The organism is Vibrio sp. SALL6, from assembly GCF_002002385.1.
Taxonomy (GTDB): Bacteria; Pseudomonadota; Gammaproteobacteria; order Enterobacterales; family Vibrionaceae; genus Vibrio; species Vibrio parahaemolyticus.
The window spans coordinates 115,343-167,231 of the sequence record NZ_MQVK01000022.1 but is presented as its reverse complement, the minus strand read 5'-3'; the positions used below and the strand labels follow the sequence as shown (position 1 = coordinate 167,231).

Genomic DNA, 51,889 nt, shown 5'->3' with positions numbered 1-51,889 from the left:
TCAGCAGTTTGTGCAATAGAAATACCGTCGTTCGCGTTGCGAACAGCCACATCCAGGCCACGGCTTTGTACGTTCAAACGGTTCGAGATTTGTAGACCCGCAGCGTCATCTTTTGCGCTGTTGATTTTGAAACCCGAAGACAAACGCTCCATTGAGGTTTGTTGTGCTGAGTTTGCGTTGTTTAGGTAACGCTGAGCGGTCATCGCTGATACGTTAGTGTTTACATTCACTGCCATGGTGATTTCTCCAATTGATTTTCCGATGTAGCGGTTTCCGACGTCTCGGAAAACCAAGTAGTTCTCTCAAAGTTACTTCTATTAACGACACCAAATTCAGAAGCTTTAGAAAAAAATTTAAAAAAATAACATTGCGAGATTTGGCTAAAAAAATTGAAGAAAAGTCAGGAAAAGTGCTCAAGTTTCTACAAATTGAGCCGAGAGGGCTAAATTGTACAGAAAAGCATCAAAAATAAGAGATGAGGAAATGAATAGAGAACATAAAAGAAGGAAAATGCAGAAAAGAAAAAGCCCCTTTTCCTTTGAGAGAACTGGGGCTAGGTTGGTCGCCAGAGCCTATGTGGAGATCAAGAGAAATGAACACATTTCCGGCATACCGGGTGCAACTCTACATTGAAAATGATTGGCAGGTGAGAGATGAGAGAGCCATTCATTCTATTATAAAGTTGCTTGCCAAAAGCCCGCATTCCCATCCACGTCTGAATGTATTGAATACAGGCTAGAGGATACCAATCGTAGTAAATAACTGCTCACACTAGCTTGCTCAAATGCTCGATAACTATGTTAAAGTTTTTGACTGTAGAATGACTACTTATCGAAAAACTTTTCCTCGTTCTCAAGCATTGAATCTACGCTATTTCTGAACTTTTATTCACTGTAATTGGTATAAACTACTGCAATAGTGACATTGCAGAGTTTGGCAACTGTTTCGCTTGAGCAAGAATCGAAGTACCTGCTTGTTGCAAAATTTGTGCTTTGGTCATTTGCGTTGTTTCTTTCGCAAAGTCCGTGTCTTTAATTCGGCTGTTCGACGCGTCAACGTTTTCTTGGATATTTGCCAAGTTGTTGATGCTGTGGCTCAGACGGTTTTGTTTCGCACCAAGATCCGCACGTTGTGAATCCACGTATTTCAGTGCAGAGTCCAGTACAGAAATCGCGTTCTGAGAGCCTTGAACCGTTGTCATATCAATATCTTGTACTGATGTTCTTACTGGCTCATCGCTTAGGCCTAGCTCAGAAGCAAGACCACCAGAGATCGAGATGTCACCCTGAACGTTTGGATGAGCAACAAAAATTTGCAGCTTGCCATCTTCGCTTACAGACGCGTTGATCATGTCTGATTGACCATTGATGTACGTTGCTAGCTCTTCGATGTCATCACCCGCTTTCGCGTTGATATTTATTTCTAGATCATCAACATTACCATCTTCGTCTTCACCCATGCCAGGAAGCGTGATTTTTAGATCGGCTTTAGTTGGATCAACACCCCAATCTTTACCTTTTCCTACTTCAGAGAAGAATGTCACACCGCCCATACGAGTGTCATCTGCACGAATACTGGTTAGACCCATGATCATCGCTTCACCAGAGCTCGCACCGATTTGGAATGCCGCTTCACCGAATGAGCCGTTCAATAGACGACGGCCACCGAATGATGTGGTTTCTGCGATACGGTTCAGTTCGTCAACCAACGCCATTGATTCTTCGTTGATTGCCTGACGCTCAGCTGGAGAGTTAGTACCGTTTGATGACTGGATAGCCAAGTCACGCATACGCTGCATCACTGACGTTGCTTCGTTCATCGCACCTTCAGCCGTTTGAGCGATAGAGATACCATCGTTCGCGTTACGCATTGCCACATCAAGACCACGAGACTGTGCCGTTAGACGGTTGGAGATCTGTAGACCTGCTGCATCGTCTTTTGCACTGTTAATTTTGTGACCTGATGATAGACGCTCCATCGAGGTATTCAGCTCGTTGGTCGCTTTATTTAAGTAACGCTGCGCGGTCATCGCGGAGACGTTAGTACTAACTGTTACAGCCATTTTGCTCTCCTTTTGAGTTCGCAAGCTTTTGCGAAGCGGCCAGCTTTACTCTCATTTGGATAAGCACTGACCGTAAAAATTACTTGCTAAATCTGCCTTTAACGCAGGGTTTAGAATCTCGAAATCTGTTCTGACATTATTCAATACAATTTGTGTGCCAACTTATTTAAGATATCGATTCCAAATTAAAATAGATAAATAAACAATAAGTTAGATAACACACTCGCTGTTTTCGACCTCTTTCTCTATGAGATGAAGATATTTTCACACCAAGAGAAGCTTGCCGCTCACATTGCCACCGGTGCCTTTGCCGCATTCGGTAAAAACATGCCGCTCACTCACCTCAGCTAAACGACTTTTGATATTTCTCGCACTTAAGGCTTGGCACATAAGGCATCAAAATCTCTCGTTGTCGTTATTCGCCGCTGGCCGTCAAATCATTAAATGTAGTTAAACAATGTCAGGTCTTTTGTTTTGCCAAAAGCTTGTTGCGAGGCCTGCAATGCACGCGAGTTCTCACTGAACTCGATCACGGCTTTGGAGTAATCCAAATCCTCAAAATTGCTCTTTGCTTTTGCCAAAGACAAGTTAAAGTCTTCGTGGTTTTGCTCTTGAATATCGAGCGTGCTCAGCCTTGCACCCACGTCGGTTCGAGCTTTGTTCAAATGGATGAACGCGGCTTGAAATTCCTCTGTCATTTGGTGCAACTTCGCGGTCGCTGATGTATCGGAGACGGATTTATCCGACCAAGACATCGCTTCCTTAAAGGTATCGAAAATACTGAAGGACTCACGCTTTTCGATGCCGATGCTGTCTCCAGGGGTAATTTGCCCTTTCACATGCACTTTAAGTCCTTTGTACTCGATGCCTTTTTCTGGCGAAAATTCGTCAGCGTCCACCACTTTGCCGTTTCGCTCCAATTGGTAGCCAAACTTGCCGTTATTCATATCGACAAACGTCACGCGATAAGAAGCGGTGTCCTTCGCATCCACATTGGTTGCTTTGCTTAGCAGTAAGTCAGAGCCGCTTTGTAAATCGTAATTAGGCTGGTAATCACCAAACGGGTTTGGGATTTCCATGAACAGTTTGCTACCAGGATCGTTCATCGGCATATCCAGCATGCTGGACACTTTCATTTTGCGTTGGTAATCATCACCAGCGTATTGCACGCTGCCATCTTTATCACGATAAAATGGCTGGCTTTTCGGCTTTGTCCCCGCAAACACGTAGTTGCCCGATTCATCTTGCGCATTCACTAAGTTAAGGAAGTTATTTGCAATTTCTTCCAACTCACGCTTTTTCGCTTGTCGGTCTTCGGCAGAGAACGCACCGTTGATCATTTCCATAGTGAGACGTTTCGATTCATCAGCGAAGCTTTCTGCGTTCGCGATGTTCACTTCGTGGTTTTCTAAACGGTTACGCACCAACACAATCGAGCTTAAATATTGCTTTAACTGCTCTTGCTGCTGGCCAATATTCTGAATGTAATGCGCAGCCAGCGGATCATCACTTGGTTTAAGCAGCTTCTTACCTGAAGCAAGTTGCTCTTGGTTGTGATGGATCTTGTTCTCTTGGCGACGCAAGTCATTTTGTACGGACTGATAGTTATGGAAACTAGAAATTCGGGTTAACACTTATCTCTTCTCCTTACCTCAGTTGCAAAATGGTGTTGAAGGTGTCATTTGCCGCCTGCATCACGCGTGATGAAGCCATGTAAGCTTGTTGAAACTTCATCATGTTGGCGGCCTCTTCATCGAGGTTTACACCCGCAATCGATGCTACACGTTCTTGTGCGGCTTCATGCTCTAAACGCGCAACCGATGCTAAGCGGTTAGCCGTTGCCGATTTCAAACCCACTTCAGTATTAAGATTGTGGTAAACGTCAATCAAGGTGCTCGATTTACCATCCATCATTTTGTTGGTTTGTAATTGCTGCATCTTTCTCAAGTTGCCGTTACCACCTTCTGACGGCACCAAGTTGGCCGTAAATTTGTCGTTCAGCAGTGCGCCTTCTGTCAGTTCAAAGATGGTTGCATCGCCATTTTTGTATAGCGGATGACTTTTCGGCACTGAGATTTCAATCAGCAGATCATCTTTGTCTAACGGATAAGAGTATTTATCGGACAGTAAGTTACCTTTGTTATCGGTAATCTTTAGCCACGCTTTGTCGTGCTTTTCATCGGGTGGCTGAACCGTTACTTCAAACTCTTTTACATCACCCGCTTCACGAATATTGAATTTCGCACTGCCTTGAGCAAACGTCGTAGACGCTTCATAACTTTGTGCGGCAATGGATTTAGCGTCGTTGGTTTCCATCTTGATGATGGCAGCACCACTGCGAGTAGGACGCAGCAGCACTCGTTCGCCAGCGGCAAGGCCTTCGCCGATTTGCACTCTCATGCCATCCAATACGAAGGCAGAATCCGACTGGTCTATATCTATCTGAACTTGCTCACCTTTCGGTGTTGTCACGCTATAGCGATCACCGTCGAAGCGCAGCGCATATTCGCCACCTTTCAACGCCGAAATATCATCGACATAAACGGCAACGTCCGCTTTCGAGTTTGGTGCGGTAAACACTCGTGATTTAGCCACCAGCTCAGAATTCACATCGGTGAAAACGTCTTTACCGATTTTGCCGTTGAGATCCAAACCTTGCGATTGCAGTTGGTTGACCTTGTAAGAGAATCCGGTAGCTAAGCGCCCCATTTCATCCAGCAGTTGCGGAATGTGTTTGTCACGCATGTCGAGTAGCGCGCCGATTTTGCCGTCCATGTCGTCGGCCTTAATCGCTTTGATGCCATCGCCTTCGACCATCGCTAGACGTCGTTGGTGCACGTCTGGGTAGCCATCAATCATTTTTAATTGGCTTGCCTCTGTGCCCGACACCAAGGTATGACCATTGCCGATGTGCACGTTGAAACCTTCAGCGTTTTTACGTGGGGTCACGGTGACCTTAGTGTATTCCGACAGCTCGGTAATCAGCTTTTCATGCTGATCCATCAAATCGTTATGTGGACCAGGAGTGCGCATCATCAAACGGTGGATGTCACGAATTTCTAGCGCCAATTGGTTAATGCGCTCAATGCCCATGTCCAATTTTTTATTGGTTACGTCTGACTGCAGTCGCACCGTTTCGTGAAAGTCGTTTAATGTGTCTGAAAAGATTTTTGCCTTTTCCAACACAACTTTACGCGCACCTAAATCGTTTGGTGTGTCAGCCATGGTTTTCACAGCATCAAACCACTCATTGAGGTTTTCTGGGATCTTCTTCGATGCAACAGAGCTCAACATGCTAGAAAGCATGTCTAAGTTATCTTGGGTATCCGTTTTATTCGCATTGCTTGTAGAGGACAGGTTGAGTTCATTAACGGCAAATTGGTCCCACGAGCGGCGAACATTTTCCACATGCACGCCCATGCCGTAGGTCGAACCACCAAACATGCGTGGATCGTTGGTACCCTGAATCACTGACTGACGGCTGTAACCTTCTGTATTAACATTAGAAATGTTATGACCAGTAGTATTTAACTGCCTCTGAGCAGTAAGCACACTTTGAGTACCTACATTCAGAAGATCTGACGCCATACCTGCCCCCAAAAACGAAATAAGATCGGTAAATACCGATCACCTAGACAAGTAAAAGCAAAAGATGTGCCAAGTGGGATTTAGAGTAGTAAATTCAGGTAAAATAAAGGCTTGCACGATGGCAAGCCTTAATGATTCGCGTACGCGGCAACCCCAAAAGGTTACATACTTTCGATTTTCTGCTTCACTTGTAGAACTTTGTCGGCGTAGGTTGGATCCGTCGCATAACCTGCTCGATGAATACCGCGAATAAAGGATTCAGAATCTCCACGTTGCTGCAATGCCGTCTCGTAACGTGGGTTGTCATTTAAGAAACGGACGTAGTCGTTGAAACTATCTTGATAGTTCGAGTAAGAACGAAACGCTGCCGTCTCTTTCACTGGCGTATTGTCATGAAATTCCAATGTTTGCGTGGTGACTTTATCACCTTGCCAGCTTCTGTCTGCTTTGATGTTGAACAAGTTGTTACTGCTACCACGAGCATTTTGCACCACTTTTTGTCCCCAGCCAGTTTCCAGAGCTGCTTGAGCAAGAAGCAATGATGGTTCTACACCCAACGCTTTCGCCGCCTTTTCAGCGTATGGCTTCATGGAGTTCACAAAGGATTCTGGCGAATCAAACTTAGCAGGAGTATGGCTGGTACGGGAAAGTTCGCCGGACTCAATCAAACGCTTTTCAATTTCACGCGCTTTTTTCGGGTCCACGCGACGATATTCTACAGCGCTATTTGCCGCATCGCGCATTGCCGTTTCGCTCTTATCATTGCCTTGGCCAGCCGTCAGCTGTGCCACTATCATATCTGCCAAGCCCATAGAGCCATTTGCGCTCAGTTCACTCGCCATCTGCTCATCAAGCATCTGGCGGTAAAATTTCTCATTTTGGCTATTCATGATATTCGACTCGAAGCCTTCGTTCGCTTCGCGCATCGACTTCAGCATCATGGATGTAAAGATAGACTCAAACTGACGAGCAGCCGCATGCAGTGCTTCTTGCTCGCCATCTTTGCCCTCTTTCACCGCTTTCTGACGCAGGCTATCGAGTGAGCTAATGTCGTGAATAAAACCGATATCGTTAGGATTCTTCATCATCGCAACCTCCTAACCATTAAATGATGATCAACTGGCCTTCGATGGCACCAGCTTGTTTCAATGCTTGTAAGATGGCCATCAAATCAGAAGGTGCTGCGCCCACTTCATTCACCGCACGTACGAGGTCATCCAGCGTCAAACCCGGCTCGAATTTGAACATCTTGCCTTTTTCTTCCGTCACTTCGATATCTGAATCGGGCACCACGACCGTTTGGCCGCCAGAGAAGCTGTTTGGTTGGCTAACGTTTAGATTTTCTTTGATGGCGACAGTCATGCCACCATGCGTCACTGCCGCAGGCTTAAGACGCACGTGTTTGCCAACGACAATCGTGCCAGTACGGGAGTTAACAATGATCTTCGCCGCGCCATCAGCTGGGTCAAACTCTAGGTTTTCAATCGCGGACAAAAACGCCACACGCTGGCTGACATCACGAGGGGCACGCACGCGTACCGACGTCGCATCGACTGCGCTAGCCATTTGTGGGCCAAGGAAGTTGTTTACCGCATCCGCCATGCGTTGTGCGGTCGTGAAATCAGATTCAAGCAAATTGAACGTAATGTAATCACCACGACCGAATGGGTTTGGAATTTCGCGCTCTACCGTCGCACCACTAGAGATAAGACCAACGGTTGGGTTGTTACCAACAATTTTTGAACCGTCAGCGCCTTCAGCACTGAAACCGCTCACCACTAAGTTACCTTGGGCAACCGCGTAAACTTGACCGTCTAGACCTTTAAGGAACGTTTGTAGAAGTGTACCACCACGTAGGCTTTTCGCACTGCCGATTGACGATACAGTCACGTCCACTTGTTGACCCGGCTTAGAAAATGGCGGCAACTCTGCCGTGACCATAACCGCGGCAACGTTTTTGATTTTTGGCTTGGTACCCGGCGGCAGCTGAATGCCGAAATTTTGCAGCATGGCCGCGAAACTTTGCTCAGTAAATGGGTTCGCTTCGCCCGTACCTGGTAAGCCTGAAACCAAACCATAACCCACGAGTTGGTTGCTTCGCACGCCTGCCACTTGCGCGACGTCTTTGATTCGTGCGGCTTGGGCGGCTGTAGAAAACAGAGCAACGCTCATCAGTAATAAAACGATTCTTTTCATGCTTACTTAATCTCTTGCAGTCAATTTGCCGTCAGTGCGGCGTCTTATAGCGCTACATTAAAGAATCGTGCCAAGAAGCCAGGCTCTTGCATATCCTGTGACAGACCGGTTCCTGAGTATTGAATTCTTGCGTTAGACACACGATTTGACGCAATTGTGTTGTCGAAGTTGATGTCATCAGGACGAATTGTGCCGCTTAAGCGAATGTACTCGTCACCCGTATTTAGCGTCATCCACTTCTCACCACGGATCACGAGGTTGCCGTTTGCCAGCACTTCGATCACTTCGACCGTAATGTAACCACTGATGCTGTTACTCTGCTTCGCAGAAGAGTCACCAGCAAAGGTGTTGGTGTTGTTTAAGTCATAAGAGAAGTTGTACTTGCCGCCTACTTTCAACTCTTCACCGCCCACTTGTAACGGATCCATTTGCGCTTCGTTGGTTTTCGACAAGTCCGCGTTAGCGCTCTTCGTCGCACTGGTGGTTTCATCTAACGTGACTGTGATGATGTCGCCAATGCCGCGAGGTTTAGAGTCGTCATACAAATCGGTAATGTGCTCTGGGCTAAACAGAGAACCCGTCGCCGCAGCATAATGCTCAGGCTTTTGTTTTGGATGGATTGGAGCCCACGCTGGATCACCAGCAACCGGATCATTTCTGCCACGCAGTGTATCAACGATGCCGCTACTCTCGTCTTTCGACTTATCGCCTTCAACCGCATCCACAACGGTAGTCGCTTGCGTCACTTCATCCGTTTCGATGGGTTCTAACATCGCACAGCCAGACATGGTTGTGATCAGCGCAAGTAAACAGATACGTTTCATTATGAGCTCCTTAATGGCTAACTTTCGCCGTTACAACTGCTGGTTAACGAAACTCATCATCTTATCGACAGATGAGATCACTTTAGAGTTCATTTCGTACACGCGCTGAGCTTCGATCATGTTAACCAATTCTTCTGTCACGTTTACGTTGGAGGCTTCTAGCATCGATTGGCGAATTTCACCCAAACCGTCCAAACCCGGAACACCTTCTTGCGGGTCGCCACTTGCACCTGTTGGCAAGTAAAGGTTCTGACCGATTGGCTCTAGGCCACCTGGGTTAACAAAGTCCGTAATGGTCAACTGTCCAACGACTTGGTTATCTTGCTGACCACGTACGCGCACAGATACTTCACCGTCCGTACCGACAGTGATAGAAATCGCATCTTCAGGAATCACAATTTCAGGTTCTACTGGATAACCAGAACCAGATGTCACTAGCGTGCCTTCACCATTTAGCGTGAACTGGCCGTTACGGGTGTAACCGATGTTGCCGTCAGGCAGAGTCACTTGGAAGAAACCATCGCCTTCCACCATCATGTCCAATGCGTTGGTGGTGGTTTGCGCATTACCGTGCGTGTGCACTTTTTGCGTTGCAACCACTTTAGAACCAGCACCAAGCATCAAGCCACTTGGCAGCTCGGTGTTTTGAGAAGACTGACCGCCTGGCTGGTTGATGTTTTGATAGAACAAATCTTCAAAGACCGCACGGCTTTTTTTGTAGCCCACGGTCGAGGCGTTCGCCAAGTTGTTCGAAATCGTAGCGATGTTGGTTTGTTGGGCGTCTAGACCTGTTTTACTTACCCATAGTGCTGGATGCATAGTGAACCTCTAACTCTGTTAACTCATACGAAGCAATGAATCTGAAGATTTATCCATCTCTTCAGCGGTGCTCATCATTTTGACCTGCATTTCGAATTGACGTTGAAGGTCAATGAGCGCGGTCATTTCACCTACGGCATTCACGTTACTACCTTCAATCGCACCAGTTTGAATGCTGATAGTGCCGTCTGCTTCGTAAGGCTGGTTTGGAGTTTTATGGCGAAATAAGCCATTGGTGTCTTTAAATAAGCTTTGATCGTCAGTTTTCACAAGCTTGATACGATCAACGATTTGTAATTCTTCAGCCGGCGCACCTTGTGGAAGTACAGAGATGGTGCCATCACGACCGATTTCGATTTTGGAGAGTGGGATTGGCAGAGTGATTGGCGCATCGTTCTCCCCTAAGACGGCATGACCGCTTGCGTTGGTTAGCATGCCATTTTGGTCAATTTTTAGGTTACCGTTACGGGTCAAACCTTCTTTGCCGGTGTGATCCAATACAGAAATCCAACCGCTGCCTTCGACGGTAATGTCCAAATCGCGACCAGTCGTGATCACGCTGCCTTGAGCAAAATTATGTCCCGGACGCTCTGTCATGCTAAACACGCGTGACGGTAAACCATCGCCATACGCTTGCATTGAGCGAGCCTGTGCTAAATCCGCACGAAAACCCGTCGTGCTGACGTTAGCCAAGTTGTTAGCGCGCAATTGCAAAGCCTGCATATTTTGCTTGGCGCCACTCATTGCGAGAAACAGTGCGCGATCCATAATCTACTCCAAAAAAGTCTCTGTACTTCGGAGTAAAAGCAATAGTTATGCCAAGATAAAAATAGGCTTATTTATCAAAAAGTTGAATGAAATTAAAGGCAATCAAGAAGGATGTTCAATGAAGGAAAACTGCAAAGGGAGGCAAGATTTTGATCCATGTGGCGGCAACAGCGGCAAACCAGAGATCAAAGCATGCTTAGCCTGAACTGAGGTGTTTTCAGGCTAAGCATCAGATGAATGTCATGATGTTATCAAGCCAAGCGGCGAAAGCACGCCTAACTTGATAATGCAGATTATCGAATCTGCAGGATATTTTGTTGTAGCTGGTTATGTACTTCTAGCGAACGTGAGTTTGCTTGGAAGTTACGCTGAGCAGAGATCAGATCCACCAGCTCCTGAGTCATATCAATGTTGGACTGTTCCAGCATACCGTTGTTGATAGTACCGAAAGAGCCTTTATTTGATTCACCCCAAATCTTGTCACCAGAGAACTGAGTTGAATCCCATTGCGTACCCCCCTTCTTATCCAGACCTTGCTCGTTGGGAACACGAACTAGCGCCACACGACCCAATGTTACGTTTTCACCGTTTGAGTAAGTACCTAATACGCTGCCGTTTTCATCAAAGTCAACTTTGGTTAGGAAACCCGTTGTCGCACCATCTTCATCGAACTTAGTTAGCTCAAATGGGGCGGCAAATTGTGTCGCAGCACCCAGACCAAAGTTAAGCGTCTGAGCAGGATCTGCACCATTCATATCAAGCGGCGTGGTGTTTGTTGCAGGATCACCCAATGCAACAGAAGTAATCGGGTTACCGCTGTTTAGGCTTGCCAACGTACCATCGTTGTTGAACTTCATGGTGTGACCAATATGACCTGTTGGTGTTTGCGCATCACCACCAGCAACGTTTAACGGCTTCTCACCACTCTTGTCTGTTACTGTGTAGTAAGTGTTCCACGTGTTTGGCTGAGTCTGATCTTTCAAGTAGTACGTTGTTAACTTGTAAGATTGACCCATCGAGTCATAAATGGTCGAAGAGGTTGAACGGTTGTATGTATCTGGGTCTGAAAAATCAAACTGAGTTGGATCTTTCAAATCACCGTTAGCAGGTAAGTTCACGCCCACTTCAATATTCGCTGTTTGTTTTGGCTTACCAAATTCCGCAGGAATATTGATTGGTTGTGGCTCGTAAGATGAAACCTCACCAGACTCTGGGTTTACTTGATAACCAAGTAGGAACTCATCGTTCGCGGTTACCATGTAGTTTTCTTTGTTCAAATGGAATGCACCGTTACGTGTCATTTCATTTTGTTGTGGGATAAGACGATCTTTCGCTACCGCGAAGAAGCCAGTACCCGATACACGCAAATCCATTGGGTTGTTGGTGTAAATGCTTGAGCCTTCGTGGAACTGTTGTGCCACTTGGCTTGCTTGTGCACCGCCACCCGGAGTGGTTTTAGCGTTAGTAAACAAAGAGTTTGAGTAAACATCAGCAAATTCCGCACGAGACTCTTTAAAGCCGTACGTGTTGGCGTTCGCAATGTTGTTACTGGTTGTATTTAAATCCAGTTGAGCCGCGGACAAACCGCTTAAAGATACATATGACATTCCAAAATCTCCTAATCTAGCGTGTTATGGATTACGCTTTGCCAACTTCCAGTACTTCTGCAAGTCGAACTGGTGATTCAAAACCAGCCAGATTGAGTAATACGTTTCCGTCACCTTTACCCAGCAGTACGCTGTTTACGTTGGCATAAGTAGACACAGGGAACTCTTGTGACTCCCCATCCACTAAGCCAGACGCTTTCACTTTGTATTTGCCAGCAGGCAATGGATTACCGCTTTCATCATTACCATCCCAAAGTACGCGTGTGTCGCCGGCTGGTTTCGCACCTACCTCAAAAGTACGAACCAATTGGCCTGCTTCGTCTTCTACACGAACAAACAAGTTGTCGAGAGATTTCGAAAGCTTAACCATTGCCGCCATAGGCGCATCGTCTTGCTTCACACCCGCCGCACCTGGGACCAATACGTCGCGCCCTACCAAAGAGGAAGCTTGCAACGCTTGGTTCGATGTCATTGACGAGTTCAAACTCTCAAACTGAGTGTTCATCTTGCCAATACCATCTACGGTCGCAAATGACGCCATTTGCGCAATCATCTGGTCATTACTTACCGGCTTAAAAGGGTCCTGTTGAGACAATTGCTTCGTGAGCAACGATAAGAAGTCTTCCTGTTTTAGGTCCTGCTTACCTGTGCTCCCTTCCGCTTTTTTGTTCTCTTGAAGACTTTTAAGCTGGTCGATATAGGACAAGCCGCTTTGACCAACATTGTTAATTCCGGCCATACGCTACCTCCTTATCCTTATTGACCCATCTGCAGCGTACGCAGCAGCATTTGTTTACTAGAATCAGCAACCTGCACATTCGTTTGGTATGCGCGAGAAGCCGAAATCATGTTGGCCATTTCTTCCATTACATTGACGTTTGGCTTGTAGATGTAACCTTCGTCGTTTGCAAGGGGATGATCAGGGTTGTACTCCGCACTAAGCGGCTTATCACTTTCTACAATTCCCAGAACTTTCACTGGCACAGTATCACCGCCACGCATGGCGTTACTTAACTCAGCACCAAATACAGCATGACGCGCTTTGTAGGTGTCTTTCGCAGAGCTGCTGACACTGTCGGCATTCGCCAAGTTGCTCGAGGTAGTATTCAGACGAACAGACTCAGCGCTCATTGCGGAACCTGTCACATTGAAAACGTTAAATAAGCTCATCTAAATTAATCCCCTTTGATTGCCTTGGTTAAGTTCTTGAATTTGCCGCCTAGAAAGTCGAGTGATGCTTGGTGTCTGATTTGGTTTTGCATAAACAAGTTACGCTCTAAATCCAAATCAACGGTGTTGCCATCACCCGTGTCTGGTTGCGTAGGAAGACGATACAGTTTGTCCCCCATCAACGTTGTAGTGGCAGGAATATGCCGACCATCTGTTCGGCTAAGACCAATGCTTGCCCCAGATGTTGCCGCTTGTAATTCCTTGGCAAAGTCTAGACCTCTTGCTTTGTAACCAGGCGTGTTTGCTTGCGCGATGTTGGTGGAAATCACCTCTGCATTGCGCTCACGTACGCCCACCGTGTGCTGGTGGATGCCTAGTGCCTTGTCAAAAGATATAGCCATGTTTGCCTCTACAATTAAGAACTGACCGTTATTAATAACCAAATAGCAATTAGCGTGCCAAAAACCAGAAACGCTAAAGCACCTATCAGCTATTGACGTTTTAGATTGCAATAAGCAAGCCAAAGTAACTGGAATGTCGTATCACTTCGCTTACTTGAATAAAGATACACCCTGCAGAGGGAACAGGGCAAAGTCCGACAACAGATTAGCGAGGGGAAACTCGAAAGCTCATCTCATGTAGACAAAAGAAAGAATGCAGAAAAAGAAAAGCCTGACACGAGGTCAGGCTTTGTTTTCAAATAAGAGATACCGCTATTTAAGCTTGTAAATGATACCTGGATTACAGCGCACCATTTCAAATTTATCAGTCAGACCGGTTAACGACTCTGACGCACCCAGCAATAGGTAACCACCAGGGTTTAAACTACTCGCCATTTGGTTAAGCACTTTAGATTTCATCTCTGGAGAGAAGTAAATCAGCACATTACGACAGAAAATGATGTCGAATTTACCCATCAGTGCGTAGCTATCCATCAAGTTTTGAGGACGGAAGTTCACCAAACGTTTAACGTTGTCTTTCACTTTCATACGGCCATCGCCTGCATCTTCAAAGAAAGTGCGGCGACGCTCAGGCGAAAGACCACGACCTAAAGCTAGGTTGTCATACACACCTGCACGACACATTTCGAGCATGCTTGCAGAAATGTCCGTCGCTGTGATGGAAACACTTGGCAGCAAACCTGGCTTACGCTGTTGCGTTTCCAGAATTGTCATCGCGATTGAATAAGGTTCTTGACCAGATGAACTGGCCGCAGACCAAATTTTAATTGGACGTTTATTTGCCGCAACTTCTGGCAATAGTTTGTCAGCTAAAACCGTGAACGGATAAGTATCTCGAAACCACAATGTTTCGTTAGTCGTCATCGCATCCACAGCAGCAATACGCAGTTCACGATTGCGGCCAGCAACAACATCGCGCAGCAAATCAGACAACGACGCAAGCTTGAACTTAGTCACTAGAGGACTCAGTCGGCTGCGCACGAGGTATTGTTTGCTATCGCCTAATACGATGCCACATTGCGATTCTAGAAAACGGCTAAAGTCACGATACTCTTGATCACTGATTGTAATAGCAGTCATTAATGTCTCTTTTATTGTGTTAATGCAGATTTAACCGCGTTACCCAATTCGTCTGGGTTAAATTTCGCAATGAAGGTGTTTGCACCTACGCGCTCAACCATGGCTTGGTTGAAAACGCCACTTAATGAGGAATGAAGGATAACATAAAGATCTTTCAAATCTGCATTTCTGCGGATTTCAGCCGTTAATGTGTAGCCATCCATTTCTGGCATTTCGATATCAGAAATCACCAAAGAAATCTGATCGTAAATGCTGCCTTCTTGAGCCATTTCAAGCAACTTATTGTACGCTTCTTTGCCATCTTTGACAGATACGACCTCGAAACCAATCGAAGTAATCGCGCGCTCAACTTGCTTACGTGCAACCGTTGAGTCATCAGCAATTAGAATACGACGTACGATAGGCTTTTCTTGCTCCGCTTGTGCGATTTCTTCACCGATGGTTGAATCCATGGTTTCATCAACTGGCGCGATTTCAGCCAGGATTTTTTCCACGTCTAGGATTTCAACAAGTTCGTTATCAATATTCGTCACAGCAGTTAGGTAGTGCGCTTTACCTGCGCCATCTGGCGGCGGCAAAATCGCTTCCCAGTGCATGTTGATAATACGCTCAACCGATGATACCAAAAATGCTTGGATCGTACGGTTAAATTCAGCGATAACAACAAAACATTTATCAATATCGGTGGTTGGGCGGCCACCAATTGCCAGGCTCAAATCAATTACTGACACGGTATGGCCACGGATATGAGCAATACCTTTTACCAGAGGGTGTAGATTTGGCATAGAAGTCAGCTTAGGGCACTGAAGTACTTCTTTTACTTTGAATACGTTGATGCCGTAACGCTGTCGCCCCATCAGTCGAAAGGTCAATAATTCCAATCGGTTCTGACCGACGAGTTGCGTACGCTGATTCACCGAGTCAAGAATCCCCGTCATATGCTCATCTCCATCTCAAACTTTTTGTTTTTAAATGATACTCTACCACTGGCAAGCATGATACCAGGGAGACAGTATGGCGTATTTCACTATAACTTCGACAACATTGACTATGACAATATGTAGAGCGCTATTTACAAAGTACGCTAAGTCTATCGGCATTTTGCTCAGTATGTTTAGTTTTTTTGTTCATTCGGCAACAGATAATCAGATAGAACAAATAAAATTGGCAGCAGAACAACATATTCTTGCCACGGTAGAGCAGCCAGCCGGAGGTGAATTGACTGTGAATGCGGCAGACATTGACTCTCGAATCAAGGCAACTGACTGCCCTGAACCCCTCGACACTTCGGCCTCTTCCACCAGCAGCACCCGCAGCAATATCAATGTGTTGGTAGAATGTCCTGCCGATGACTGGAAAGTGTATGTCCCTGTTCGTGTCTCCTCTTCAGTACCGATGATCGTCGCAACTCGACAACTTGGCCGAGGTGAGATCATCAGCGCATCCGACGTCACGACGTCCATGATTGAGCTTCAACGCTTTCGCAAAGATGGCTTTTCCAGCTTCGAACAAGTGGTCGGTGCGAAGTTAAAACGTAGCGTTCGTCTTGGTGACGTGGTTGAGCGCAACGATGTTTGCGTGGTTTGCCGTAATGAAAAAGTGACAATAAAAGCCGTAAAATCAGGCATGACGATCACAACACAAGGCACAGCATTGCAAGATGGAGCCACGGGCGATCAAGTAAGAGTGAAAAATGACAAGTCACAACGTATAATAGAGGGCATAGTGACTGACATTGCGGAAATTACCGTCACCTTTTAACCTTTATTTAGGTAGCACAACCGCATTGTGAAAATTGATCAATAAAAATGCAAAAAATGATTAAAGTTATCGTTTAGTTGGTCGATAGTCTGGATACCAGTATTACGATACAAGGCAAAGGTTAAACATGGCAGGTATAGATAATATACGTTCAGGGCAAATGATGTCGACGACCAGTCGCGCGCCTGCACGTAACGATTCAAGTGCGACATCAAGCGCAACTGAATCGAAAAAGGCGCCAGCTCAACAAGACGCTGTATCGCTAAGCCAACAAAGTAAAGCCGTCAGCAAACTCCAAAAGGATATGGCAGCTTCTCCGGCTTACGACAGTGCGAAAGTAGCGGCAATCAAAGAAGCAATCGCAAACGGTTCATACCGCGTTGACCCAGAAAAACTGGCCGACAATATGATCAAGTTTGAAAACGAATTGCAAGGCAAAAGCTAACTGACTTAGGCCCAAGGTAAGTATTTATGGCAGCATTAGTCGATCTCGTAAACTTTCAACTAGAAAATGCTAAGGCACTTTCTACTGTTTTACGTCAGGAAACACAGGCGATTACTGCGCGTGTCTCTTCTGAAATCGAAAGCATCGCCAAACAAAAAATGACACTCATTGATCAGCTAAGAACCACTGATCAGCGAATTGCCTCTCACCCGCATGTCAATCAACTTACCGAAGATGAGCACCTAAGTCAGGTTGTAGCCCAAATCCAATCCATCGTGCTGGACTGTCAACAAGTCAATCGCGTGAATGGAGAATCCCTCAGCCGTGCTCAATTGAGTTTTAACAAGCTCAATAACATGCTTCAACACACTCACGGCAAGATCGGTATGACCTACAATGCCGGCGGCAAAACCCACACCATTTCAACGCTAGGCACCAATATTAAAGCCTAACGCTCTAACCTCTCCTTCCTCATTAGGCAAAACCATCAAATCGAACCCATAAAAAAGCGACCAATTGTTGCCAATCAGCCGCTCGAAAAGATTATCTGTTTATTTAGTGAAGTGGTTTTAGAACAAGGTTTGCTGACGCTTCTCAGGCACTTGTTGAACTTCACCGTAATCGCGTAGCTTATCCATCTTACGGATATCCAAACGTAACTCTGTTACGTAACTGTCTTCAACTAAGTAACTGCGCACGACCTCTGCACCGCGAATCACGCCATCGACCGCGCCACTCGTGCTTTCAATGCCAAGACGCTGATCTTCAAGTTCGGCACGACCGCTTACTCGCATGCCGTAAACTTGCTCTGCTAACTCACGATACGCATCAATTTTTGATGCTCGCATCGCGCGCACACGTTTTTCTTCTACCGTGCGGCCAGTTTGTTCGCTTACGCTTGCATAACCTACCGCCACTAAAATTTCATCTTGGCGCATCTGTTGTAATGGCTGACATCCCACAAGCACCAAGGTGGCAATAATAAATAATAACTTCTTCATGGTTCTATCCTATGGGCGGAGAATCACAGTGTATGGCTGGCGAATGGTTGGGTCTGAACGAATCAACACGCCATCTTGGGTACGGATGCTATTTAGCGTATCCAAATCACGGCCGATTCGGTCTGCAGGCAAGAACCCTTGCGCTGTGGCAACCACAACACGGCTTTGCATACCAACAACGCGAGCATTAACCAACACACCACCTTCTTGACGAAGCATGGTTCCCGTTAACACATACTGAATTTGCTGCTCTTGCGCCAGATCTTGCCAGTCACGGCTTAAGGCAAAGTCGCCTTGCTGCGTCACTTGGATAGATCCTGTCGTTTTAAAATCGACGACTTTAAAACCGCGACGTTGGAACTGATGGATAAACCCTTCAGATACAGAGTTGCCCAACCAGTTGGTCGCATCCATATTTTGCAGATCAACAAACGATGTGATAGCAATTGGTGTACGTGCAGAAACGGCAACGTTAGATACCATCAAATCTTCTGTCATGCTCTCAATAAAGAAGTCCATTGTATGACGCGGACTGTCCATCAACATGAACTGGCTGCCTGAATACGGTTCTTTACCATTATAAATCGGTGAGTACGCGCACGATGTCAAAAGCGTCATCATCGATGCGGCGACAAGCCACTTTTTCATGGTTTGATTCTCCAGATAATCTTGGGTGGCACTGTTCTTTCACAATTCCTTACTGAGTAAAGGTAATATTGGAACAGTCTTTGCTTTTCTTTGTTTGTCGAACTAAGAAAACGCCACCAAACTTCACTGAAATTGATATAGCAATATTTATACCCGAACGGTCATACCCAATGAAAAAAATATTATTTAGCCTACTTTCAATCACTTTCGTTATGCTTCTGCCATTTCGTGCAGTGGCGTCTTGGTACGAAGTGACAGGCGTTGCCACGATCGTTTCTTCTGAAGATGCGGCAAGGCTCCATGCGTTGGAAGACGCTCTATTCAAAGCCGTCAACTTTTCGGGCGCAGACATTGGCAGCATCAGTAACTTGATGCCGCTATTGGAAGAAAACCGCAAAGAATATCAGTTTACTAACCATGAGGTGCGCTACATTCTCGTGGAATCTGAGCGCAAACGCGGTGGTAAAATGGAAATGAAGATCCGAGTGGACATCTATCCATCGGCAACGGGTTGCCACACGGATCAATACAAAAAGACTATTTTGGTCGGTAACATTGACGTTGCCTCCCCCCAACAAGCAGTCATGGGGCAAATCTACCAAGTGGGTGACGATTTCAGCAAAGTCGTTAATCGCCAATTGGATCAAACCTCGCGCAGTTTCGTTTCTGTTGGCACGACGGACTACTCAATCAGCAGCAATTATCCAGCTCGCACTCAAATGATTGCGCAAGACAACGGCGCACAATACATTATTGGCGGCGTGATCACTGACTTAACGGCAACGATTGAATCTCAACTCTTAAAAGACGACATCATTAACCGTCAGTTTGCTTTAGAGATGAAAGTCTTCGATGGCAAGACAGGCCATGAAGTCTTCAACAAAGCGTACCGCGAAGTCGCGCGTTGGCCATTCGCCAAAACCAGCCAAGTGGACACTCGCAGCGCACGTTTCTGGGCATCGACCTATGGCGAAATGATGCTACGCGTCAGCCGCAACATCATGCTAGACCTAGAGTCCGAACTGTCTTGCAAGATTACCCTACCGGAAGTGGTGGCCGTTTTTGGCAACACCGTTACGATGGATCTGGGCCGCATGCACGGCGTAAAAGAAGGTGACAAACTGCAACTGTGGCACACGGCATCATTCATCGATCAAAAGGGTTTACCACGTAATAAAGTGTCGCAAAGCGAGATCACGTTGACGGTCTCTCGCATCTATGAACAAGAAGCAGAATTGACGATTGATCAGCCGAATTTGGGGTCCAGCGTTCAAATTGGCGATGTAATGAACAAGATCTTATAAAAGGTCACATTAAGCCTTGAGATATGCTTACTTTTGAATATCATAGACAACGCATCTTATTTGATTATGCCTGTCTAAGTAACTAACAAGTTAGCACTAGGGTTAAAGAAATCAGCAGCATGGCTGTAAATTTGTTTAACCTGTAGCAATAACCCAATACTTACTGTGATTGGTATTACGCCCTCATGGCACAGCTGGATAGCGCAGTCCCCTCCTAAGGGACAGGTCGTAGGTTCGAATCCTACTGGGGGCGCCATATCATAGCCTTAGCTCACCGTTGAGCTAAGGCTTTTTTATACGCGTTTATCGGGCTCATTTCCCGCACACAACGTTCTCTTCCCAATAATCCAAACGCCCACCAACAGCATATTACCGCTTCTGGTCAAACCTCATGCGGGTTGAAAACGCTCGCCGTCGCCCTTAATTACTTCACAGTTACTATTTACAGTTTTGTATTTTATTACTTTAATTATTTATGAGTTTTGCTTACCCTCTCGACTATTAATAAAAATATTAGTTAGCACTATGTCTAAGAGCAATTTAATTACTAACACTGGACACCGCTTTATTTCGAAAGGCAAGACTGCCTTTAAGATCCACATTCATACTCCTGACGATACTGTTTTGCATCGCTCAGTGGGCTTTGTTCGTATTGGAGAGAAAAAGGGCTTGAAGAAAGCCATCAAACTAAGAAATGAGTTGGGTAGAGAAATGTGGGGCAAGTTTTGGCGACGTCTATTAAAAGACCCGTACTTAATGACGCGTCTGCCGCACAGCGTTGAGCCTAAAATCGTTCATAAGCCTAACCCTACCCTAGAGAACCCAGACAACCGAGACACTTGTTACATTGCGAAGTGGCGCGAGTTTAACGATAAGGGTGAATACAAATACAAGACGGTAGTACGTTCGATTAACAAATACGGCAAACTTGCCGCTTACATGCAAACGAAAAAGGCACTACTAGAAGCCCACAAAGAGAACTTAGAAATCCTCACTTTTATGGGCCGACTCAACAGCATCGATCTGAAGTAATCCACTCTCGTACTTACACAACTTAAAAGCGCTTCAGACACATTTCGCTTCACTGCTAAAAATGATTTCGAGAGTTGAACCTCTATCGAACGCAAAAAGAGAACCCGTCATCAACCGGTTCTCTTTTTTGTGTCCACCATTCACAAATTAAGCGATACAAAATGAACAGATAAAAAAGCCCCGAAGAGCGAACTCTTCGGGGCATTCAGCTTTAGGCTGCTATTCTACGGTCGGATAGGAGCTTATTGCTGAACTTGGTATTCGAACTCAGGTACAACGATTTCTACGCGACGGTTTTGTTGACGACCTTCACGAGTATCGTTTGATGCGATTGGATTGTTTTCACCTTCACCGCGAGCTTGGATGCGTGATGCATCGATGCCTTTTTCAACTAGCGCGTTTGCTACAGACTCAGCACGTTTCTCAGAAACTTTTTGGTTGTATGCTGCAGCGCCTGAAGTATCTGTGTAACCAACTACTTCAACCTTCGCTTGTGGGTGCTCGTTTAGGAAAGCAACTAGGTTGTCTAGTTTAGAAGCGCTTTCTGGTTTAAGTGTTGTGCTGTTTAGGTCAAAGCTACCAGTGCCGATAGTTTGAGTTTCGAAAGTTTTAGTAACCACTACTGGCTCAACAACTTCTTCTACAACTACTTCTTCAACTACCGGCTCTTCTTCAACTACTACTGGCTCATCGTTGCCGCCGAATTTGAAAGAAACACCTAGAGTTGCAGAGTTACCAGCTGCTTTGCTTACGTTGTTGCTAATGTCAGTAATTGTTTGGTATTCCGCACGTGCTGTAACGTTTTGGCTTAGGTTGAATTCAACACCAGCTGCGCCTAGGTAAGAGTAATCATCTTTACCATCGAACATTACGTAAGCACCACCAACTTTACCGTAAAGTGCGATGTCTTGAGTGATTGGTAGGCTGAATTTAGGAGCAAGAGTGATTGCTTCTACGTGGCCACCGAAAGAAGTTTGATCGAAATCACCAACGTTGTCGAAACCAGCTTCTAGTGCAATGTAGTCATTGAATTCGTAACCAACGAAAGCACCAAGAGTTGAGCCATCTTTGTCACAAGATTGACCTGCTACACAAGCATCTTCCAACCAAGATTTACCCATTTTACCGCCCACGTATACTTCTGCTTGAGCTGCTGAAGCCATAAGTAAAGACGCTGAAATTACCGCTGCTAGTTTTTTCATTATTGATTCCTCTAAAGAAGTACTTTTTTTTAATTCGATGACGAAATGCGCCGCCTAATAACACTGACGTTGTATTTCAATTCTTTTTATTCATTCCTTGAGTGGATACCGAAGCAACTTCCGCTTTATGCACATGCAAAAAATTTATGGAAAGTCACTTGGGTATATTTCCAGTGCAGTGATGCATATCGTTATCGAGTTCTCACTGACGGGTTGAACTATAACGCTAAGAAATCACGAGACAAATCCCAAAACTGTCAATTTCGTGTCATCAAAAAGTTCTACATTATGTGATCTTGAGCACTCAAAGACCCACCCCACCAACTACGCAAACGTTTGCGTCACTTTTTAAAACCAGATAGCTAAAGCAAGTTTATTTCTCAATGTTGAGACAACAATTAGGGAACTTTAGGATTTATAAATATAAATCAGAGAGATATTTTGAATGCGAACGGTTAATTTTCATTCGTATTAGGCATATGTGGATTACAAAAACTTATCCATTTTTGAACAACTAAAAAGCAAAACGAGCAGTTTATATCCTTAGCAAGATTAAGCTTTATAGTGCTGTGAACCTTCAGATACAAAAAAGCCGCGACAAATATCGCGGCTTAGAATGACTATTTATTCAGTCTAATTATGCGTTTGCTTCACGTTCAGCAATGAACTCTAGCGCCATTTTGATGCGAGCAACACAACGTTCTTTGCCGATCAACGCCATTACAGCATCAACAGAAGGTGATTGACCGCCGCCTGTCACTGCAACACGAAGTGGCATACCGATTTTACCCATGCCAATTTCAAGCTCTGCACATACGTCAGCGATCATTTGGTGTAGGTTTTCTGTCGTCCACTCTGTGATCGCTTCCACTTTCGCAAGTGCTACTTCTAGAGGTTCTTTCGCTACGCCACGCAGGTGCTTCTTCGCTGCGCCCGCTTCAAACTCAGAGAAATCTTCGTAGAAGTAACGAATTTGCTCAGCAAGCTCAACAAGAGTATGACAACGCTCACCGACTAGCTTGATCACGTCAGTGATCGCAGGGCCGTTTGTTACGTCGAGTTTTTGCTGATCTAGATGCCATTGTAGATGCTCTGCAACATACGCAGGATCTGAGTTCTTGATGTAGTGGTTGTTCAACCATTGCAGTTTATCCGTGTTGAAAGCAGACGCTGACTTAGATACTGCGTTTAGGCTGAACAAGTTGATCATCTCTTCTTGAGAGAAGATTTCTTGGTCGCCATGAGACCAACCTAGACGCACTAAGTAGTTGTTTAGTGCCGCAGGCAGGTAACCCATATCACGGTATTGCATTACTGATACTGCACCATGACGCTTAGACAGTTTCGCACCGTCATCACCTAAGATCATTGCACAGTGTGCAAACGTTGGTACTGGCGCACCCAATGCTTCGTAGATGTTGATTTGACGAGGCGTGTTGTTGATGTGGTCTTCGCCACGAACAACGTGAGTGATACCCATGTCCCAGTCATCCACTACTACACAGAAGTTGTAAGTAGGTGAACCGTCAGTACGACGAATGATTAGGTCATCCATTTGATCGTTGCGGATTTCGATACGGCCACGAATTTGGTCTTCGAATACTACGCTACCCTCTTTTGGGTTACGGAAACGGATAACACATGGGTCACCGTCTTTTGCCGCTTCGTTTGCCGCTTTGATTTTTGGATGGTTTGCATCGTAACGAGGCATTTCTTTGTTTGCTTCTTGCTCTGCACGGATTTCATCTAGCAGCTCTTTAGACGCGTAACACTTGTACGCTTTGTCTTCAGCAAGAAGCTTATCAACCATTTCGTTGTAACGATCAAAACGTTGAGTTTGGTAGTAAGGACCTTCATCCCACTCCAAGCCTAGCCATTCCATGCCTTCTAGAATCGCATCAACGGCTTCCTGAGAGTTACGTTCAAGGTCTGTATCTTCGATACGTAGAACGAATTCGCCACCTTGGTTTTTAGCGTATAGCCAAGAGTAAAGTGCAGTACGCGCACCACCAACGTGTAGATAGCCAGTTGGGCTAGGAGCAAAACGAGTTTTAACCGTCATTTGAGTTCCTTAGGGGTAATGAGCAACGAGAGGGCTCTCGTTGTGATGTCAAGGATAAAAGTGGCGACATTTTACCACCGTAAGTCAATTCTACAATCGGTTTGACACCAGAAATACAAACAGGGCAGCACCAATATAGGTACTGCCCTCTTATTTATTGTTTAAGCGCGAGACGAAATTACTTCAGGTTACGCATCGCCCATTGCATGAACTCTTGTTGCTCTTCACGGCTGAGTTCATTGAACGATTCTTTCAACGTTTTCGTCACCGCCGGAGATTGCGCGATACTGCTCTTAGTCGCTTGTTTGTTCATTGCGTTGTTGTAGTCGGCCACTTCTCGCTCGTAATCACGAAAACCTTGCAAACCACCTTTACGGAGCTGAACCATAGAGAAATCCACTTCTTTTCCGTTTTTATCCTTTAGTACCACTTTTGGATCGAGTTCGAAGGCTTTCGCTTCTTCAATGGTGCGGAAGGTTTTGTAAGTCAGAGAAAGTTCAGCATCTTTTTCTGCATCAAACTCTAATAAAAGAGGCTGCGAATCAAACTTACGGCGCTTTCCATCTTCAAACACAATTTGACCAACAGTCACCGCTAACTGGTTTTCACCGTCTTTTAGCTCGATACTGTTGTTGTCAGAGATCCACTCAGGGTAAACGAACTCACCATTAATAACGCGAGGCACTAATTCCTTTTGCAGAGTCAACTGAGCAGCGAAGGCAGGCGCAGAAAGGATTGCGCAAATTCCAAGAAGTGTCGTTGTTTTTTTCATCATGGTTTCTCACTTTATACCAATTTAGATAAGCCACTGAAACTTACAGGCCAGTCATTTCAATGGCTTATATGAATAAGTATCAAGACAAAAAGGGCGTTTCCGCCCTTTAAGCTGCTTCTTTATTAGAAGTAGTATTCAACACCTACAGAGAACTCATCGTAGTCAGCTGACTTCCAACGCGCTTCTGCTGGTTTATCTAGTTGAGACGCACCGTCACCGAAGTCTAGAGTACGAGCACGTACGTAAAGCACTGCAGATGGGTCTACGAAGTACATAACTTGTGCAGATAGTACATCGTCTGCTGTATCGTTAATTGTCTTACCGTCACGTTCTAGGTCGAAGTTCGCTGCGTAACCTAGCTTGTACTGCCAGTCACCTGTTGTGTACATCAGACCTGCAGACATTGCATCTTGCTTCTCGTTCACGCCGTTGCTTGCGTCCGCTTCCATGTATTTGTATTGAGCGAAGAACGAAATACCGTTATCAAACCAACCTTGAACACCAACTAGGTACGTGTTGTTTTCCCAAGTTTGACCTTCAGATTCAATGTTACGGTTACCTTCGTAAGCAGCATCCAATTGTAGTGGACCTAACTTGTAGTGAGCCGCGATGCCGCCCCAGTAATCATCACCAGCACCTAGACCCGCTTTATCACCAGCACCCGCTGCGATATCTAGAGAGAACTTGTCTGCGTACATTGGAGAGTCCCAACGAATGGTGTTTGATTGACGGTCTTGGTACTTAGCACCACCGATTGCACCACCCCAGTCGTAAACATCGCCTAGACCTGGGTTAGATGCTGGCCAGTCAACCAACTCGTACATAGGTGTCAAAACACGACCTAGACGAACTTGACCCCAAGAAGCACTTTCAAAACCGACGAATGTGTCACGCTCACCAAGACCAGCACCCTCGCCACCAAAGCTAGGGTCTACGTAACCACCTTCGATTTGCCAAATAAAGGTAGGACCGAAGTTAGCAAATTGTTTTTTACCACGGAAACCGATACGAGATTCGTTGTTTAGCTGCATGCCACCAAGTTTGTCATCTTGCTTTGCATCACCAGAATCATAATCGCGGTACGCGGCCTGCATCGCGATGATCCCGTAAACTTCATAAGAGAAAGAATCTTTTGTTAGGTACTCTTTCGCAGCATCGCTGTTTGCGCCATCAGCAAGAGCTGCACCACTGAACATCATGCCTGTGATTGCCGTAGCAAGTAGGCTTTTCTTTAGGTAAGACATTTTTAACCCCTATATTTTTAGTTTTTTCCATTTTCAAATTCGCTAACTAGGACATTGCAGGAACTTGAAACAATGTTTGGACGGGGCAAATATGACAAACTTTTTTCGCAGTAAAAAACTTTCCCAGCAGCAATCTGAGCAAGTTCAAAATGAGAAGATCAAAAACAATATCAATCCTTATTTTTTAATAACTTATATAGATAAATAAAAACATAAAAACGTCAAAAGTGAGTTTTTACGCTGTTCTGACATAAGAAAAGCTTCAAATTCGTGAGCGACTTCATTCATGTTTTAGGAGTTTTAACGGAACTTTATATTCAGAGAGAAAAAACCTTGAGATCACTCGCAACACAACAGAGGAAGAAACGGAGCTTTACTGACAGTTTTGACGAAATTGTTTCGCCAATGAAATGCTTGACCTTCCCCTTGATGTAAGGTTTAAGCTCTCTACATCGCTATTATTGAGGACAAGTTTATGAACCAGTTCGTTGTACCGTTATCGGGGCTCAACTGCATGGGTTGTGCAAGGAAAGTAGAGAAAGCGTTACACGCTAATCACGATGTTGAAATCATCAATTTGTCTCCGACCTCTGTAGAATTAAAGACGGATGCGTCTTTATCTGACGTGGTCGCCTCAATTGAATCCCTTGGTTACCAAGCTGGCACCCATTATGAGCTCCAACTATCGGGGCTAAGCTGCGGTGGCTGCGTGAAAAAACTCTCTTCTTTATTAGAGTCCAATCAAGATGTTGTCTCTTTCGAAGCTTCGACAACGCACTTACACATTCATACTCTGCTGACACAAAAGCAAGTCATCGATTTGGTGGCAAGCTTAGGCTATAGCGCAAGTTCCGAAGTGATCACAGAAGCAAATACAGAAACAAATGTATCAGCTCCGCAAAAGGCAGAAACGCCAACTCAAGTTGAGCAGCAACATCACGGTGAGCCTGAAGTTAAAATTGAAGAGCTACCACCAGCAGGCGCGACACAATTACAAATGCTGATTCAAGGGATGACGTGTGCCAGCTGTGTTGCCTCTGTTGAAAAAGCGCTGACTCAAGTCCAAGGCGTTGAAAAAGCGCAAGTCAACCTGGCTGAGCAAAGTGCGTTGGTCTTTGTCGATAACGATTCTGACGACTTGCACGCCGAGATTTTAGAATCGGTTAAACAAGCCGGGTATCAGGGTGAAATTCTACAAGACGCCGCAACCCAGCAAGAAAAACAAGCGCAGCAACAACGTCAGCAGCAAAAACGCTTCAAACTGGATGCTATTGCTGGCCTTGTCGTCGGTGCCCCTTTAATGATTTGGGGCGTTGCTGGCGGCAATATGATGATTCGCAACACCAACGACCAATTAGCTTGGGGCGCGATCGGTATCGTATGTTTGCTCCTTCTTGCCACGGCGGGTAAACACTTCTTCAGTAACGCTTGGTTAGCGGCCACTCACAAACGCGCAACGATGGATACCTTGGTTGCACTCGGTACGGGTGCGGCATGGTTTTACTCGATGCTGGTGGTGATTTTTCCTGACTGGTTCCCAATGGCTTCTCGTCATGTCTATTTTGAAGCCAGCGCGATGATCATTGGTTTGATTTCACTTGGTCACTATATAGAAGCTAAAGCTAAGGCGAACACAACGCGTTCCTTACAAGCGTTGATTAACTTGCAACCTCAGCAAGCTACGGTCATCACGGAACAAGGCGACCAACAAATAACGGTTGAGCAAATCACGTTGGGCATGAAACTGCGTATCAAACCCGGCGAAAAAGTGCCTGTTGATGGCGTTGTGATTCAAGGTGAATCGTACATTGATGAATCTATGCTCACTGGTGAACCTGTTCCTGTATTAAAAGCGCAAGAGGCTCAAGTCTCCGCAGGTACTTTGAACACCGATGGAGCCTTAATCATTGAGGCAACGGGCATTGGCGCAAATACCATGCTGGCTCGAATCATCCGCATGGTGCGCACAGCGCAAAGCAGTAAGCCTGCCATCGCGAAATTGGCAGACCAGATTTCATCGGTGTTTGTCCCTGTCGTTGTTGGTATAGCAATACTGGCCGCGCTCGTTTGGTTTGCCGTTGGTCCAGAGCCAAAAGCGAGTTATATGCTTGTGGTCACCACAACGGTACTGATCATCGCCTGCCCTTGTGCTCTAGGCTTAGCAACCCCACTTTCTGTCACGGTGGGAGTGGGTAAAGCCGCAGAACTCGGCATTTTGATCAAAGACGCCGATGCTCTGCAATTGGCAAGCAAAGTCGACACGGTTGTATTCGACAAAACGGGCACACTTACCCAAGGAAAACCGAGCGTTCAGCAAGTGTTTACTCACACCACCAGCCAAGAAGAACTATTGGCTTTAGCGTATGCGGCAGAGCGTCAGTCTGAGCACCCACTGGCAAAAGCGGTGTGTGATTATGCCAAACAACACAACGCAAAAGACGTCTCATTAGACAAGTTTGAGAACGTTCGCGGACGCGGCATTTTGGCGACGTATCAAGACAAACCGCTGCTTATTGGTTCGCTGCAGTTCATGCAAGCAGAAAACGTTGAGACCAGCGCACTAAAACCAGACATCGATGAATGCGCAAAAAATGCGTGGACTCCGGTAGCTGTGGCATTGAACGGCGAACTGATCGGTCTGATTGCCATTGCCGACCCAATCAAATCAGATGCGAAACAAGCGCTCTCTGCATTAAAATCGCAAGGCATCAAAACGGTAATGCTGACGGGTGATAACCAACACGTTGCCAATGCTATCGGCCAAGAACTTGGCATTGATGAAGTGATCGCCCAAGTAATGCCAGATGAAAAAGCTCAGCACATTGAGCAACTTCAATCTCAAGGACATGTCGTGGCAATGGTGGGGGATGGCATTAACGACGCCCCTGCTCTCGCGTTAGCCAACCTTGGTATTGCCATGGGTAGCGGCAGTGATGTCGCCATTGAAAGTTCGCAAATGACCATCCTGAACACGTCACCAATGGCGGTAGTACATGCGATTGAACTGTCTCGCGCTACACTTAAAAATATGAAGCAAAACCTATTTGGTGCCTTTGTTTACAACTCGTTGGGTATTCCAGTTGCCGCTGGCGTGCTTTACCCAGCGTTTGGATTTTTGCTCAGTCCTGTTGTCGCAGGAGCGGCAATGGCACTATCTTCAATTACTGTCGTTAGTAATGCAAATCGACTACGACTGTTTTCAGTAAAATAACCACTTCTTTTTGAGGGTATTATGAAGTTGAAACTATTGACCTTTGCAATGCTTGCGACCGTGTCCGCCAACGTATTGGCAGCCGATGTCATTAACCACAAATCGCCATACTGTGGCTGTTGTGGAGAATGGACAAAACACATGGAAGAGAACGGCTTTACGGTCGAAGAAAAATTGCACGATGACATGAACGCCATCAAACGCGATCTAGGCATCAAGAACGAACAGCTTTACTCTTGCCACACGGCAGAGATCAACGGCTATGTGTTCGAAGGTCACATTCCAGCCGAAGACATTAAAGCGTTCTTAGAAAATCCACCACGTAACGCGAAAGGTTTAACTGTACCAGGTATGCCAATGGGCTCTCCGGGTATGGAATATGGCGACAAAAAAGACAGCTACACGGTCTACGCCTTTAACGAAAAAGGTCAAGTGTTCGAATACCGCCGCCACGAAGGTAACGACAAGTAATAAGAAAGCCCAGCAAACCAATTGCTGGGCTTTTTCTTAATGGACAGTTAAGACAAATATAAAATTAGAAGCCGTAAGAAGCACCAAATACAAAAGCGTTATTCACTAGGCTGTCGCCACTCGCATTTTCTGCGCCATGAGCTTGAGAGCGTAATTCAAAGTAAGGCTGAACACCTTTACGCGTCCATGTCGCACGGAACTCGTGATCCATAGTTTCTGCTTCAATCATGTAAACGTTGTTGTAGCTTAGCGTCACATCTTCATTCATCACGTAACCGATGCGGTTATCCATGCGGTAATCTGTATCCGCATCTGCGTCTGTCGCGTCGATGTGAGCACGAGTACGGTTACTTAATGAGATGCCGTTATCGAAGTTGTAGCCGATCTTAACCAGTGGACGATATTGCACGTTCTCACCGGCAGAAAACAGGTGTTGGTAACCCGCCGCAACCCATAGATGATCGGTAATGTTGAATGACTGCTCACCACCCACGGTAATTGCAGGAGTCGTATTGCCTGCACCGCCATTTTCAGTTTCCAACTTACCCAGTTGAATACCATCAAACTCAGTGTAAACCGTAAAGCCACCAAATTGGTTATCAAAAGTATGACCAGCTTCAAGGGTAGACGTCACGTCAGAGCCATGAATTCGACCATCATCGTGGAATTGAACGTTACCCGTTACGTAAGAAGAACCAGCAAAAGCGCTAGAAGCGAAAGCGAGTGAAAGAGCACTCAGTGCAAAGATGTTTTTCATAATTACTGCCTTTAATTATTCACGTTATGCGATGGTTCCATGGGCTTCTTTTCCCGATCATCGCAAGCCTTGGAATGTGCCTCCGTGGCGGTGGCCATACTGAAATAATTAATTCGCAATGGAAAATAAATCCGTTTAAAAAGTGATCTCGTTCAAACCCGACTCTATAACCATAACAAAAACACTGGTAATTACAGACACTTGCGTTGATTTATAAAAATTCGTCAAAAAAATAAAATGTGATCATAAACAACTAACGATTTAATAAATGGCGAAATAACCCGACTCACTTCACATTTAATTTCTATCTTTAACACCAAAACTTATTTATCAATGAAAAATATTAAGACTTCGATCACACTTAATTTCCCTTAAAAATAAAGAAAGCCTCAACATACGTTGAGGCTTTGCCAAAAATTAACTTACAAGAATCGTGTTATTTTACGCTAGTCACACGACTTGTTTTCTCACCTGTTGCCGATACAGATCGGATGAACACTTCACCTTTCACATTTGGACGAGCATTGTCTACGTAATTCAGCCAGTTTTTGCCGTCTAGAGAGTATTGAAGCTTCACGCCAGGAAACTGAACGTTCATTGCTAGCTTGCCATCTTCTACTTTCGCACCTGGTACTGGTAGGCGGTAGTCGATACCAGATTTCTCTAACTTAGCTAACTCACGTTGACCAAGTACGTTCGCAAAGCGGTTGTAGTCTTGATTTAGCGCGGCTTTGTTTACTAGGTTCGAGTTTTGCGAGTATTCAACACCCACTTTGTAGTCGTTTTCCCACTCAGCACGGTGCCATGCACGCTCTGCTGCAGCAAGTACGCGTGGGAATACCATGTACTCGAACTGTTCATCGTTACGTACGGTTTCAGACCAAAGCTGTGCAGATAGACCGTAGAAAGGTTTCGCTGCGATTTCACCTTTACCAGTAAAGCCATTGCCATCGCGGTCAACTGAGGTTTCCGCGTTCTGAGGCATGTTCTCTGGCGCAAAACCGAACATCTTACGAGTATCTGTTGCTCGTGTTGCCCAGTAGTAGCCACGCTCTTTCGGGTCTACTTCGTATGGCATGTCCATGTACACGTAATCTGGGTTAGAAACGATCACGTCATAACCTTTCTTAGACCACTCGTACACTGATGAAGTACCGCCCCAGTACAGAACGTCCCAGAAGTTAACGCGTGTGTTTTCGGTTGCAAATGCCTTCTCACCTTCGCTGTACTTCAAGCCATCTTGCCATGCTTGGAAGCTTGGAATGCCCTTCTCTGCTACGATCTTCGACACTTGTTCTGCAAAATGACTTGGAAGGTGACCAAAGTCGCTTACTGTACCGTCTGCGATTAGCGTCTGACATTGTGGAGACTGCGCGAATGGCTTGTCTTGTTTCGACAGATCAATCGTGCCCTTCCAGCTAACTTTGTCTTGCGCGTTAACGTCTTGGAAACCCGCACCTAACTTAATGTTCTTCGCTTCATCACCACCAAAGTGCCATGTTGTTAGCGGCGCGCCTGCTTCCGTGTGCATTGCTGCCACTTCTGAAATCACTTTATCTACGAAGCGAGTGGAAGATTCCATACATGGGTTGATAAAGCTCTGCTTGTTGTAGAACTGAACCGTTGTTACGTTCGATGTATCTTGAGGATCCATCAGACGGTACTCGTTCGCTTCCGCTTCTTTACCTTCTTCGATTAGGCGGTTGTAACGTGCTTCCATTGAGATAACTGCTGCTCGAGCGTGTGCTGGCATATCAATTTCAGGAATTACTTCGATGTTACGTGCTTTCGCATACTTTAGGATTTCCACGTAATCGGCTTTGCTGAAGTAACCTGAACCGAAGTTGTCAGAAGTTGAGCCAGAACCTAGTTGTGGCAACAAGCAACTTTTTTCTTCAAGGTCAAAACAGCGGTTAGAACCTACTTCAGTCAGCTCTGGCAGACCCGGAATTTCAAGACGCCAACCCTCATCATCCGTTAGGTGAAGGTGCAGTTTGTTCATCTTGTACGCCGCCATTTGGTCTAGCGTTGCAAGGATGGCATCTTTAGAGTGGAAGTTACGAGCCACATCCACCATCACGCCACGGTAGTCAAAACGTGGTGCGTCTTGGATGGACAGTTGTGGTAGAGAATCAGCATTTTGGCTATCTACCAGGCCAAAGATAGATTGTACCGCGTAGAAAGCACCCACTTTATCAAATGCTTTAATCGCGATACCGTCGCCGTTGATGCTCATTTCGTAAGCACCCGATTTTGCTAATTCACCGGTGAAGTCTGCAGGAACAACAGTGATGCTTACAGGAAGATCACCACGAACATCCACACCTACCACTTCTGCACGATCTTGAATCGCTGCGAACTGAGCCGCATCAAATACATCTTTAGGCAGCGCAATACCTTCTGTAATATCGACTTTGCCTTTGCCCGCCTCAACGTGCATTGGCGTTGGTAACAACGTCGTGGAGACGTCTTGTTTCACTAAGTCGTCGTTCTTCTCGAAACGCGATACCGCACTGGCAAAGATGTTGTTGTCATCTGGTGTACGTTTTAGGTTATTACCCTCAAGACCAGTGACAAAAGAAGCCACATCTTCAGTATTGAGAGAAGCGATCATTTTAGGTTCAGCGTTTGGCGCTGCAACAAATGCACCCGGCATAAAGTCTGTTTCAAAAAGCTGCCAGTATTCACCGATCAGAGGAAGAACCACCTCTTCACCCGCTGCAAAACCATCAAACTTATCAGTTGGTTCAAGTTTGTGTAGATCACCCGTTACGCGAGAGATTTTAAACTGTTCATTGTCGACATCTAGGATCAAACGAATGCTGTGAAAGTAGATCGCCCAATCTTTTGAGTTAACTGCTTCGCCTTGGTTTACTAGCGTCATGTTGACCTTGTTACAAGATGCCCACTCAGCGCCCAAATCCTGACATGCCAGCCCCTCATTAGCACCATGGTTAGTGAGCACTTGATACTGGATATCAAGGTTATCAGCCAGTGAATTTACAACTTGTTGCTCAGAGCTTTGCAGAGCAGAACAACCTGCTAGTGTTGCGATAACAGAAGCAGCAATCAAACTAGGTTTCAACATCTTACTTTCCCCAAAAAGTCAGTGGTTCAAAACGACAATTACGCAATTTAAAAGCACCCAAATCTGTGGTGCTCAACAATGTCATTCAACATACAAGCAGTTATTTCTAAGCGTAAAATAAATAAAAGTAAGAAGTGATCCAGCTCAAACTCCACTCACCAAGAAAAAATATAAACACATTTATTTCATACACTTACAACCAACGTCAAAATCGAACAACTTATTTTGACGAGTTTGTTGCGATCTAAATCACCGATTCCGATTGATTTGGTATGACTTTGTAGGATTCGGATCACATCTGATTATTTTGTGAACCATTAATAACAAACTCACCAATTTAGCTTTCGTGAAGTCAATCTCATTTTTAGCATGTCAAAACTCGTCAATATTGTTTGAAATGACGTTTTTGTCGATTGGTTGGTTTATCAAATCGTTGCAAAAAAGAGTTTTAAAGTGAGCTCTGGTGTCTAAGCTTTATTTGGGTATAAAGTAATATCCCCTGTGAGTTGTAGATGCTGAAATCTGAGTCTCACCATAAGATTCAGCCGAGGATAAAAACTATGTTTCGCCTAATGACACTGATGTCATCTCTTATTGTTATCTTTACCTCCTTTTCGTCCTACGCTGAGCCTCAACACTGGCGAGCTAAAAAAGGCGACACGGAATACATGATTATCGGCTCCGTACATGTCGGTGATAAAAGCATGTATCCACTTCCGAAAAACATCACTAAGTTTTTGGAACAAAGCTCGGGCTTAATTATTGAAGCCGATGTAAGAAGCTCTGAAGGTGTGGTGTACCCAGAGAGTTCGATTCTCTCTAAAGACGTACTCGACAAAACTCAACGCCAACTGTTAGTGAACATCGCCAAAGATCTAGGCATGGCAGAAGCGCAACTTCTCAATGCGCCACCTTGGACCGCAGCTCTGACCATCCAACTCGCGCTAGTCAATAAGCTTGGCTACGTATCGGACAAAGGTGTAGACATGCATCTAATTGGTTTAGCTGAGAAAAAGCACCTGCCAGTCCTCTCGTTAGAATCGGTGCAGTTTCAAATCGATCTTATTGCTGGTCAGCCAAATGGTGGGCAAGAAATGCTACTGTCCTCGATAGACGAATACGAAGGTGGTGACAAACTTGTACAGTGTTTGATAGAAAGCTGGAAAAGTGGTGATGGCAGTATGCTGGAAGAGGCATCTTTAACAGACAAAGCGACGGAAGATTTTAACGAAGCGTTCTTATATTCTCGCAACCGTGATTGGGCGAAAAAACTCGATACTGGTAGTGTGCTGCCTAAAAAGTCAGGTCGCTACACCGTTGTGGTTGGAAGTCTGCATCTGGTGGGTAAAGACAACCTTATCGATTTGCTCGCACAACGAGGATTTGAAATTACCTCGCTTGGTAAAACACGCAAAGCAAAGTGCAATATTTAAAACCCAGCCAAAACCATCATTACACATGCGAAAAAGGCTCTACATTTCTGTAGAGCCTTTTTCTTAATATGGTCGATGAAGAGCCATGTTCTAACTTCAGGCAAACCCTATTTAGCTCTATACCATTGACCTCTCAAATTGCTAGCGCTAGAACGACGAAAGCCTGCTCATTGAGCAGGCTTTCTAAAAATGGTCGGTGAAGAGGGATTCGAACCCCCGACCCTCTGGTCCCAAACCAGATGCGCTACCAAGCTGCGCTATTCACCGAGATGTTTAACTGGGGTCTTGCCCCCGTCAACGATGCGTATATTACGGATTCTGATCGGAGACGCAAGTGCTTTTTGCAAAAAAACGTAATGTCTTAATTCGTTTGATGAATAACTGAACACTAGCACGTAAAATGTGATTGATAACCCACAATAAAACACAGTTTATTAACCTTAGCAACATAATTGATCCAGATCAGTGTGCAAAAAAACACCGCCATTTAGTTTTATGCCTGTCGGGAATATCTTGGAGGAAACATATGGACTTTTGGCTTGATCTCCTATTTGGTAATGCAGTGGGTCTATCGTCAATGATAGTAATCTTTGGGGCATTTGGTCTGATGCTGTTTTACGGCGGTTTCTTCATCTATAAGATCATGAACGACAAATCTCCTCACTAGATCTCGCTTAGCTCTAGAAACGCTTTGCACCGGAGCCGGTTACTTGCCTGCTCCGGTTTTTTATTTGATCTTCTGCCACATCTCGTTGATATAATCCTATCTACCTATCCTGTTCTTATGAGATTGCCACTATGTCTCACGATGACGATTTTGAACTGTTTCAACAGATGATGGGCGATGTTAAGCCAATCAACCAAGACACTGCTGAACACAAAAAAGTCCACCAAGTGACTGATGCACATATTGCCAAACGCGAAGCAGCGATTTGGCTCACCGAAGATGACCCAGAATACCTTTCTCTCGATCATGCAGAAATGCTCAAACCCGATGACTTCGTCGAGTTCAAACGAGATGGTGTTCAAGATGGTGTATTTCGCAAACTTCGCCTTGGGAAGTACCCTATCCAAGCCCGTTTAGACTTGCATCGTAGAACGCTGAAAGAAGCGCGTGATGAAGTAGTGAAGTTCTTAAAGCAATGTATCTCAATGGATATTCGTACTGTTGTGATTGTGCACGGCCGTGGCGAACGTTCGAATCCACCAGCATTAATGAAAAGCTTCGTCAGCAGTTGGTTACAACAAATAAAAGAAGTGCAATGCGTGCACAGTGCACAACGCTTTCACGGTGGCAGTGGTGCTGTTTATGTATTGCTAAGAAAAAGCGCAGACAAGAAACTAGAAAACCGCGAACGTCATCAAAAACGGTTAGGTTAAGTTTCTCCTCGGTGCTAGAATGCCCGACCTTATTTCCCCTTCCCACTTGCGGGAAGGGTTATCAAATTCACCGCCGTTGTGAAACGTTAGGAGACCGATATGTCACAAGACAACGCGAAACGCTTAAATAAATTCATCAGCGAAACGGGCTTTTGCTCGCGCCGCGCTGCCGATAAACTGATCGAAGAAGGTCGAGTGACCATTAACGGCAAACAGCCAGAAATGGGCACCAAAGTACTACCTGGTGACGACGTTTGTGTTGATGGCAAGCCTGTCGCTTCAAAAGAAAAGCCGATATATATCGCCCTCAACAAGCCAACAGGCATCACCTGTACGACTGAGCGTGATATCCCCGGCAATATCGTCGATTTCATCGGTCACAAAAAGCGTATTTTCCCAATTGGTCGACTCGATAAACCTTCGGATGGTTTGATCTTCTTGACTAACGATGGCGACATTGTGAACAAGATTCTGCGCGCTGGTAACAACCACGAAAAAGAATACGTGGTGCGTGTCGACAAGCCGATTACGGACGAATTCCTAAAACAGATGTCGAGTGGTGTTCGAATCCTCGATACCGTAACGCTCCCTTGTAAAGTTACGAAAGAAACCAAGTTCTCTTTCCGTATTGTTTTGACGCAAGGCCTAAACCGTCAGATCCGCCGTATGTGTGAAGCACTCGGCTACGAAGTATTTAAACTTCGCCGCGTACGCATCATGAACATCTCTCTAGATGGTATTCCAAATGGTAAATGGCGTTACCTAACCGATGACGAAGTCGCAGAAATTTTAGCAATGTGCGATGGCTCAGTTGGTACCGAGGAAGCGTCAAAGACAGATTCTCGAGGTCGTAATATTCGTAAAGCGACTGATGCGAAACTGTTTGATAGCCGAGAAGAGAACCAAGGTTCGACTGCTCGTCGCAATCAAAAAACGCGCACCTTCCGTGGTAATAACGCTGACGAGTTCCGTCATGCACCTAACTCTAAAAAAGGCCAGCAAAAGCGCCGTCAACGTGATGATGAGAACTCACGCCCTGCGAAAGAGCATTACAAAGCGAAACCTCAAGGTGAACGCGCGAAGCCACAAGGTGAGCATGGCAGACCGCAAAACAAGCCTCAAACACCGAGCAAACCGAAGCAGCATTACGTCAATCCGAATACGACAAGTAAACCGGCAAAACGCACTAGTGGCACATTAAGCCTCAAAAAATAACAATAAAGGACGCTTTCGCGTCCTTTTTCTTTGTTGGTCATTCAACCCAAACTGGCTTACAAGCATAATGGGGCAAACTGCCCTCTGGTCAAAGCCACAAGATCTTGCGGAGCAAGCTCAATTTCTAAGCCTCGTTTACCCGCGCTCACACAAATCGTCTCTTGTTCTTTTGCACTTTCATGTAGAAAGGTTGGCAACGCTTTCTTTTGTCCAAGTGGACTAATGCCGCCAACTACATAACCCGTTGTCTTTTGGGCGATGTCTGGATCTGCCATGTCGGCTTTTTTACCCTTTGCTGCTTTGGCTGCCAATTTTAGATTCAGTTTTTGATCCACAGGAATGATGGCTACTGCCAAGTTTTTGGGCTCGCCATTAAGGCAAAACAACAGGGTTTTGAATACTTTTTTAGGATCTTGCCCCAACACTTCAGCCGCTTCTAACCCATAGCTGTCTGCTCTCGGGTCATGTTCATACTGGTGAATGGTGTGAGGAACTTTTTTCTTTTTCGCAAGATTAATGGCCGGAGTCATCAAGATTCTCCTTATAAAAATAAAAAACGCAGCCCCATCAATGGGAGCTGCGCTTTTAGTTAATGATATCAGCGAGTTTGAGTCAAACGCTTTTTCGCAATCAAACTCTATTGATTGACCACATTGTTTGTTTGGTACATCACCTCACCAGAAGGTGCGTATTCGTTAACGTCAATTGGGCTATGGCTTTCTAGATAGTCTTTCAAGACTTCTGCATCGGTAAAACCTGTGTTGACGTAGCCAGGGTGCGTATCAATTTTAGGGTAACCATCGCCACCAGAAGCGTTGTAACTTGGTACTGTGAAGCGGTAGCGACCATCTAAACGCAGTTGCTTGTTACCGATAAATACATTGGTGACTTTGTCATTTTCAATACGCATAGAGATACCCGCAAACTGCGCGTAAGCACCTGAATCAACTGGCTTGGTTGCAACAATATTTAGGTAATCCAAGACTTCTTGACCAGACATATCGACGTAAGAAACCATGTTGCCAAATGGCTGCACGGTCAGCACATCTTTGTATGTGATTTCACCAGCTTCAATAGAATCACGCACACCACCTGAGTTCATCACTGCGAAATCAGCTTTTGCACGTTCCATATGAGCCGTTGCAATTAAACGACCTAGATTCGTCTGTTGGAATCGCACGACATCACGGTCACCTTCTAACTTACCGTTTGATTCCGCAATTTTCACATTCAGCTGGCTTTGGCCTTTTTCTTGGAAAGGACGAAGGAAGTCCAACATCGCTTTGTCTTGAGTAATTTCATCTTGAACAAACACACGTTGTGATTGACCATCCACATTGATTTTTTTCTTCAAGTTTACCGGAATAAGATCGTAGCTCACCATTGATAGTTCGCCGTTACGGAATTCGTAATCGGCACGGCCAACATATTTACCCCACTCATGCGCCTGAACAATGTAAGTACCGTTTTGTTGGTCTGGCTGACACTCATCACCCGGTTTAAAGTTCTTTTTGATAACGTTAGGACCTTCCATACAAACGGGCTCTTGTGAGTGACCACCCACAATCATGTCCAAATCGCCTTCATTAAGGTAACGCGCCAAAGCTACATCACCCGGCGCATTGATGCCACGGTTGCCATTTTCGTAGTGACCCATGTGCGTAACAGCGAAAATCAGATCCGGATTTTCTGTTTTTTTCAGTTCTGCAATCAGCTCTTTCGCTTCCGCTTTCGGGTCGCGGAAGTCCACTTGACCGATAAACTCAGGATTTCCCAACTTCGCGGTATCTTCTGTTGTCAGACCAATAACCGCAATTTTAATGCCTTGCTTATTGAACATCGCGTAAGGTTGGAATAAACGCTTGCCCGTTTTTTTGTCGTAGATGTTGGCTGACAGCATTGGGAAGTTAGCCCAATCTTGCTGTTTGAATAGCACGTCTAGCGGATTATCAAATTCGTGATTGCCTAACGCCATCGCGTCGTAGCCAATCTTACTCATGCCTTTGAAATCTGGTTCAGCGTCTTGTAAATCAGATTCAGGAACGCCGGTATTAATATCACCACCAGACAGCAACAGCACGCTGCCTCCTTCTGCTTGAATTTCATCACGCAGATCATCGATCAACGTCTTGCGCGCGGCCATGCCGTACTCACCGTGTTTATTCTGCCAAAAACGACCGTGGTGATCGTTGGTGTGTAAGACAGTCAATTTATAAGTGGTATCTGCATTCCATTCATGAGCAGGTTGCGAAGCACATCCAGCCAGCGAGGCCAAAATAGCGGCACTCAAAGCAGTTTTGATAATCAGACGCTGATTCATTTTTTTTCCTTTTTCTTATCGGGATTACTGATGCACATTTTCAAACATTAGAGCTATTTGAAAACCACGCGCACCCTAACACATTGATTTCATAATTATGATGCATTGTTTAGCAATAACAAATTCATCAGTAACAAGTTTGAGAATTTACGGTTTATCAGATAAAAAAATAGCCAACTCTAGGTTGGCTATTTTATTTTTCATCATGAACAGTAACGATTCATTACTTGATATCGATGTTTTCAAAGCTCTTAATCAAGTCATCTAGTGACTTCATTTGCGCCAAGAATGGCTCTAGTTTGTCTAGAGGCAGTGCAGATGGGCCATCACAACGTGCTTGATCTGGGTTCGGGTGCGCTTCGATAAATAGACCCGCAATGCCTGTCGCTAGACCCGCTTTTGCAAGCTCAACTGTTTGCTCACGACGGCCGCCAGATGCTGCGCCTGATGGGTCACGCATTTGTAGTGAGTGCGTTACGTCAAAGATGATTGGGCTACCTTTCGACGCGTTCTTCATTACACCAAAGCCAAGCATGTCTACAACTAGGTTATCGTAACCGTGGCAAGAACCGCGCTCACATAGGATGATCTTGTCGTTACCACATTCCGCGAATTTCTCAACGATGTTACCCACTTGACCAGGGCTCATAAATTGAGGTTTCTTCACGTTGATCACTGCGCCTGTTTTCGCCATTGCTTCAACTAGGTCAGTTTGACGAGCTAGAAATGCAGGAAGCTGAATAACGTCTACCACGTCAGCGACAGGTTGAGCTTGTGCTTCTGTGTGAACGTCAGTGATGATCTTAACGCCAAAAGTGTCTTTTAGCTCTTGGAAGATTTTCATACCTTCTTCAAGGCCTGGGCCACGGTATGAATGAACAGAACTGCGGTTTGCTTTGTCGAACGACGCCTTGAATACGTAAGGAATGCCCAGTTTGTCTGTTACTTTTACGTAATGCTCACAGATCTGCATAGCAAGATCACGAGACTCAAGAACGTTCATACCTGCAAATAGGGTGAATGGCTTGTCGTTAGCAACCTGAATGTCGCCGATATTAACGATTTTCTGTTCCATTATGATTCTCTTTTTTCTGTCCACGGTATGCCACGCTTGGGCACTCCGATAAAATTAGTGAAGCGTGACGTGTTTTTCACTCATCGCATTAACTTGTGATTTTAGTAGCTCAGACGCAGGATCGTCGGGACATTGGTCAATAAAGTACTGAAAGTCAGATACCGCGACCTGATGACACTCAAGCTGTTGGAAGATAAAACCGCGATCACGAATCTCGTATGGGTCATCTGGCACAAAGGTCAACGCCAGATTAGTACAGCGCAGCGCCAGTGTGTAACGCTCTTCTCTCAGCATCGCGCTTTTAATCAACGCCAACCAGCGACCAATCACTGTCGGATTATCCGCTTCGTCAAAATGTTCTGGTTTAAGTTGCGCTAACGGTCCTTCTTGACCGATTAACCAAGCTTGAAGGATTTTCTCACCAACATACTCCCCGTTGAACGGGTTAATGTAGTCTGGTGTTTTGTGCATCCAATCCACTTTAATTAGGAACTGAGTTGGGAATGTCACACCTTTCATAGGGAAGCCAAGACGATTGCCTAAGTACAATAAAATTGCACCTAAGCTGACCGGTATACCTTTTTTACGCTCTAGCACTTTATCGATAAAGCTGTTGTCAGAGATAAAGTACTCTTGGTCGTCACCTTTGAAGCCCCACTCATGGAAAAACAGACGTAGGAAAGAGTCGAAACGCTGCTCTTCATCTGTTTCATGGATAAGCGTTGCTTCTGCTTCTTGGTACAGACGCTCTAGCTCTTGCTTAGCCCAATGGACGTTGGTTTCTGGATTAACGGATTTATTGAGCTCTAACGCTCCTTCCACCAGCGCCATGTTGTCAAAATCTTCGTCAAAAAACTCAAGCATGACGATTACCCAAATAAAGTTGGACTCTTAGACACGGCGATGTTAGCCGCCATGACCAACCAACCGAGTGCGCCAAAGAGACCGAAAATTTGCAGCAATTTATTTTTAGCTAATTTTAGAGCGAAGAAGCCCAGAGCAATGTACGCCAACACACACGTGATCTTGTTGGTTAGCCAAGGTGCTGAGTCTGTAAATGGAATGAAGCCAGTAACAAAGATCAAAGCAACACCTGACAACAACAGCGCGGTATCAACAATATGTGGAAAAACTTTCAGAAAACGATGGTTGCGCTTTGGAGAGTTCATCATCATTAACGCGAATCGAATCGACAACAATGTGGCACTCAGTGCGATGGTGACAAGGTGAATATGTTTTAGAGCTACGTACATTTTTCTTCTCTTTTAATAAATTACTGCTGACTTGCTCGTTCTTATGAAGGCTGGTAGCAACCGAGGGTCACTCGATCATTCCCACCATAATCTTTTTCGGTGACAACTTGCTGATAACCAAAGCCACTCATGATCTCACGAACCGCCTCGCCTTGGTCGTAACCGTGTTCGAAGGCAAGCCAACCGCCCTCTTCAAGATACTGACGAGCCAAATCGGAGATATGGCGAATATCCGCTAAGCCATTTTCATCAGCGACCAGCGCGGATTTTGGCTCAAAACGAACGTCACCTTGGGATAAATGCGGATCTTTCTCGTCAATATACGGCGGATTGGAAACAATTAAAGCAAACTTTGTTCCCTCTGCAATAGGCTCGAACCAGCTACCTTGGTCAAACGTCACATTTTTGATGTTTAGCTGCGCGGCATTGTACTCAGCAAGCTCTTTGGCCTCTTGTTTGAGGTCAACTCCCATTACCTGACGATTCGGTAGCTCAGACGCTAATGCCAACGCAATTGCTCCTGTCCCCGTGCCTAGATCTAGAATCGATCCGGTCTGCCCATAGGTTTTATCCAAAGCAACTTCCACCAAACGCTCGGTGTCTGGTCTTGGGATCAAGGTAGTAGGAGAAACTTTGAGAGGTAGAGACCAAAACTCGCGCTCACCAATAATGTAAGCAACGGGTTCGCCTGTTAAGCGCCTTGCGAGTAAAGCATCAAACTGCGCTTGTTGCTCAGGTTCCAATGCTTTTTCTGGCCACGTTAGCAAATAGGTTCGCGGTTTGCCAAGAACATGGCAAAGAAGGACAGCTGCATCGAGAGAAGGCGACTCTTTGCCGCCTTCTGTCAGTTTTGCCGTCGCACTTTTCAGTGCTTGCTCAATGGATTGAACTTGGCTCATCGATTAAGCGTTCTCAGCTAGCGCCGCTAGTTGGTCTGCTTGGTGTTCTTGAACCACTGGGTCAATCAAGCTTTGTAGGTCGCCTTCCATCACTTCATTCAAACGGTAGATGGTTAGGTTGATTCGGTGGTCAGAAACACGGCCTTGCGGGTAGTTGTAAGTACGGATACGGTCACTGCGGTCACCAGAACCTAGTAGGTTACGACGCGTGTCAGACACTTCTGCCGCACGACGCTCTTGTTCCGCTTGAACGATACGAGCAGCCAGTACTGCCATCGCTTTCGCTTTGTTCTTATGCTGTGAACGCTCGTCTTGACACTCTACCACTGTACCCGTTGGTAAGTGGGTAATACGGATTGCAGAATCCGTAGTGTTAACGTGCTGACCACCCGCGCCAGATGCACGGAACGTATCGATTTTTAGGTCTGCCGCTTTGATTTCTGGCAGATCCGCCTCTGGGATTTCCGCCATAACCGCTACTGTACACGCAGAAGTATGCACACGACCTTGAGATTCTGTCGCTGGTACACGTTGTACACGGTGACCGCCAGATTCAAACTTCAGTACGCCGTATGCACCATCGCCGCTCACTTTCGCGATCATCTCTTTGTAACCACCGTGCTCCGCTTCGTTTGAAGACATCACTTCAATGCGCCAGCCACGCTTTTCTGCGTATTTGCTGTACATACGGAATAGGTCGCCAGCGAAGATACCTGCTTCATCACCGCCTGCACCAGCGCGGATTTCAAGGAAACAGTTACGATCATCGTTTGGATCTTTTGGAAGAAGAAGAATTTGCAACTCATCAGCAAGACGTTCAATCGCTTCTTTCGCGTCTTTGATCTCTTCTTGAGCCATTTCACGCATTTCTTCGTCGTCTTCTTTTGCCATCTCTTCAGCGGCAGCAAGATCGTCTTGAGCTTGTTGGTAAGCTTGGAAGCACTTAGTTACTTCTTCTAGCTGAGAGTACTCTTTTGATAGAGCACGGAATTTGTCCTGATCTCCAATTACATCAGGATCACCAAGAAGATGTTGAACTTCTTCGTAACGTTCTACTAGCGTTTCTAGCTTAGTCAGAATAGAGGCTTTCATAGTGTCGTTTTCTTAATAAAAAGCGTGAGTTACAGATCATCTAAGCCAAGCGTTTGGCGGATAATCGTTAATTTTGCTGGTTCGCCTTGTTCCGCCGCACTTTGTAGTGCGCGTGTTGGGGCGTGAATCAGTTTGTTGGTGAGTTTATTACTAAGTTCGCGCAGTACTTTCTCCGGATCTGCGCCAGCTGCCAATGATTGCAGGCTTTTACTCAGTAACTCTTCACGTATTTCGTTCGCCGACTTACGATAATCGCGAATACTATCAACCGCTTGCAGTGAGCGTAGCCACGTCATAAACGACGCACTTTCTTCACTAACAATGGCTTCGGCCTGAATCGCTTCAACTTTACGTTGCTCAATATTGCTATCGATGATCGACTGCAAGTCGTCCACCGAATACAGATAAGCATCGCTCAATTCGCCAACTTGCGCTTCCACATCACGTGGTACAGCAATATCGACTAACAGAATAGGTTGATGACGACGTTGTTTCAGCGCCGTTTCGACCATGCCTTTACCAATAATAGGTAACGGACTCGCTGTTGAGCTAATCACGATGTCCGCTCTTGCGAGGTGGTCTGGGATTTCGTTCAGGCTGATTACTTCTGCACCAAACTGCTCAGCTAACCCTTGAGCACGCTCTTTGGTGCGGTTTGCGACTATCATTTTTGTGCAGCCGTTCGACGCTAAGTGTTTCGCGACCAGTTCGATGGTTTCACCTGCCCCGACGAGTAAGACTGTCGAGTCAGATAACGATTCGAAAATGTGTTTTGCTAATGTACATGCGGCGTAAGCCACCGACACAGCATTGCCACCGATATCAGTTTCCGTACGAACTCGTTTTGCAACAGAAAACGTTTTTTGGAACAGCTTATCAATCGACGAGTCTACAGCTTGATGATCACGTGAATCAGAAAATGCCTGTTTCACTTGACCTAAGATCTGCGGCTCACCAAGTACCAGTGAATCAAGGCCACACGAGACGCGCATCAAGTGTTTAATTGCCGCTTGTTCTTCGTGTACATACAAACTTGGCATCAAGTCTTCACGGCTCACTTGGTGAAATTGAGCGAGCCAATCGATCAGCTTGTTTCGCGCTCCTTGCTTAACGTCGCAGTACAACTCAGTACGGTTACAGGTTGAAACAATCACACTGCCGTTAACCGCTTCGTGCTCTCTGAGTTGCTCAAGTGCAGGGCCGAGCTTATCAGGCCCGAACGCCACTTTCTCTCGCAAGTCAACAGACGCTGTATTGTGATTAATTCCAATAGCAAGCAAGGACATCTAACGTGGTATCTCTGAGATCGGTTATAAAATAGGTTCAGAATTTTACTGTAAGCACGCATTTATTGAAAGGGTAAGCCGGATTTGTTTTCCTAAGTCCGTCTTTTCAATGCTATAGTTGTGAGCGATTCCCGATGAAACTGATTAATAAGCCATCAAACATGACCTTACGTTCCTTTCTCATCTTTCTCTTGTCGAGCCTTATTCTCGCTGGGTGTAGTTCCGTTCCTGAAAGCGTCACCAGCGTCGAATGGCAAGCTCATGAACAACGTCTTGAAACCATCCATGATTTTCAAGCGACCGGGAAATTAGGCTACATCGGCCCCGACCAAAGACAAAGTCTGAACTTTTTTTGGAAGCACTCCACCGCTTTAAGCCAACTTCGATTAACCACTGTCTTGGGACAAACCGCATTAAAACTGACGATTACCCCACAAGGGGCAACGGTTGAAACGTATGATGACCAAGTCCTTTCAGCACGCAACGCTAATCAACTGATTTATCGCCTCACAGGCTTGATGATGCCAGTTGACCACATGCCCGACTGGTTACTCGGTTTACCTACAGATGCAGATACATTCCAGCTTTCTCCGGCCAACACACTGCAAACCTTAGACAAACAGATAGGTCTTAACGACTGGAAAATCGCTTACGAACGTTATGGCGACGTAGAATGGCACGAACAGACGCTTCCATTACCGAATAAACTAAAGCTGACGACATCAGACGTAAAAATCAATCTAGTGATCACAAAATGGAACATCACCCAATGATCGAAACTTCAACCCGCTGGCCGTCTCCGGCGAAATTGAATCTCTTTCTATACATCAATGGCCGCACAGAAAACGGCTATCACGAGTTACAAACCTTATTCCAATTCGTCGATCACGGCGATGAGCTCACCATTCAAGCAAACCATTCTGGTGATATTACGATTTCTCCAGAGATAGAGGGTGTGCCTCTTCAAGACAATTTAATTTGGAAAGCTGCAACTGCGCTGCAAAATTACGCTCACTGCTCTTTTGGCGCGCATATCGAACTGCACAAAATTTTACCAATGGGTGGTGGAATTGGCGGCGGCTCTTCAAATGCCGCTACGACACTTGTGGCACTCAACTACTTGTGGCAGCTCAATTTAAATGATGATGAATTGGCCGAGATTGGCCTAAAACTGGGCGCTGACGTGCCTGTTTTTGTGCGCGGTTTTTCCGCTTTTGCTGAAGGTGTGGGTGAAAAACTTTCTCCAGCCAACCCGGAAGAAAAGTGGTATCTCGTCGTGAGACCAAATGTTTCTATTGCGACAGCGGATATATTCCGTCATCCAGATCTGACACGAAACACACCAAAACGAGATCTAGAAACACTTTTGAACGCGCCGAGCGTAAACGATTGCGAAAAAATTGTACGAATGCTCTACCCAGAGGTTGATAAGCAACTTTCATGGCTGCTACAATACGCGCCGTCAAGATTGACGGGGACAGGATCTTGCGTTTTTGCTGAATTTTCGAGCAAATCGGAAGCAGAAACTATCCTTGCACAACTCTCTGATAAAGTCTCGGCATTTGTCGCTCAAGGGCGCAATATTTCGCCACTAAAAGAGACTTTGGCTGAATACCAATCAGCCTCACACCGACCTATTTAAAACTGGACGCAAACCCGAGGTTTCCACCGTGCCTGATATGAAGCTATTTGCTGGTAACGCAACACCTGAACTAGCCCAACGTATTGCTGATCGTCTTTACATCTCTCTTGGTGATGCATCTGTTTCTCGCTTTTCTGATGGCGAAGTTGCAGTTCAAATCAATGAGAATGTTCGTGGTAGCGATGTTTTCATCATTCAATCCACTTGTGCACCGACTAACGACAACCTAATGGAATTGGTTGTTATGATTGATGCAATGCGCCGTGCTTCAGCAGGCCGTATCACTGCAGTTATCCCTTACTTTGGTTACGCCCGTCAAGATCGTCGTGTACGTTCTGCTCGTGTGCCAATTACTGCAAAAGTTGTTGCTGATTTCCTATCTAACGTTGGTGTTGACCGCGTTCTTACTATCGACCTACACGCAGAGCAAATCCAAGGCTTCTTCGATGTTCCTGTAGATAACATCTTCGGTACTCCTGTACTACTTGAAGACATGCAATCTCGCGGTCTAGATAACCCAGTAGTGGTTTCTCCTGACCTAGGTGGTGTGGTTCGAGCTCGTGCAACGGCGAAAGCGCTAGGCGACATCGATATTGCTATCGTTGATAAGCGTCGTCCACGTGCAAACGTTTCTGAAGTGATGAACCTAATCGGTGATGTTGAAGGTCGCGACTGTGTGATCGTTGATGACATGATCGATACAGGTGGCACTCTATGTAAAGCAGCTGAAGCGCTAAAAGAGCGCGGAGCTAAGCGTGTATTCGCTTACGCAACTCACGCTGTATTCTCTGGTAACGCTGCAGACAACATTAAGAACTCTGTTCTTGACCAAGTTATCGTAACTGACTCTATCTCTCTTTCTAAAGAGATGGCGGCGACAGGCAAAGTAACCACACTAAGCCTATCTCGTATGCTAGCTGAAGCAATCCGTCGCATCAGCAACGAAGAGTCAATCTCTGCAATGTTCAACTAATCCGAACATTTCAGTTAGACTGATTTCAAAAGCACCCCTCTATGGGGTGTTTTTTATTTGTATCGATAGGCAGAAAATCCCTTGGTCGCCCACTGTGAGAATTCTGTGCTATTATACTGCGCTTTTTGAGATTCCAGAGAGATCCTAACCTTGACTCAACCAATCAAACTTCTTGTTGGTCTTGCTAATCCGGGACCAGAATATGCCAAAACTCGCCATAATGCGGGCGCTTGGGTTGTAGAAGAATTAGCACGCGTCCATAACGTTACCCTGAAGAACGAACCAAAGTTCTTTGGCCTAACCGGACGCATCATGGTCAACGGCCAGGATCTCCGTTTGCTTATCCCTACCACTTTCATGAACCTCTCTGGAAAAGCGATCGCTGCTTTGGCGAAGTTTTACCAAATTAAGCCAGAAGAGATCATGGTTGCTCACGACGAGCTAGACTTACCGCCAGGTGTCGCTAAGTTTAAAAAAGGTGGTGGCCACGGGGGCCACAACGGACTACGTGACACAATAAGCAAACTGGGCAATAACAAAGATTTTTATCGTCTTCGTATCGGCATTGGCCATCCGGGACACAAAGATAAAGTGGCAGGTTTTGTATTAGGTAAAGCTCCAGCGAAAGAGCAAGAGCTACTAGATGCCGCAGCAGATGAAGCTGTTCGTTGTCTAGACATCCTGATTAAGGATGGCCTATCCAAAGCACAAAACCGCCTCCACACGTTCAAAGCTGAATAAGGTTACTATCATGGGTTTTAAATGTGGCATCGTTGGTCTACCTAACGTTGGTAAATCAACTCTGTTTAACGCACTAACTAAAGCGGGTATTGAAGCAGCAAACTTCCCGTTCTGTACCATCGAACCAAACACTGGTGTGGTTCCTGTGCCAGATCTACGTCTAGACGCACTAGCAAAGATCGTTAACCCACAGAAAGTTCTACCTACTACAATGGAATTCGTAGACATCGCTGGTTTGGTTGCGGGCGCATCTCGTGGTGAAGGCCTAGGTAACAAATTCCTAGCGAACATCCGTGAAACAGACGCTATCGGTCACGTTGTACGCTGTTTCGAAAACGAAAATATCGTTCACGTTGCAGGTAAAGTATCTCCAATCGAAGATATTGAAGTAATCAACCTTGAACTAGCTATGGCTGACCTTGATTCTTGTGAGCGCGCGATTCAGCGTAACGCGAAGAAAGCAAAAGGCGGCGACAAAGACGCGAAGTTCGAGCTGACAGTTCTAGAAAAGCTGCTTCCTGTACTAACAGAAGGTGGTTCAGCGCGTACCGTTGAGCTTTCTAAAGAAGAACTAGCAGCTGTAGGTTACCTAAACTTCCTCACGCTAAAACCAACCATGTACATTGCAAACGTAAATGAAGATGGTTTTGAAGACAACCCGTACCTAGACGCAGTACGTGAGTTCGCAGCAAAAGAAAACAACGTGGTTGTTCCTGTATGTGCAGCGATCGAATCAGAAATGGCTGAACTAGAAGACGACGAACGCGAAGAGTTTTTAGCGGATCTAGGCATCGAAGAACCTGGTCTAAACCGCGTAATTCGTGCTGGTTACGAACTGCTAAGTCTACAGACGTACTTCACAGCTGGCGTTAAAGAAGTTCGTGCATGGACAATTCCTGTTGGCGCAACAGCACCAAAGGCAGCAGCGAAGATCCACACTGACTTTGAAAAAGGCTTCATCCGTGCAGAAGTCGTTGGTTACGAAGACTTCATCCAATACAACGGTGAAAACGGAGCAAAAGACGCAGGTAAATGGCGTCTAGAAGGTAAAGACTACATCGTAAAAGATGGCGACGTTGTACACTTCCGCTTCAACGTATAATTAAGTGAATGAAATTCAAACACTTCATTTACATAAAAAGCCAGCAGTTATGCTGGCTTTTTTTATGTCTGCAATAAACGCCACAAAGTTAAGTTCCTTGCTTCAAGCTAATTTATTTCCAGTTTTAGATCATAAACACGCCTCTTTGTTTAAAAAGAAAGCGAACGATGTTTTTTGGGGGATTTATTTAAAAAAACTGTTGACGGATCTCACTCAACTTCGCATAATGCGCGCCGTTCCCAACGACAAGGCAACAAAGCGTTGAGAGCAAAAAATATGGTTTTGGCTACGTAGCTCAGCTGGTTAGAGCACATCACTCATAATGATGGGGTCACAGGTTCGAATCCCGTCGTAGCCACCATTCCTAAACGTTCTTTAATTAAGAGCACTTAGGAATAGATGCGGAAGTGGCGGAATTGGTAGACGCACCAGATTTAGGTTCTGGCGCCGCAAGGTGTGAGAGTTCAAGTCTCTCCTTCCGCACCATATTTTAAGTAGTTGAAAAACTACTGCCTGCAGGTCTATCGCCAAGCGGTAAGGCAGCGGCTTTTGATGCCGCCATTCCCTGGTTCGAATCCAGGTAGACCTGCCATTATTCAAAGTGAGATTCCTTGATAAAAGGGTTGTCACTGAGAGCGCGAAGGTTTATATTGTCTCGCTCCAAAAGATGGCTACGTAGCTCAGCTGGTTAGAGCACATCACTCATAATGATGGGGTCACAGGTTCGAATCCCGTCGTAGCCACCATTCTTTCTTAATGAAAGAAACAAGAAATATAACTGTTAGTTTTTACCAATTAACTGATGGTTTATAGAGTTCAAGACGCGGAAGTGGCGGAATTGGTAGACGCACCAGATTTAGGTTCTGGCGCCGCAAGGTGTGAGAGTTCAAGTCTCTCCTTCCGCACCATCTTGATTCAACTCTATATAAAGAATATTTGCGGAAATGGCGGAATTGGTAGACGCACCAGATTTAGGTTCTGGCGCCGCAAGGTGTGAGAGTTCAAGTCTCTCTTTCCGCACCATTCTTTCTCTAGAAATAGAGATGATATAGTCTCATGACTATTGTCTGCAGGTCTATCGCCAAGCGGTAAGGCAGCGGCTTTTGATGCCGCCATTCCCTGGTTCGAATCCAGGTAGACCTGCCATTATTTTACGTTATTGAGTTTTACTCAGTAACTATGCGGAAGTGGCGGAATTGGTAGACGCACCAGATTTAGGTTCTGGCGCCGCAAGGTGTGAGAGTTCAAGTCTCTCCTTCCGCACCATATTTCAAGTAGTGAAAACTACTGCCTGTAGGGCTATCGCCAAGCGGTAAGGCAGCGGCTTTTGATGCCGCCATTCCCTGGTTCGAATCCAGGTAGCCCTGCCATTACAAAACGTTGTTGAGGTTTTACCAATTACCTTGATGACTACAAGATAAGTTGCGGAAGTGGCGGAATTGGTAGACGCACCAGATTTAGGTTCTGGCGCCGCAAGGTGTGAGAGTTCAAGTCTCTCCTTCCGCACCATATTTTAAGTAGTTGAAAAACTACTGCCTGCAGGTCTATCGCCAAGCGGTAAGGCAGCGGCTTTTGATGCCGCCATTCCCTGGTTCGAATCCAGGTAGACCTGCCATATACAATGTTGTTAAGGATCACCAATTTCCTTGATAACTATAAATCAAGATGCGGAAGTGGCGGAATTGGTAGACGCACCAGATTTAGGTTCTGGCGCCGCAAGGTGTGAGAGTTCAAGTCTCTCCTTCCGCACCATTCTTGATTTGAACAATTTGAGATGGCTACGTAGCTCAGCTGGTTAGAGCACATCACTCATAATGATGGGGTCACAGGTTCGAATCCCGTCGTAGCCACCATTTATAACGTTATTTAGGTTTTACCAATTACCTTTATAACTACAGAATA

The 51,889-nt window shown here is 45.6% G+C and carries 47 protein-coding genes, 15 tRNA genes and 1 pseudogene; 31 read left to right on the top strand and 32 right to left on the bottom strand.

The features are described 5' to 3' along the window. The 15 genes and pseudogenes from BIW15_RS14670 to BIW15_RS14590 form a co-directional block, all read right to left on the bottom strand. Positions 1–236 (bottom strand): annotated as a pseudogene (locus BIW15_RS14670) (flagellin); the annotation flags it as partial. A gap of 671 nt (positions 237–907) precedes the next feature. Continuing rightward, positions 908–2,062: a flagellin gene (locus BIW15_RS14660; RefSeq protein ID WP_005462278.1), complete on the bottom strand. Its 1,155-nt coding sequence runs from the start codon at positions 2,060–2,062 to the stop codon at positions 908–910. 440 nt (positions 2,063–2,502) lie between these two features. Next, positions 2,503–3,696: a flagellar hook-associated protein FlgL gene (gene flgL / locus BIW15_RS14655; protein ID WP_017448764.1), complete on the bottom strand. Its 1,194-nt coding sequence runs from the start codon at positions 3,694–3,696 to the stop codon at positions 2,503–2,505. Between the two features lie 13 nt (positions 3,697–3,709). After that, complete coding sequence (gene flgK, locus BIW15_RS14650; protein ID WP_077281207.1) at positions 3,710–5,650, bottom strand: flagellar hook-associated protein FlgK; 1,941 nt, start codon at positions 5,648–5,650, stop codon at positions 3,710–3,712. Positions 5,651–5,811: 161 nt separating this feature from the next. Continuing rightward, entirely contained in the window at positions 5,812–6,738 is a 927-nt protein-coding gene (gene flgJ, locus BIW15_RS14645) for a flagellar assembly peptidoglycan hydrolase FlgJ (RefSeq protein ID WP_005454015.1), read from the bottom strand. Between the two features lie 16 nt (positions 6,739–6,754). Further along, on the bottom strand, positions 6,755–7,846 hold the full coding sequence (locus BIW15_RS14640) for a flagellar basal body P-ring protein FlgI (RefSeq protein WP_005454020.1): 1,092 nt from the start codon (positions 7,844–7,846) through the stop codon (positions 6,755–6,757). Between the two features lie 44 nt (positions 7,847–7,890). Continuing rightward, a complete protein-coding gene (flgH, locus tag BIW15_RS14635; RefSeq protein ID WP_005462288.1) occupies positions 7,891–8,670 on the bottom strand; it encodes a flagellar basal body L-ring protein FlgH in 780 nt (259 codons plus the stop codon). A 30-nt stretch (positions 8,671–8,700) separates the two neighbouring features. Continuing rightward, positions 8,701–9,489 carry a flagellar basal-body rod protein FlgG gene (flgG, locus tag BIW15_RS14630; RefSeq protein WP_005382032.1) on the bottom strand — a complete coding sequence of 263 codons (789 nt, stop codon included), beginning with the start codon at positions 9,487–9,489 and terminating at the stop codon, positions 8,701–8,703. Positions 9,490–9,507: 18 nt separating this feature from the next. Further along, positions 9,508–10,257, bottom strand: coding sequence for a flagellar basal body rod protein FlgF (locus BIW15_RS14625; RefSeq protein ID WP_005462290.1), 750 nt, complete (start codon positions 10,255–10,257; stop codon positions 9,508–9,510). A 293-nt stretch (positions 10,258–10,550) separates the two neighbouring features. After that, positions 10,551–11,864, bottom strand: a complete 1,314-nt coding sequence (gene flgE, locus BIW15_RS14615; protein WP_005462291.1) for a flagellar hook protein FlgE — start codon at positions 11,862–11,864, stop codon at positions 10,551–10,553. A gap of 31 nt (positions 11,865–11,895) precedes the next feature. Next, positions 11,896–12,603: a flagellar hook assembly protein FlgD gene (flgD, locus tag BIW15_RS14610; protein WP_005462292.1), complete on the bottom strand. Its 708-nt coding sequence runs from the start codon at positions 12,601–12,603 to the stop codon at positions 11,896–11,898. 17 nt (positions 12,604–12,620) lie between these two features. After that, the gene (flgC, locus tag BIW15_RS14605) at positions 12,621–13,034 is read right to left on the bottom strand and encodes a flagellar basal body rod protein FlgC (protein ID WP_005462293.1); all 414 of its coding nucleotides are present in this window, start codon (positions 13,032–13,034) and stop codon (positions 12,621–12,623) included. A gap of 5 nt (positions 13,035–13,039) precedes the next feature. Continuing rightward, positions 13,040–13,435, bottom strand: a complete 396-nt coding sequence (flgB, locus tag BIW15_RS14600) for a flagellar basal body rod protein FlgB (RefSeq protein WP_005462294.1) — start codon at positions 13,433–13,435, stop codon at positions 13,040–13,042. A 312-nt stretch (positions 13,436–13,747) separates the two neighbouring features. Then, positions 13,748–14,575 (bottom strand): protein-glutamate O-methyltransferase, encoded by an 828-nt coding sequence (locus tag BIW15_RS14595; protein WP_005462295.1) that lies wholly within the window; start codon positions 14,573–14,575, stop codon positions 13,748–13,750. Between the two features lie 11 nt (positions 14,576–14,586). After that, a complete protein-coding gene (locus tag BIW15_RS14590) occupies positions 14,587–15,513 on the bottom strand; it encodes a chemotaxis protein CheV (protein ID WP_005462297.1) in 927 nt (308 codons plus the stop codon). Positions 15,514–15,589: 76 nt separating this feature from the next. On the opposite strand from BIW15_RS14590, the gene flgA reads away from it, so the two are divergent. The 3 genes from flgA to BIW15_RS14575 all read left to right on the top strand — a co-directional run bounded on the left by flgA (position 15,590) and on the right by BIW15_RS14575 (position 17,233). After that, positions 15,590–16,336: a flagellar basal body P-ring formation chaperone FlgA gene (flgA, locus tag BIW15_RS14585; RefSeq protein WP_005486752.1), complete on the top strand. Its 747-nt coding sequence runs from the start codon at positions 15,590–15,592 to the stop codon at positions 16,334–16,336. 127 nt (positions 16,337–16,463) lie between these two features. Beyond that, the gene (flgM, locus tag BIW15_RS14580; protein WP_005453996.1) at positions 16,464–16,781 is read left to right on the top strand and encodes a flagellar biosynthesis anti-sigma factor FlgM; all 318 of its coding nucleotides are present in this window, start codon (positions 16,464–16,466) and stop codon (positions 16,779–16,781) included. A 26-nt stretch (positions 16,782–16,807) separates the two neighbouring features. Further along, the gene (locus tag BIW15_RS14575; protein ID WP_005454011.1) at positions 16,808–17,233 is read left to right on the top strand and encodes a flagella synthesis protein FlgN; all 426 of its coding nucleotides are present in this window, start codon (positions 16,808–16,810) and stop codon (positions 17,231–17,233) included. A 117-nt stretch (positions 17,234–17,350) separates the two neighbouring features. Here BIW15_RS14575 and flgP read toward each other — a convergent pair whose 3' ends face one another. Continuing rightward, positions 17,351–17,782 carry a flagellar assembly lipoprotein FlgP gene (gene flgP, locus BIW15_RS14570; protein WP_005453982.1) on the bottom strand — a complete coding sequence of 144 codons (432 nt, stop codon included), beginning with the start codon at positions 17,780–17,782 and terminating at the stop codon, positions 17,351–17,353. A gap of 9 nt (positions 17,783–17,791) precedes the next feature. Next, a complete protein-coding gene (locus BIW15_RS14565; protein ID WP_005382013.1) occupies positions 17,792–18,430 on the bottom strand; it encodes a FlgO family outer membrane protein in 639 nt (212 codons plus the stop codon). Positions 18,431–18,600: 170 nt separating this feature from the next. Here BIW15_RS14565 and BIW15_RS14560 point away from each other — a divergent pair, with 170 nt between their 5' ends. From BIW15_RS14560 to BIW15_RS14550, 3 genes are all read left to right on the top strand, one after another. Beyond that, on the top strand, positions 18,601–19,734 hold the full coding sequence (locus tag BIW15_RS14560; RefSeq protein WP_077281206.1) for a flagellar assembly protein FlgT: 1,134 nt from the start codon (positions 18,601–18,603) through the stop codon (positions 19,732–19,734). Positions 19,735–19,913: 179 nt separating this feature from the next. Next, a tRNA-Arg gene (locus BIW15_RS14555) sits at positions 19,914–19,990 on the top strand. Positions 19,991–20,259: 269 nt separating this feature from the next. Continuing rightward, complete coding sequence (locus BIW15_RS14550) at positions 20,260–20,766, top strand: hypothetical protein (protein ID WP_005482262.1); 507 nt, start codon at positions 20,260–20,262, stop codon at positions 20,764–20,766. A gap of 242 nt (positions 20,767–21,008) precedes the next feature. On the opposite strand, the gene BIW15_RS14545 is transcribed toward BIW15_RS14550, so the two are convergent. From BIW15_RS14545 to chiP, 4 genes are all read right to left on the bottom strand, one after another. After that, positions 21,009–21,968, bottom strand: coding sequence for an OmpA family protein (locus tag BIW15_RS14545; protein WP_005453991.1), 960 nt, complete (start codon positions 21,966–21,968; stop codon positions 21,009–21,011). 637 nt (positions 21,969–22,605) lie between these two features. Continuing rightward, the gene (gltX, locus tag BIW15_RS14540) at positions 22,606–24,030 is read right to left on the bottom strand and encodes a glutamate--tRNA ligase (RefSeq protein WP_005482241.1); all 1,425 of its coding nucleotides are present in this window, start codon (positions 24,028–24,030) and stop codon (positions 22,606–22,608) included. A 178-nt stretch (positions 24,031–24,208) separates the two neighbouring features. Then, positions 24,209–24,805: a DUF2057 domain-containing protein gene (locus tag BIW15_RS14535; RefSeq protein ID WP_005453993.1), complete on the bottom strand. Its 597-nt coding sequence runs from the start codon at positions 24,803–24,805 to the stop codon at positions 24,209–24,211. A 122-nt stretch (positions 24,806–24,927) separates the two neighbouring features. Further along, a complete protein-coding gene (gene chiP / locus BIW15_RS14530) occupies positions 24,928–26,049 on the bottom strand; it encodes a chitoporin (protein ID WP_069495587.1) in 1,122 nt (373 codons plus the stop codon). Between the two features lie 475 nt (positions 26,050–26,524). Between chiP and BIW15_RS14520 the strand changes: the two genes are divergently transcribed. Together BIW15_RS14520 and BIW15_RS14515 are read left to right on the top strand one after the other, a co-directional pair. Continuing rightward, positions 26,525–29,260 carry a heavy metal translocating P-type ATPase gene (locus BIW15_RS14520; protein ID WP_077281204.1) on the top strand — a complete coding sequence of 912 codons (2,736 nt, stop codon included), beginning with the start codon at positions 26,525–26,527 and terminating at the stop codon, positions 29,258–29,260. A gap of 21 nt (positions 29,261–29,281) precedes the next feature. Next, entirely contained in the window at positions 29,282–29,731 is a 450-nt protein-coding gene (locus tag BIW15_RS14515) for a DUF411 domain-containing protein (RefSeq protein WP_005454003.1), read from the top strand. 64 nt (positions 29,732–29,795) lie between these two features. Here BIW15_RS14515 and BIW15_RS14510 read toward each other — a convergent pair whose 3' ends face one another. Further along, positions 29,796–30,488: an oligogalacturonate-specific porin KdgM family protein gene (locus tag BIW15_RS14510; protein ID WP_005453980.1), complete on the bottom strand. Its 693-nt coding sequence runs from the start codon at positions 30,486–30,488 to the stop codon at positions 29,796–29,798. A gap of 436 nt (positions 30,489–30,924) precedes the next feature. Beyond that, positions 30,925–33,576, bottom strand: coding sequence for a beta-N-acetylhexosaminidase (locus tag BIW15_RS14505; protein WP_077281203.1), 2,652 nt, complete (start codon positions 33,574–33,576; stop codon positions 30,925–30,927). A gap of 560 nt (positions 33,577–34,136) precedes the next feature. On the opposite strand from BIW15_RS14505, the gene BIW15_RS14500 reads away from it, so the two are divergent. Further along, the gene (locus tag BIW15_RS14500; protein ID WP_023585828.1) at positions 34,137–35,009 is read left to right on the top strand and encodes a TraB/GumN family protein; all 873 of its coding nucleotides are present in this window, start codon (positions 34,137–34,139) and stop codon (positions 35,007–35,009) included. A 190-nt stretch (positions 35,010–35,199) separates the two neighbouring features. On the opposite strand, the gene BIW15_RS14495 is transcribed toward BIW15_RS14500, so the two are convergent. Further along, positions 35,200–35,276: transfer RNA gene (locus BIW15_RS14495), tRNA-Pro, on the bottom strand. Between the two features lie 259 nt (positions 35,277–35,535). Between BIW15_RS14495 and BIW15_RS14490 the strand changes: the two genes are divergently transcribed. The 3 genes from BIW15_RS14490 to rluF all read left to right on the top strand — a co-directional run bounded on the left by BIW15_RS14490 (position 35,536) and on the right by rluF (position 37,604). Beyond that, on the top strand, positions 35,536–35,676 hold the full coding sequence (locus BIW15_RS14490) for a DUF3149 domain-containing protein (protein ID WP_005489851.1): 141 nt from the start codon (positions 35,536–35,538) through the stop codon (positions 35,674–35,676). A gap of 131 nt (positions 35,677–35,807) precedes the next feature. Then, positions 35,808–36,389 (top strand): DNA endonuclease SmrA, encoded by a 582-nt coding sequence (gene smrA / locus BIW15_RS14485; RefSeq protein ID WP_077281202.1) that lies wholly within the window; start codon positions 35,808–35,810, stop codon positions 36,387–36,389. Between the two features lie 99 nt (positions 36,390–36,488). After that, the gene (gene rluF / locus BIW15_RS14480; protein WP_005496155.1) at positions 36,489–37,604 is read left to right on the top strand and encodes a 23S rRNA pseudouridine(2604) synthase RluF; all 1,116 of its coding nucleotides are present in this window, start codon (positions 36,489–36,491) and stop codon (positions 37,602–37,604) included. 56 nt (positions 37,605–37,660) lie between these two features. Here the strand turns inward: rluF and ybaK are convergent, their stop codons facing one another. The 8 genes from ybaK to hemA all read right to left on the bottom strand — a co-directional run bounded on the left by ybaK (position 37,661) and on the right by hemA (position 45,529). Beyond that, positions 37,661–38,134 (bottom strand): Cys-tRNA(Pro) deacylase, encoded by a 474-nt coding sequence (gene ybaK, locus BIW15_RS14475; RefSeq protein WP_005481362.1) that lies wholly within the window; start codon positions 38,132–38,134, stop codon positions 37,661–37,663. Between the two features lie 107 nt (positions 38,135–38,241). Then, positions 38,242–39,924, bottom strand: a complete 1,683-nt coding sequence (gene ushA / locus BIW15_RS14470; RefSeq protein WP_023585830.1) for a bifunctional UDP-sugar hydrolase/5'-nucleotidase UshA — start codon at positions 39,922–39,924, stop codon at positions 38,242–38,244. Positions 39,925–40,147: 223 nt separating this feature from the next. After that, on the bottom strand, positions 40,148–40,999 hold the full coding sequence (gene kdsA, locus BIW15_RS14465; RefSeq protein WP_005457350.1) for a 3-deoxy-8-phosphooctulonate synthase: 852 nt from the start codon (positions 40,997–40,999) through the stop codon (positions 40,148–40,150). Positions 41,000–41,053: 54 nt separating this feature from the next. Beyond that, a complete protein-coding gene (locus BIW15_RS14460; RefSeq protein WP_005481357.1) occupies positions 41,054–41,863 on the bottom strand; it encodes a SirB1 family protein in 810 nt (269 codons plus the stop codon). A 5-nt stretch (positions 41,864–41,868) separates the two neighbouring features. Beyond that, positions 41,869–42,252, bottom strand: coding sequence for a SirB2 family protein (locus BIW15_RS14455; RefSeq protein ID WP_077281201.1), 384 nt, complete (start codon positions 42,250–42,252; stop codon positions 41,869–41,871). Between the two features lie 41 nt (positions 42,253–42,293). Then, positions 42,294–43,151: a peptide chain release factor N(5)-glutamine methyltransferase gene (prmC, locus tag BIW15_RS14450; protein WP_025795290.1), complete on the bottom strand. Its 858-nt coding sequence runs from the start codon at positions 43,149–43,151 to the stop codon at positions 42,294–42,296. Between the two features lie 3 nt (positions 43,152–43,154). Then, complete coding sequence (gene prfA, locus BIW15_RS14445) at positions 43,155–44,243, bottom strand: peptide chain release factor 1 (protein WP_005456867.1); 1,089 nt, start codon at positions 44,241–44,243, stop codon at positions 43,155–43,157. 29 nt (positions 44,244–44,272) lie between these two features. After that, the gene (gene hemA / locus BIW15_RS14440; protein WP_015296356.1) at positions 44,273–45,529 is read right to left on the bottom strand and encodes a glutamyl-tRNA reductase; all 1,257 of its coding nucleotides are present in this window, start codon (positions 45,527–45,529) and stop codon (positions 44,273–44,275) included. Between the two features lie 134 nt (positions 45,530–45,663). Between hemA and lolB the strand changes: the two genes are divergently transcribed. From lolB to BIW15_RS14345, 19 genes are all read left to right on the top strand, one after another. Next, positions 45,664–46,302, top strand: a complete 639-nt coding sequence (lolB, locus tag BIW15_RS14435) for a lipoprotein insertase outer membrane protein LolB (RefSeq protein WP_015296355.1) — start codon at positions 45,664–45,666, stop codon at positions 46,300–46,302. Continuing rightward, positions 46,299–47,171: a 4-(cytidine 5'-diphospho)-2-C-methyl-D-erythritol kinase gene (gene ispE, locus BIW15_RS14430; RefSeq protein ID WP_025627146.1), complete on the top strand. Its 873-nt coding sequence runs from the start codon at positions 46,299–46,301 to the stop codon at positions 47,169–47,171. The genes lolB and ispE overlap by 4 nt, the downstream gene beginning before the upstream one ends. A gap of 28 nt (positions 47,172–47,199) precedes the next feature. Then, on the top strand, positions 47,200–48,144 hold the full coding sequence (locus BIW15_RS14425) for a ribose-phosphate pyrophosphokinase (protein WP_005496171.1): 945 nt from the start codon (positions 47,200–47,202) through the stop codon (positions 48,142–48,144). Positions 48,145–48,294: 150 nt separating this feature from the next. Then, entirely contained in the window at positions 48,295–48,885 is a 591-nt protein-coding gene (pth, locus tag BIW15_RS14420; RefSeq protein ID WP_005496173.1) for an aminoacyl-tRNA hydrolase, read from the top strand. Between the two features lie 10 nt (positions 48,886–48,895). Beyond that, a complete protein-coding gene (gene ychF, locus BIW15_RS14415; RefSeq protein ID WP_005496175.1) occupies positions 48,896–49,987 on the top strand; it encodes a redox-regulated ATPase YchF in 1,092 nt (363 codons plus the stop codon). A gap of 4 nt (positions 49,988–49,991) precedes the next feature. After that, the gene (locus BIW15_RS14410; protein ID WP_011105709.1) at positions 49,992–50,252 is read left to right on the top strand and encodes a hypothetical protein; all 261 of its coding nucleotides are present in this window, start codon (positions 49,992–49,994) and stop codon (positions 50,250–50,252) included. Positions 50,253–50,271: 19 nt separating this feature from the next. Beyond that, positions 50,272–50,348, top strand: a tRNA-Met gene (locus tag BIW15_RS14405). Positions 50,349–50,388: 40 nt separating this feature from the next. After that, positions 50,389–50,473 (top strand) — tRNA-Leu (locus BIW15_RS14400). A gap of 31 nt (positions 50,474–50,504) precedes the next feature. Then, a tRNA-Gln gene (locus BIW15_RS14395) sits at positions 50,505–50,579 on the top strand. 77 nt (positions 50,580–50,656) lie between these two features. Beyond that, positions 50,657–50,733, top strand: a tRNA-Met gene (locus BIW15_RS14390). Positions 50,734–50,810: 77 nt separating this feature from the next. Next, positions 50,811–50,895, top strand: a tRNA-Leu gene (locus tag BIW15_RS14385). 30 nt (positions 50,896–50,925) lie between these two features. Continuing rightward, positions 50,926–51,010: transfer RNA gene (locus BIW15_RS14380), tRNA-Leu, on the top strand. A gap of 48 nt (positions 51,011–51,058) precedes the next feature. Next, positions 51,059–51,133 (top strand) — tRNA-Gln (locus BIW15_RS14375). Between the two features lie 35 nt (positions 51,134–51,168). Further along, positions 51,169–51,253, top strand: a tRNA-Leu gene (locus BIW15_RS14370). A 29-nt stretch (positions 51,254–51,282) separates the two neighbouring features. Then, positions 51,283–51,357, top strand: a tRNA-Gln gene (locus BIW15_RS14365). A 54-nt stretch (positions 51,358–51,411) separates the two neighbouring features. Then, a tRNA-Leu gene (locus tag BIW15_RS14360) sits at positions 51,412–51,496 on the top strand. 31 nt (positions 51,497–51,527) lie between these two features. Continuing rightward, positions 51,528–51,602 (top strand) — tRNA-Gln (locus BIW15_RS14355). A 52-nt stretch (positions 51,603–51,654) separates the two neighbouring features. Then, positions 51,655–51,739 (top strand) — tRNA-Leu (locus BIW15_RS14350). A gap of 24 nt (positions 51,740–51,763) precedes the next feature. Next, positions 51,764–51,840, top strand: a tRNA-Met gene (locus BIW15_RS14345). The last annotated feature ends 49 nt before the right edge of the window (positions 51,841–51,889 follow it).

Excerpts from the sequence above, each read along its gene's own strand:
- BIW15_RS14660 (WP_005462278.1), bottom strand. The coding sequence starts at position 2,062 with ATGGCTGTAACAGTTAGTACTAACGTCTCCGCGATGACCGCGCAGCGT.
- flgK (WP_077281207.1), bottom strand. The coding sequence starts at position 5,650 with ATGGCGTCAGATCTTCTGAATGTAGGTACTCAAAGTGTGCTTACTGCT.
- flgJ (WP_005454015.1), bottom strand. The coding sequence starts at position 6,738 with ATGATGAAGAATCCTAACGATATCGGTTTTATTCACGACATTAGCTCA.
- BIW15_RS14640 (WP_005454020.1), bottom strand. The coding sequence starts at position 7,846 with ATGAAAAGAATCGTTTTATTACTGATGAGCGTTGCTCTGTTTTCTACA.
- flgH (WP_005462288.1), bottom strand. The coding sequence starts at position 8,670 with ATGAAACGTATCTGTTTACTTGCGCTGATCACAACCATGTCTGGCTGT.
- flgG (WP_005382032.1), bottom strand. The coding sequence starts at position 9,489 with ATGCATCCAGCACTATGGGTAAGTAAAACAGGTCTAGACGCCCAACAA.
- BIW15_RS14625 (WP_005462290.1), bottom strand. The coding sequence starts at position 10,257 with ATGGATCGCGCACTGTTTCTCGCAATGAGTGGCGCCAAGCAAAATATG.
- flgE (WP_005462291.1), bottom strand. The coding sequence starts at position 11,864 with ATGTCATATGTATCTTTAAGCGGTTTGTCCGCGGCTCAACTGGATTTA.
- flgD (WP_005462292.1), bottom strand. The coding sequence starts at position 12,603 with ATGGCCGGAATTAACAATGTTGGTCAAAGCGGCTTGTCCTATATCGAC.
- flgC (WP_005462293.1), bottom strand. The coding sequence starts at position 13,034 with ATGAGCTTATTTAACGTTTTCAATGTGACAGGTTCCGCAATGAGCGCT.
- flgB (WP_005462294.1), bottom strand. The coding sequence starts at position 13,435 with ATGGCTATATCTTTTGACAAGGCACTAGGCATCCACCAGCACACGGTG.
- BIW15_RS14595 (WP_005462295.1), bottom strand. The coding sequence starts at position 14,575 with ATGACTGCTATTACAATCAGTGATCAAGAGTATCGTGACTTTAGCCGT.
- BIW15_RS14590 (WP_005462297.1), bottom strand. The coding sequence starts at position 15,513 with ATGACGGGGATTCTTGACTCGGTGAATCAGCGTACGCAACTCGTCGGT.
- flgA (WP_005486752.1), top strand. The coding sequence starts at position 15,590 with ATGGCGTATTTCACTATAACTTCGACAACATTGACTATGACAATATGT.
- flgM (WP_005453996.1), top strand. The coding sequence starts at position 16,464 with ATGGCAGGTATAGATAATATACGTTCAGGGCAAATGATGTCGACGACC.
- BIW15_RS14575 (WP_005454011.1), top strand. The coding sequence starts at position 16,808 with ATGGCAGCATTAGTCGATCTCGTAAACTTTCAACTAGAAAATGCTAAG.
- flgP (WP_005453982.1), bottom strand. The coding sequence starts at position 17,782 with ATGAAGAAGTTATTATTTATTATTGCCACCTTGGTGCTTGTGGGATGT.
- BIW15_RS14565 (WP_005382013.1), bottom strand. The coding sequence starts at position 18,430 with ATGAAAAAGTGGCTTGTCGCCGCATCGATGATGACGCTTTTGACATCG.
- BIW15_RS14560 (WP_077281206.1), top strand. The coding sequence starts at position 18,601 with ATGAAAAAAATATTATTTAGCCTACTTTCAATCACTTTCGTTATGCTT.
- BIW15_RS14550 (WP_005482262.1), top strand. The coding sequence starts at position 20,260 with ATGTCTAAGAGCAATTTAATTACTAACACTGGACACCGCTTTATTTCG.
- BIW15_RS14545 (WP_005453991.1), bottom strand. The coding sequence starts at position 21,968 with ATGAAAAAACTAGCAGCGGTAATTTCAGCGTCTTTACTTATGGCTTCA.
- gltX (WP_005482241.1), bottom strand. The coding sequence starts at position 24,030 with ATGACGGTTAAAACTCGTTTTGCTCCTAGCCCAACTGGCTATCTACAC.
- BIW15_RS14535 (WP_005453993.1), bottom strand. The coding sequence starts at position 24,805 with ATGATGAAAAAAACAACGACACTTCTTGGAATTTGCGCAATCCTTTCT.
- chiP (WP_069495587.1), bottom strand. The coding sequence starts at position 26,049 with ATGTCTTACCTAAAGAAAAGCCTACTTGCTACGGCAATCACAGGCATG.
- BIW15_RS14520 (WP_077281204.1), top strand. The coding sequence starts at position 26,525 with ATGAACCAGTTCGTTGTACCGTTATCGGGGCTCAACTGCATGGGTTGT.
- BIW15_RS14515 (WP_005454003.1), top strand. The coding sequence starts at position 29,282 with ATGAAGTTGAAACTATTGACCTTTGCAATGCTTGCGACCGTGTCCGCC.
- BIW15_RS14510 (WP_005453980.1), bottom strand. The coding sequence starts at position 30,488 with ATGAAAAACATCTTTGCACTGAGTGCTCTTTCACTCGCTTTCGCTTCT.
- BIW15_RS14505 (WP_077281203.1), bottom strand. The coding sequence starts at position 33,576 with ATGTTGAAACCTAGTTTGATTGCTGCTTCTGTTATCGCAACACTAGCA.
- BIW15_RS14500 (WP_023585828.1), top strand. The coding sequence starts at position 34,137 with ATGTTTCGCCTAATGACACTGATGTCATCTCTTATTGTTATCTTTACC.
- BIW15_RS14490 (WP_005489851.1), top strand. The coding sequence starts at position 35,536 with ATGGACTTTTGGCTTGATCTCCTATTTGGTAATGCAGTGGGTCTATCG.
- smrA (WP_077281202.1), top strand. The coding sequence starts at position 35,808 with ATGTCTCACGATGACGATTTTGAACTGTTTCAACAGATGATGGGCGAT.
- rluF (WP_005496155.1), top strand. The coding sequence starts at position 36,489 with ATGTCACAAGACAACGCGAAACGCTTAAATAAATTCATCAGCGAAACG.
- ybaK (WP_005481362.1), bottom strand. The coding sequence starts at position 38,134 with ATGACTCCGGCCATTAATCTTGCGAAAAAGAAAAAAGTTCCTCACACC.
- ushA (WP_023585830.1), bottom strand. The coding sequence starts at position 39,924 with ATGAATCAGCGTCTGATTATCAAAACTGCTTTGAGTGCCGCTATTTTG.
- kdsA (WP_005457350.1), bottom strand. The coding sequence starts at position 40,999 with ATGGAACAGAAAATCGTTAATATCGGCGACATTCAGGTTGCTAACGAC.
- BIW15_RS14460 (WP_005481357.1), bottom strand. The coding sequence starts at position 41,863 with ATGCTTGAGTTTTTTGACGAAGATTTTGACAACATGGCGCTGGTGGAA.
- BIW15_RS14455 (WP_077281201.1), bottom strand. The coding sequence starts at position 42,252 with ATGTACGTAGCTCTAAAACATATTCACCTTGTCACCATCGCACTGAGT.
- prmC (WP_025795290.1), bottom strand. The coding sequence starts at position 43,151 with ATGAGCCAAGTTCAATCCATTGAGCAAGCACTGAAAAGTGCGACGGCA.
- prfA (WP_005456867.1), bottom strand. The coding sequence starts at position 44,243 with ATGAAAGCCTCTATTCTGACTAAGCTAGAAACGCTAGTAGAACGTTAC.
- hemA (WP_015296356.1), bottom strand. The coding sequence starts at position 45,529 with ATGTCCTTGCTTGCTATTGGAATTAATCACAATACAGCGTCTGTTGAC.
- lolB (WP_015296355.1), top strand. The coding sequence starts at position 45,664 with ATGAAACTGATTAATAAGCCATCAAACATGACCTTACGTTCCTTTCTC.
- ispE (WP_025627146.1), top strand. The coding sequence starts at position 46,299 with ATGATCGAAACTTCAACCCGCTGGCCGTCTCCGGCGAAATTGAATCTC.
- ychF (WP_005496175.1), top strand. The coding sequence starts at position 48,896 with ATGGGTTTTAAATGTGGCATCGTTGGTCTACCTAACGTTGGTAAATCA.